Annotated in this window: 41 protein-coding genes and 1 pseudogene (1 of these 42 running past the window's edge); 17 read left to right on the top strand and 25 right to left on the bottom strand. The window is 62.6% G+C overall.

The genetic code is table 11. The annotated features are described in order from the left end of the window. Nucleotides 1–95: 95 nt before the first annotated feature. Nucleotides 96–1,142 (top strand): alpha/beta fold hydrolase, encoded by a 1,047-nt coding sequence (locus tag BSIN_RS07340; protein WP_089339992.1) that lies wholly within the window; start codon nucleotides 96–98, stop codon nucleotides 1,140–1,142. Continuing rightward, on the top strand, nucleotides 1,142–1,678 hold the full coding sequence (locus BSIN_RS07335) for a cytochrome P460 family protein (RefSeq protein ID WP_089340007.1): 537 nt from the start codon (nucleotides 1,142–1,144) through the stop codon (nucleotides 1,676–1,678). Before BSIN_RS07340 ends, BSIN_RS07335 begins: the two co-directional genes overlap by 1 nt. A gap of 142 nt (nucleotides 1,679–1,820) precedes the next feature. Here BSIN_RS07335 and BSIN_RS24925 read toward each other — a convergent pair. The 6 genes and pseudogenes from BSIN_RS24925 to BSIN_RS07305 all read right to left on the bottom strand — a co-directional run. Beyond that, nucleotides 1,821–1,925: pseudogene (locus tag BSIN_RS24925) on the bottom strand (hypothetical protein); the annotation flags it as partial. A 536-nt stretch (nucleotides 1,926–2,461) separates the two neighbouring features. Next, on the bottom strand, nucleotides 2,462–3,199 hold the full coding sequence (locus BSIN_RS07325; protein WP_089339991.1) for an OmpW/AlkL family protein: 738 nt from the start codon (nucleotides 3,197–3,199) through the stop codon (nucleotides 2,462–2,464). 284 nt (nucleotides 3,200–3,483) lie between these two features. Beyond that, nucleotides 3,484–5,493: an acyl-CoA synthetase gene (locus BSIN_RS07320; RefSeq protein WP_089339990.1), complete on the bottom strand. Its 2,010-nt coding sequence runs from the start codon at nucleotides 5,491–5,493 to the stop codon at nucleotides 3,484–3,486. Continuing rightward, nucleotides 5,490–6,446, bottom strand: a complete 957-nt coding sequence (locus tag BSIN_RS07315) for a fumarylacetoacetate hydrolase family protein (protein WP_089339989.1) — start codon at nucleotides 6,444–6,446, stop codon at nucleotides 5,490–5,492. The genes BSIN_RS07320 and BSIN_RS07315 overlap by 4 nt, the downstream gene beginning before the upstream one ends. Before the next feature lie 37 nt (nucleotides 6,447–6,483). Beyond that, nucleotides 6,484–7,554, bottom strand: a complete 1,071-nt coding sequence (locus BSIN_RS07310; protein WP_089339988.1) for a VOC family protein — start codon at nucleotides 7,552–7,554, stop codon at nucleotides 6,484–6,486. Nucleotides 7,555–7,564: 10 nt separating this feature from the next. Then, a complete protein-coding gene (locus BSIN_RS07305; protein WP_089340006.1) occupies nucleotides 7,565–9,244 on the bottom strand; it encodes a bifunctional 3-(3-hydroxy-phenyl)propionate/3-hydroxycinnamic acid hydroxylase in 1,680 nt (559 codons plus the stop codon). 139 nt (nucleotides 9,245–9,383) lie between these two features. Between BSIN_RS07305 and BSIN_RS07300 the strand changes: the two genes are divergently transcribed. Then, entirely contained in the window at nucleotides 9,384–10,130 is a 747-nt protein-coding gene (locus BSIN_RS07300; RefSeq protein WP_069235558.1) for a TetR/AcrR family transcriptional regulator, read from the top strand. Between the two features lie 339 nt (nucleotides 10,131–10,469). On the opposite strand, the gene BSIN_RS25195 is transcribed toward BSIN_RS07300, so the two are convergent. Next, complete coding sequence (locus BSIN_RS25195; RefSeq protein ID WP_143757374.1) at nucleotides 10,470–10,808, bottom strand: MFS transporter; 339 nt, start codon at nucleotides 10,806–10,808, stop codon at nucleotides 10,470–10,472. A gap of 677 nt (nucleotides 10,809–11,485) precedes the next feature. Further along, a complete protein-coding gene (gene rpoD, locus BSIN_RS07285) occupies nucleotides 11,486–13,699 on the bottom strand; it encodes an RNA polymerase sigma factor RpoD (RefSeq protein ID WP_245637152.1) in 2,214 nt (737 codons plus the stop codon). On the opposite strand from rpoD, the gene BSIN_RS07280 reads away from it, so the two are divergent. Continuing rightward, nucleotides 13,590–13,931: a hypothetical protein gene (locus tag BSIN_RS07280; protein ID WP_089340005.1), complete on the top strand. Its 342-nt coding sequence runs from the start codon at nucleotides 13,590–13,592 to the stop codon at nucleotides 13,929–13,931. The genes rpoD and BSIN_RS07280 overlap by 110 nt on opposite strands. 45 nt (nucleotides 13,932–13,976) lie before the next feature. Here BSIN_RS07280 and dnaG read toward each other — a convergent pair whose 3' ends face one another. The 4 genes from dnaG to BSIN_RS07260 all read right to left on the bottom strand — a co-directional run bounded on the left by dnaG (nucleotide 13,977) and on the right by BSIN_RS07260 (nucleotide 18,076). Next, complete coding sequence (gene dnaG, locus BSIN_RS07275) at nucleotides 13,977–15,851, bottom strand: DNA primase (RefSeq protein ID WP_089339985.1); 1,875 nt, start codon at nucleotides 15,849–15,851, stop codon at nucleotides 13,977–13,979. 94 nt (nucleotides 15,852–15,945) lie between these two features. Beyond that, nucleotides 15,946–16,392, bottom strand: a complete 447-nt coding sequence (locus tag BSIN_RS07270; protein ID WP_089339984.1) for a GatB/YqeY domain-containing protein — start codon at nucleotides 16,390–16,392, stop codon at nucleotides 15,946–15,948. 178 nt (nucleotides 16,393–16,570) lie between these two features. Further along, on the bottom strand, nucleotides 16,571–16,783 hold the full coding sequence (gene rpsU, locus BSIN_RS07265) for a 30S ribosomal protein S21 (protein WP_004190342.1): 213 nt from the start codon (nucleotides 16,781–16,783) through the stop codon (nucleotides 16,571–16,573). A 69-nt stretch (nucleotides 16,784–16,852) separates the two neighbouring features. Continuing rightward, nucleotides 16,853–18,076, bottom strand: a complete 1,224-nt coding sequence (locus BSIN_RS07260) for a BaiN/RdsA family NAD(P)/FAD-dependent oxidoreductase (protein WP_089339983.1) — start codon at nucleotides 18,074–18,076, stop codon at nucleotides 16,853–16,855. A gap of 125 nt (nucleotides 18,077–18,201) precedes the next feature. Between BSIN_RS07260 and tsaD the strand changes: the two genes are divergently transcribed. Next, entirely contained in the window at nucleotides 18,202–19,242 is a 1,041-nt protein-coding gene (gene tsaD, locus BSIN_RS07255) for a tRNA (adenosine(37)-N6)-threonylcarbamoyltransferase complex transferase subunit TsaD (protein ID WP_089340004.1), read from the top strand. A 338-nt stretch (nucleotides 19,243–19,580) separates the two neighbouring features. On the opposite strand, the gene folE2 is transcribed toward tsaD, so the two are convergent. The 4 genes from folE2 to BSIN_RS07235 form a co-directional block, all read right to left on the bottom strand. Next, complete coding sequence (folE2, locus tag BSIN_RS07250; protein WP_089339982.1) at nucleotides 19,581–20,390, bottom strand: GTP cyclohydrolase FolE2; 810 nt, start codon at nucleotides 20,388–20,390, stop codon at nucleotides 19,581–19,583. A gap of 110 nt (nucleotides 20,391–20,500) precedes the next feature. Beyond that, nucleotides 20,501–22,408, bottom strand: coding sequence for a 1-deoxy-D-xylulose-5-phosphate synthase (dxs, locus tag BSIN_RS07245; RefSeq protein WP_089340003.1), 1,908 nt, complete (start codon nucleotides 22,406–22,408; stop codon nucleotides 20,501–20,503). A gap of 86 nt (nucleotides 22,409–22,494) precedes the next feature. Then, on the bottom strand, nucleotides 22,495–23,379 hold the full coding sequence (locus tag BSIN_RS07240; protein WP_089339981.1) for a polyprenyl synthetase family protein: 885 nt from the start codon (nucleotides 23,377–23,379) through the stop codon (nucleotides 22,495–22,497). Then, entirely contained in the window at nucleotides 23,376–23,669 is a 294-nt protein-coding gene (locus tag BSIN_RS07235) for an exodeoxyribonuclease VII small subunit (RefSeq protein ID WP_059515122.1), read from the bottom strand. The genes BSIN_RS07240 and BSIN_RS07235 overlap by 4 nt, the downstream gene beginning before the upstream one ends. Nucleotides 23,670–23,938: 269 nt before the next feature. Here BSIN_RS07235 and BSIN_RS07230 point away from each other — a divergent pair, with 269 nt between their 5' ends. Next, entirely contained in the window at nucleotides 23,939–25,045 is a 1,107-nt protein-coding gene (locus BSIN_RS07230) for an aromatic ring-hydroxylating oxygenase subunit alpha (RefSeq protein WP_089339980.1), read from the top strand. 123 nt (nucleotides 25,046–25,168) lie between these two features. Further along, nucleotides 25,169–26,038: a sulfurtransferase gene (locus BSIN_RS07225; protein ID WP_059515126.1), complete on the top strand. Its 870-nt coding sequence runs from the start codon at nucleotides 25,169–25,171 to the stop codon at nucleotides 26,036–26,038. Between the two features lie 189 nt (nucleotides 26,039–26,227). Here the strand turns inward: BSIN_RS07225 and BSIN_RS07220 are convergent, their stop codons facing one another. From BSIN_RS07220 to polA, 3 genes are all read right to left on the bottom strand, one after another. Further along, complete coding sequence (locus tag BSIN_RS07220; RefSeq protein WP_089339979.1) at nucleotides 26,228–27,103, bottom strand: dienelactone hydrolase family protein; 876 nt, start codon at nucleotides 27,101–27,103, stop codon at nucleotides 26,228–26,230. 189 nt (nucleotides 27,104–27,292) lie between these two features. Then, nucleotides 27,293–28,639, bottom strand: a complete 1,347-nt coding sequence (locus tag BSIN_RS07215) for an NAD(P)/FAD-dependent oxidoreductase (RefSeq protein WP_089339978.1) — start codon at nucleotides 28,637–28,639, stop codon at nucleotides 27,293–27,295. A gap of 183 nt (nucleotides 28,640–28,822) precedes the next feature. Then, complete coding sequence (polA, locus tag BSIN_RS07210; protein WP_089339977.1) at nucleotides 28,823–31,597, bottom strand: DNA polymerase I; 2,775 nt, start codon at nucleotides 31,595–31,597, stop codon at nucleotides 28,823–28,825. Nucleotide 31,598: 1 nt separating this feature from the next. On the opposite strand from polA, the gene BSIN_RS07205 reads away from it, so the two are divergent. After that, nucleotides 31,599–32,348, top strand: a complete 750-nt coding sequence (locus BSIN_RS07205) for an LOG family protein (protein WP_059515132.1) — start codon at nucleotides 31,599–31,601, stop codon at nucleotides 32,346–32,348. Between the two features lie 292 nt (nucleotides 32,349–32,640). On the opposite strand, the gene BSIN_RS25190 is transcribed toward BSIN_RS07205, so the two are convergent. Together BSIN_RS25190 and BSIN_RS07200 are read right to left on the bottom strand one after the other, a co-directional pair. After that, nucleotides 32,641–33,897 (bottom strand): hypothetical protein, encoded by a 1,257-nt coding sequence (locus BSIN_RS25190; RefSeq protein WP_143757372.1) that lies wholly within the window; start codon nucleotides 33,895–33,897, stop codon nucleotides 32,641–32,643. Between the two features lie 576 nt (nucleotides 33,898–34,473). Next, entirely contained in the window at nucleotides 34,474–36,000 is a 1,527-nt protein-coding gene (locus tag BSIN_RS07200; RefSeq protein ID WP_089339976.1) for an AMP nucleosidase, read from the bottom strand. A 181-nt stretch (nucleotides 36,001–36,181) separates the two neighbouring features. On the opposite strand from BSIN_RS07200, the gene BSIN_RS07190 reads away from it, so the two are divergent. The 5 genes from BSIN_RS07190 (at nucleotide 36,182) to BSIN_RS07170 (ending at nucleotide 39,579) form a co-directional block, all read left to right on the top strand. Further along, on the top strand, nucleotides 36,182–36,571 hold the full coding sequence (locus BSIN_RS07190) for a hypothetical protein (RefSeq protein ID WP_089339975.1): 390 nt from the start codon (nucleotides 36,182–36,184) through the stop codon (nucleotides 36,569–36,571). A 96-nt stretch (nucleotides 36,572–36,667) separates the two neighbouring features. After that, entirely contained in the window at nucleotides 36,668–37,666 is a 999-nt protein-coding gene (locus BSIN_RS07185) for a homoserine kinase (protein WP_089339974.1), read from the top strand. Next, on the top strand, nucleotides 37,657–38,463 hold the full coding sequence (locus BSIN_RS07180) for a BPSS1780 family membrane protein (protein ID WP_059515139.1): 807 nt from the start codon (nucleotides 37,657–37,659) through the stop codon (nucleotides 38,461–38,463). Before BSIN_RS07185 ends, BSIN_RS07180 begins: the two co-directional genes overlap by 10 nt. A 114-nt stretch (nucleotides 38,464–38,577) precedes the next feature. Next, nucleotides 38,578–39,030 (top strand): MarR family winged helix-turn-helix transcriptional regulator, encoded by a 453-nt coding sequence (locus BSIN_RS07175; protein ID WP_089340002.1) that lies wholly within the window; start codon nucleotides 38,578–38,580, stop codon nucleotides 39,028–39,030. A gap of 129 nt (nucleotides 39,031–39,159) precedes the next feature. Next, the gene (locus BSIN_RS07170) at nucleotides 39,160–39,579 is read left to right on the top strand and encodes an organic hydroperoxide resistance protein (protein WP_089339973.1); all 420 of its coding nucleotides are present in this window, start codon (nucleotides 39,160–39,162) and stop codon (nucleotides 39,577–39,579) included. Nucleotides 39,580–39,687: 108 nt separating this feature from the next. Here BSIN_RS07170 and BSIN_RS07165 read toward each other — a convergent pair whose 3' ends face one another. After that, nucleotides 39,688–39,843 carry a DUF3563 family protein gene (locus BSIN_RS07165; protein ID WP_069236366.1) on the bottom strand — a complete coding sequence of 52 codons (156 nt, stop codon included), beginning with the start codon at nucleotides 39,841–39,843 and terminating at the stop codon, nucleotides 39,688–39,690. A 95-nt stretch (nucleotides 39,844–39,938) separates the two neighbouring features. Then, nucleotides 39,939–40,991 (bottom strand): extracellular catalytic domain type 1 short-chain-length polyhydroxyalkanoate depolymerase, encoded by a 1,053-nt coding sequence (locus BSIN_RS07160; RefSeq protein WP_369828152.1) that lies wholly within the window; start codon nucleotides 40,989–40,991, stop codon nucleotides 39,939–39,941. A 298-nt stretch (nucleotides 40,992–41,289) separates the two neighbouring features. Between BSIN_RS07160 and BSIN_RS07155 the strand changes: the two genes are divergently transcribed. The 4 genes from BSIN_RS07155 to BSIN_RS07140 all read left to right on the top strand — a co-directional run bounded on the left by BSIN_RS07155 (nucleotide 41,290) and on the right by BSIN_RS07140 (nucleotide 44,582). Further along, nucleotides 41,290–41,994: a phosphatase PAP2 family protein gene (locus BSIN_RS07155; RefSeq protein ID WP_089339971.1), complete on the top strand. Its 705-nt coding sequence runs from the start codon at nucleotides 41,290–41,292 to the stop codon at nucleotides 41,992–41,994. 168 nt (nucleotides 41,995–42,162) lie between these two features. After that, nucleotides 42,163–42,978, top strand: coding sequence for a molybdate ABC transporter substrate-binding protein (modA, locus tag BSIN_RS07150; protein ID WP_089339970.1), 816 nt, complete (start codon nucleotides 42,163–42,165; stop codon nucleotides 42,976–42,978). A 49-nt stretch (nucleotides 42,979–43,027) separates the two neighbouring features. Then, on the top strand, nucleotides 43,028–43,702 hold the full coding sequence (gene modB, locus BSIN_RS07145; protein WP_089339969.1) for a molybdate ABC transporter permease subunit: 675 nt from the start codon (nucleotides 43,028–43,030) through the stop codon (nucleotides 43,700–43,702). Between the two features lie 178 nt (nucleotides 43,703–43,880). Beyond that, the gene (locus tag BSIN_RS07140) at nucleotides 43,881–44,582 is read left to right on the top strand and encodes a sulfate/molybdate ABC transporter ATP-binding protein (protein ID WP_089339968.1); all 702 of its coding nucleotides are present in this window, start codon (nucleotides 43,881–43,883) and stop codon (nucleotides 44,580–44,582) included. 85 nt (nucleotides 44,583–44,667) lie between these two features. On the opposite strand, the gene BSIN_RS07135 is transcribed toward BSIN_RS07140, so the two are convergent. Continuing rightward, nucleotides 44,668–45,540 carry a TOBE domain-containing protein gene (locus BSIN_RS07135; RefSeq protein ID WP_173678643.1) on the bottom strand — a complete coding sequence of 291 codons (873 nt, stop codon included), beginning with the start codon at nucleotides 45,538–45,540 and terminating at the stop codon, nucleotides 44,668–44,670. Between the two features lie 43 nt (nucleotides 45,541–45,583). After that, on the bottom strand, nucleotides 45,584–46,053 hold the 3' portion of the coding sequence (locus BSIN_RS07130; protein WP_256583646.1) for a CHAD domain-containing protein. The gene runs 1,603 nt beyond the window's last position; the window shows 470 of its 2,073 coding nt (coding positions 1,604–2,073); its start codon lies beyond the right edge, outside the window — the gene reads right to left on this strand; its stop codon occupies nucleotides 45,584–45,586.

Below are 46,053 nucleotides of genomic sequence, written 5' to 3'. Positions count from 1 at the left end.
TCCGATCACATCGCCGGCTGATCACCGTCCGAACAGGGTGGGGGAATTTTACTTCGACACTTCTGGGGAAATTACGTCCGACGTTGACACGAATCATGCCCGATGCCGTGAATACCCGACGCCGCCTGATCCTAGGCACGACGCTGGCCGGCCTGAACCTTGCTGAACTGGGATTCGGCAGTCCGGCCCGTGCGCAATCGACGGCCGACGAGCCGCGGACGAATCGCGCGAGCGGCGGCAGCGCGTCGTTCGACACGATCCATCAGATCAGCGCAGGCGTGCTGAACGTGGGATATGCACAATCCGGTCCGAAGGACGGCCCGGCCGTGTTTCTGCTGCATGGCTGGCCCTACGACATCCATAGCTACGCCGATGTCGCACCGCTGCTCGCGGCCGCCGGCTATCGCGTGATCGTCCCGTATCTGCGCGGCTACGGCTCGACGACGTTCGCTTCGCCGGATACGCCGCGCAACGGTCAGCAGGCGGCGACGGCCGCCGACATCGTCGCGCTGATGGACGCGTTGAAAATCGATCGCGCCGTATTCGGCGGCTACGATTGGGGCGCGCGCACTGCCGATATCATCGCGGCGCTATGGCCGCAGCGTGTCAAGGCGCTGGTATCGGTGAGCGGCTATCTGATCGGCAGCCAGGAGGCGAATCGCAAGCCGCTGCCGCCGAAGGCGGAATGGCAATGGTGGTACCAGTTCTACTTCTCGACCGAGCGCGGCGCGCTCGGCTATGCAGAAAACCGCGATGCGTTCAACAGGCTCATCTGGCAGCTCGCGTCGCCGAAATGGCAGTTCGACGACGCAACCTATGCGCGCACTGCGGCGGCGTTCCGTAATCCCGATCACGTAGCCGTCGTGATTCACAACTATCGCTGGCGCCTCGGGCTCGCGAACGGCGAAGCGCAATACGACGAAATCGAACGGCGTCTTGCCGCCGGACCGACGATCACGGTGCCAACGATCACGATGGAGGGCGACGCGAATGGCGCGCCTCATCCGGAGCCCGCCGCGTATGCGAAGAAATTCACAGGCCGCTACCAGCATCGCACGATTAGCGGCGGCATCGGCCACAACCTGCCGCAGGAAGCGCCGCAGGCGTTCGCCGATGCGATCCTGCAGGTGGAGCATCTATGATGCGCCCGGCAATCAATATCGGGCTTCGCAGTTCGGCTCGCGCGCTCGCGGCGGTCGCGCTGCTGGCCGGCACGCTTGCGGCGAGCGGTCCGGCCGCGCGCGCCGGCTCGTCGAAACCGGCCACGTCGCCGATCTACGGCGTAACGATTCCGTCCGGCTATCGGAAATGGGAAATGGTCGCGCCTGCCGAAGAAGCCGCACCGCTCGACGAATTGCGCGTGGTGCTCGGCAATCCGGTCGCGATCCGCGCGCTCGAGCAGGCAACGTTGCCGTTCCCGGACGGCACGATCCTCGTCAAGCTCGCCTACAAACGCAAGCAGTCCGACGAATTGCCGACGGCGACAGTGCCCGGCCAGGCGACGACCGTGCAGGTAATGGTGAAGGATTCGCGTCGCTATCCATCAACGGGCGGATGGGGGTTCGGGCGCTTCGTCAACGGCACGCCCGCCGATATCGGTCAGCATCAGACCTGCTTCGCGTGCCATCAGACGCGCGTGAAGAATCACGATTACGTCTTCACGCGGCTCGCGCCATGACTTGAATGCCGCTTCGTTGCCGCGCCGTCTCGGGCGTTTCGCGGGGCGCGGCAACCTATGCACGCAGAGCTTCACGCTTCATCAGCCGGAGCACACGGCGGCGGTGCGTTTCATCGGGCTTACCGAACTTCGCTTGTCAGGCATACGGGCTATATGTCGCGATGGCCAGACGCTTCGCCACGTCGGCCACCGAGTGGTCCCGCTCGGTTACCTGTTTAACAGCCTCAACGTTGAACTCATCCGTGTACGCTTGCCGCTCATGCCGACCTCTCGGTTGCCGTGGATTACGGCTCGAAGAGGCTGACGAAAGGCCGGCCGGTCCAAACAGCTATGCGCCGGTAAACTCATCCTCCATCGCTTCTGCAGGTCTCCGAGCGCGATCTCGCGGTGCTTGCCTGTAACGGGTATTCCCAGAATGTACATTCTGGCTTTGCCGTACACCGGGTAGATCAGCGCCGCGCCGAGCGACGCATGCCCGAGCGGCACCGCATAACCTCGACGCCTCATGTTCATGTTGGGTAATTGCCGTCAATCCGTTTTGTGCCTTTCAAAGGTCGACATTCGGAATTCGATACGTTGCAGGAGCTCTTGTGCGGCAAGATCGCAAACCATCGTTTCTCACGCGCCGCGAGATTGTCCAATTCGTGCTAAGCACGAGTGGTGGATTGACTGGCGAGATATCAACGTTACTGAATAGTGCGGCCAAGCAGACCGCCAGCCAGCGATCCAATCCCATGAAAATCAAGAAAGACTCTAAGGTCAACCAATGAGAATCCGCGAACGCTAAAACGTATAAGCGATGTCGAGGTGTGTAACGAGCGGATTCACCTTGACACGCATCTTTGTCACGATATCGACGCCTGTTGCGGTCGTGGCATTCGTCGTCAACGTGGTCGACAATGGGATGTAGGACAGCGAAGCGTTGATCGACCAATGCTTGCTGAACGCATAGTTCGCACCGAACTCGAACGTCGGGTTCCACGATGGACTCAACGACGCGCGGCTCGAACAGGCGGGGCCGCACGTCGCGTCGAGGAACGATCTACTGACGATGTGCGTGTCCGAGTACCATGTGTAGTTGACGCCTAGTCCGACGAATGGCCTGAGCTTTGCATCGGCCGCAAGGAAGTGATATCTCACTTCGAGGACAGGCGCCTGCGGCTTCGTTTTGCCGATTACCCCGAACGAGGCCAACGATCTGCTGCCGATCAGGTCGGTCGTGAACGGCGTGCCAGCCAGGAACGCGACACCAATATTGTCTGTAACGAAGTATTCCGCCATCAAGCTTGCGGCGTCCGATACGCCGGCGTGAGCGCTAGTCCCGCTCTGCTGCTGATTCGCCGGCGCACCCGCGATACTTTCGACGACAATCGGATCCGCGTCTCCCTTCGGCATGACATGCAGCCAGCCGACTCCCAGTTGCAGCTTGCCACTCGACTGCGCGTTCGCGTGACTGGCAATCGACGCGGTACATACAAGTGCCGCCGTGCTAACCGTTCTGACAGTTTTCCTGAATCCCATCTTGTCTCCTTCCATTGATGAAGCGACCTGTTTCGCAGTGCGCCCTTATCGAATCTCCGCTGTCGGCCGTCTTTGACCTTGTCGCAATTTAAGACGCGTCATCTGATACGATGCCGCCTTTCACTCCTCCGTAATTAAATTGGAAGTACTAAATTAATGCCTGAAAAAATGACGGCGTCGAACCAATGAGCCGCCTATATAAACCTCAAGGGAGGCATCGGCTTTGCTTGCGCGCGGCGGCGTCGCCGCTCAATTAGCAGTTGCGAGTGCGCTCGATGTCGGCATTATCGGTTCCGAGCATGATCGGTCCGTCCGTTGTCAGGTTGTGCATCTAATGGAGACTGCACTGTCGTATCGATCGTGAATGCGAACGGAAAGCGCCCCAGCACGGCACTTGCCTGTGCCTCTAGCGCCGGGTCCACAAGGGCGACCTGTACCGATACACCGCGCAGCGCATCGCTTTCGACCGTGACACGAGCATTGGTCATGCCGGCTGCGTAGAGTGCGGAGCGAAGCGCGTCGGCAGTTTCCCGTCGCTTCAACTCCGGTTTGAAGATCTTTCCTACGGCCGTCAATGGCATCGCGTCGACGATCCGGATCTGCTTCGGTAGTGCGGCTCGTTCGCCGATTTCTGCGCGCATGAATTCCGCGAGATCATCTTCGGACGCACGTGCGCCCGCCTTGAGCTGCACATACGCCACCGGCAACTCGCCGGCATGCGCGTCGGGTCGACCGACGGCTGCGGCGATCTGAACCGCAGGATGGCGATGTAGAGGCGCCTCAATCGTCGCTGGATCGATGTTGTGACCGCCTCGGATTATCAGATCCTTTTTGCGGCCGGTGAGGCGGAAATAGCCGTCTTCGTCGCAACACCCAAGGTCGCCCGTGTTCAGCCAGCGGCGACCATCGCCGAGCTCCACCCAGAGATCCCGGTTTTGTTCCGGCTGTACGTAACCGGCAAAGACGTTCGGGCCGGCGATCACGAGCAGGCCGACTTCACCCGGGACGCAGTCGCGGAGGTAACGGCCGTCGTCGTCGATAACGACGGCTTTCATCATCTGGCCTGGGATGCGCAACCCAATCGATCCTAGGCGGCGCTCACCGAACGGCGGGTTCACGCTGCTTACACACGCCCCTTCCGTGAGTCCGTAACCTTCGAGAATCCGGATCCCGGTCCGCTCCTGGAATGTGCGGAGCACCTCGATCGGCATCGGGGCCGCGCCACACAGCCCGTATTCGAGAGAACCGATGTGTCTGTCGCCGATCGGCACGTCGAGCAGTGACGCATAGAGCGTGGGCACGCCGCTGAAGAAGTTGATGCGATGGTGCTCGACCAGTTCCCAGAAACGCCGGACGACACCTTCACCGCGATACCCCTGCGGCGTGCCCAGCACGACGTGGGCTCCGCGTGAGAACGGCACGAGCCCGGTCGCCAGAACGGCATTGACGTGGAACAACGGCAGGCCGCAGAAAATCGTCTTGCCGGGGCCGATACCGGCGCCGAAGAACTGGCCGACACTCCACGCATTGGCAACTTCGTTGCCGTGGCGGCGCATTGCGATCTTCGGCAATCCGGTCGTGCCACCAGTACAGAAGAACGACGAAAGATCCTCGGGGTCGAAGTGGCGAGCGCTGTCGAGTGCCACCTCCGACTCACGTGCGATCGACCGGCCGAAGTCGTGGAGGCCGATTTGCGCGGGCACCGCGCTCCGAACACCGCCCGAGCCGTGCAGCCTCGCGCACTCCCGCAGCTGCAACAGGCGCGCCACGAATCGTCTCGGCCCGCGCACGCGATCAGCCAGATTAACGAGCACCAGATGCCGCAGCGTACCGACTCGGTTGAGCACCGGCTGCACTTTCGGCCAGAGATCGGTGCCGGGAAACGGCGCCAGCGTCACGAGTACTTCCACCTTCGCCGCGTTCAGCAATTCGGCAATTGCAGCCGGCTCCAGAAGCGGGTTGATCGCGCAGACGATGCCTGCCGCCTCGCCGCCCCAGATGACGAAATGCGTTTCGGGCAGGTTCGGCAGGATATAGGCAACCACCGTGTCTCGGCGCACGCCGACGCGTGCGAAAAAGTTCGCGGTGCGCGTGATGTCATGAACCAGTTCGCGATAACTCCAGCGCACCGCGTTGCGATGATCGTCGGCACGCAGGAAGAACGACAGCGCGGGCGCGGACGGATCGAGCGCGGCACCGCGGCAGATCATCTCGTATGTGCTGGCCGGCAAATCCGCCGGCGGGCCGCTTGCCTCGATCGCGACAACGTCCGCTTGATTGGCGATCCCGTTCATGCGACTTCGTCCACGATGCAATTGCGTTGCACGCCGAGATCGATCAGCCCGTCCGCGCTGGCGATGCGCGCTTCGACGATGTCTCCGCTCCGTAGATACTGGCTTCTTCCTGCCTGAATTTTCATGAACATGCGCCACTTGGCAGCCTCGGGCAGCAGCGCCGCGATTCGCTGCTTCGCTGGCGACGGAACGCTTAACGCACAACCGGACGGTGTGCCGGTCGCAATCAGGTCGCCGACATGCAGGTCATGCACACCCGACAGTTCGGTTAGCGTTGCGGCGGGTCCATAGACGAGATTGGCCGTTGAATCCTTCTGCCGGACCTGTCCGTTGACCGTCAGCGTCAGGTCGAGCGCACGAAGCTTCGGGATGTCGCGCGCCTCCAGCATGCACAGGTAAGGGCCGACCGGGCCGAACGTCCGGTAACTCTTGCCTTTGTAGAACTGCATCTCCGGGATCTGCACGTCACGGGCCGAATAGTCGTTCACGATGACGACGCCGGCAAGGTACTCGTGCAGATTCGCGTCAGTGATCGTCTGACAGGCGATGATGTCACGCTTCATCACGAGTCCCAATTCGATCTCGTAATCGAGGAAGCGCACTCGTCGAGGCCGCACGACGGGCGAATCCGCCGGCACGATGCAGCTTGGCGCCTTCGTAAAAATCATGTTGAAGGTCTTTACATCGGGGTTCATGCCAGATTCGATCATGTGCTGGCGATAGTTGGCGCCCTGACACACGAATTGCTGATTGCGTGTGATAGGCGACAGCCACTCCACGTCCGATTCCGGAATCGTCGGCCCGGACAGTGCGGCCAATACGTCGATGCGGTTCCCGCGGATGAAGTCGGCCGTTGTCTCGAACTCGCCCGGAATCGGCGTGATCGCGCCTTGCCGGATGACGCCCCACTGGGCATGGCCTTGATGCTTGTAATGCAGAACGTGCAATGACATGAATGTGCCTCGAATGACTGGACGAATCGGCAATGCGTCACGCGAACAGCTTGGCGAGCGTTTTCAGCTTGCCGACCGTCACGTCGGGACTGCGCCGGAGACTGCGCACGAGCGCGGCTACGCTGGCCAGCGTGAACTTGGGTTTGGTGAAGCTGCGCGGCATGGCCTGCCCCCACTGGGACATCGCTTCGCGGCTGACCGCATGCACCCCCATCGGCAACTCGGACGTGAACAAATCGCCGTCGCAGTAATGCTCATGCTTGTCGCCCCACGGGTCCTGCCAATAGTCGAAGATTTGGCTGCCGAGGATGTGCCGCCCGATGCCCCATGCATGTGTCCAGCCCTTGTCGCGCAATACACGCTGGCCCATGCCGACCGCGTCGGCGTCCACGACCTCGTAAGCGCTGTGACTGTAGAGCGGCGCGAAGCCCTGAGCCAGCGCGAGCGTGTGATGGTCCGCCGGCGTCGCGCCAAGATCGAGTCGCATGAACGTCACCGCAGGCGAACCGTCGGGCAACACCTGCACGTCGCTCGGGATGAAACCGAAATGCTGGGTGTACCACGCGCAGGTTTGCTGGAAATCCGCCAGCTCCAGCACCACGTGCCCGAGCTTGATCACCTCCGGCGGCTCTTGTGGCGGGCGTTGCGTGTCGTTGATGCGGGGGGTGCCATCTGTCGTGTTGAGCAGCAGAGGCGGCCGGTGCGGCAACGGGGCAGCCTGCGCTTGCCCGAACACAGCATCGACGCGAAAGCCGGACGGATCGACGAGACGCACGCGATGCCCGCCACCCGGCCAGTCCGACGCCTCGACATCGGATGCACCGGGCACGCGCGCGAGCGCATGCAGATCTTCGATGCGATTCACGGACAGACCAAAGCCGACGAAGCGGGCTTTGGACGCCTTTCGGACAGCGTAGCAAAACGGCGCCGGCCCGGTGCCGCGTAGGAACATGCGCTCACTGTCGCGCGAAACGGTCCGAAGCCCGAAGTCGTTCAGAAATTGCTCGGCTTTGGCAAGGTCGGGACGATCGAAAATCAGGTATGCCAGCGCAGACGCTTTCGTTGTGGGACGCACATGGCGAGCCGGTTGCGGTGTAGTCAGTTGCATGTCCAAGGCCTCAGGCAGAAGATTGGGCAGGTTCGGCGACGGACGACGTCATGCCGATCGGTGTGCCGAGCAGAGCCAAGCTCTCGGAAACCAGACGATTCGCTTCGCTCGCCGGTCCGTCGTGGACGACCACCCGGTCGGGCCGTACCACGGCGGCCCAGCCGAACGGCACGGCGCGCGGCAAGAACACGCCTTCGAGATCCTCCCAACTACCGCTCGCCGCAAGATGCAACCGCTGCCCGCGATGTGCGATCTGGATGATTGATCCACCGGCGGCGGCAAACGCCGCAGCCGTTCCGTCGTCGAGTGCTGCGCCTGCGTCGCGACCAAACCCGATCAACGTAAGACCCGAGCCCTGGACGTCGTCGCTCAGACAGGTCCGGCCATCTGCGCCACGCACCCAACCCTGCGGCAAGACCGCACCACGCACCAATCCGGACTTCGTGCAGCCTGCAACGAAGAGCCCGCGCCGGCACGCGTTCCCGGGTTTGATCTGGAGTTCTTCAAAATAGGCACGCCACTTCGGCACGAGCCGAGTTGCGCGCATCAGGCCGTGCGTGAACAGCGCGACGCCGGCGTTACGCGGCATCACCAATCGCCCCATGAACTTCGCGAATCGAATCATCGCCTTCACATGAGGCCGCCGTTCCTGGTCGTAAGTGGCGAGAATTCGCGGCGCCGCGTGCCCCCTTATGACCAATGCGAGCTTCCAGCACAGATTGGCGGTGTCGCGCAGCCCTGCGACGAGCCCCTGTCCGACAAAGGGCGGTGTGATGTGTGCCGCGTCGCCCGCCAGGAACACGCGCCCCTGGCTGAACGCATTCACCGTTCTCGCATGAAAACGGTAGACCGCCTTGCGCTCGATCACCATGTCGTCGACATTACCCCAAGGCGCGAGCAACTCGCGAATACGCGCGTCGGACTCCATCTCCTCGCGCGTCTCGCCGGGGCGCAGCATGAATTCCCAGCGCTCGCGCGCTCCGGGCGCCGCCATGTGCGGCGTCGGCCGCCGGTGATCGCAAATGAATTCGACGTGGTCGATCGGGCGGGGGACGTTGCGGGCGTCCACGATGAGCCAGTCCTCCGTGAAAGTCTTGCCCTTGAATGCCTGCCCGATCAATTGACGAACGAGTGAACTTGCACCGTCGGCGCCGACCAGGTAACGAGCCCGGACTTTATGGGTATATCCCTGTCCCAGGTCCAGCGTCGCCGCTATCGCCTCTTGCCCCGAGTCGATGCTGCGCAGTGAGACGCCGAGCGCCGCCCGCGCGCAGCCGTATTGCTGCAGGCGGCGGCGCAGGCATCGTTCGAGATCCGGTTGATAGAACGTTACGAGCTTCGGATGCCCGTCGATGCTGCCCAGCGTGTTGGCCTTGCCAAACTCTCCCAAGAGCGGTGAACGCATCCGCACGCAAGGAATCGCCACGGTTTCCAGCTCGTGCTCCGTCACGCCGATGAGTTGCAGAATGCGCAACGCCTCGTTATCGAGGGCGATGGCCCGGGGTGCCATGTAGATGCCGGTCGCCTTGTCGATCACGAGCACATTCACGCCGTAGCGCGCGAGCAGATTGGCTGCCGCGGCTCCGACCGGCCCGAAGCCGACGATCAGTACATCGACGTCCGAAGGCAGATTTTCGACGACCTTCCGGTCAAGGCCGAACTGCGCCTCGGAGCCGGCATCCAGCTGCACATTTGTCTCCACAAGCACTCCATTGAGCGATCCGTCCGGCTCGGTTCGGCCGGTAAATGATATTCAACTCATAACTGATAATTTTGTCAACAATGATGTTTGAATCTATACTTGAGATTCGATGCACGACTGTGATGCCATGCCAAATTCATTCGAGTCCCGCGTGGGCAAGCGCGCGCCAGAGGGCACGCCTGATACCGTCGCCCCGGAGCGCGAGCCGCGCGGTGCCCGCCGTAAGCGCGAAACACGAGCACGGCTGCTTGAAGCGGCGCTCAGGCTGATGTCGGAAAAAGGGGCGGAAGGTGTGGCGATCAACGAGATCACCGAGGCGGCCGATGTCGGGTTCGGCTCGTTCTACAACCACTTCGAATCGAAGGAAGCGATCTATGCAGCGCTCGTGGAGTGGGTGTTCGAGGAATTTGCCGATACGCTCGACCGTGCCACAGCAGATTTGTTGGATCCCGCCGAGGTCATTTCAGTATCAGTTCGACACACGTTGCTGCGCGCGCGACGTGAACCCGTCTGGGGGCAATTCCTGATTCGGGAGGGTTTATCTGCGCGTGCGTTGAGCCAAGGGCTCGGACAGCGGCTGCTGCGGGACGTGCAGAAAGGTGCCGCCGATGGACGGTTCGATGTCGCGGATCCGCTGATGTCCGTTCTTTCTGTTGGCGGCACGGTCCTCGCCGCGATTGCCGCAGACTTGCAGTTCGCCATACCTTCCAGCCCTATGGCGCATGGATTTGGGACACTTGGATTCGGCAACGAAGACTTCCCGGAGCGGACTGCGAGTGTCCTGCTGCAAACACTCGGGCTCTCCCGCGTCGAGGCTCAAGAGATCGCTCACCGACCGTTGCCGGCCGTCTCGATAAGCGCGCATGCTCTGTAAGGGGTAACAGGCCGAACAATACTGTTGTGGCGAAGGGTGCGTCTGCGGATCTGGGAAAACAATATATAAAGTGCATTGGATGGGCTTATCGCTTGCGCCGCGCATGATCTCCAAGACGACCGGTCTGCGACACTGACGTCCGAATGCAATGGTCGCTCGCGTGGCACAACGGACTTTCGGCTCGATTTCAAGGCCCCAATGCGTTGCGCAATGCGACAACGAGTCAATCCGGCTAGTTTCGTCCATCTCTGCTAATCGTGGTTCATGACGTGGTTAATGCAAGCACGGACGAACCGCACGCGCCCGCCCACGGATGAAGGGGCTGCTCATCGATGGCTTTCACACGATTGGTTGACGTTCGATAAACGCGGCCGGATAGAGTTTGCCGTAGGCGCCAGCGAGCTCCTCATCCGAGCGCTTTAGAAGTGACTTCGCGTCCGCATTCCGGAGCAAAAGGGCCGTCGATATCAGAATCAGTGCACCGGAAATCGCGACGCCGGTCGTCGCGCCGCTGTGCGCGACGACGAAGCCCATCGTTTGCGTCGCAAATGGATTAAGGCACGACGATAAAAAAACCACTCCGGCGGTCATGCGCGATCGAAACGCCGGTGGCCTTGCCGCAGCGCGCAGCGTGCTGACGTTGATATTAAAGACAGCGAAGCCGATTCCCCCGATCACGAAACATGCACATAAGATGGGGATCCGCGCCCCCGTCGACGCGATTGGGTCAGGGTCAACTTCCCCCTTAAACGCAAAAAACCCGCGAAGCCTTTCAGCTACGCGGGTTTTCAGATGTCTCCGAACATCCCGAGACAGATATTTGGTGGGCCCCCCGGGAGTCGAACCCGGCACCAACGGATTATGCTTACCAACTATGGCTTTCGCCACCCCTTTCGAGTTTGTGGTCTGGACTGTCTCTTGTCTTTACGACCTGCCCGTCCAGTCTCTACACGTTCTCTCTATCGAGAGCTTCGCTCGGGATTGCCACGCCGCGCACCTACCACCTAGCAGCAGAGGTTTCCCCGAATTTGAGCAGTTCTACCGCAAAGCAGAGTGAACTTACTCTGCGGCAACCCGTGTTGTGCCGCCCGTACCCGCAAGGGCCGTAGGGCAACACTGATCAAGTCCGCTGCTCTAACCAAGCATGAGCTAGAGGCCCAGAGCGCAAGATTGTACCCTACCGACGCTCGCGCAATACAGGGATCTTTCGTATCGAAGCATAGTAGCCGCAATTGCCGAAAAAGCCCCGATCAAAAAAAGCCCCGGCCATACAAGCCGGGGCTCGTTGTAACCGTTCACGAATAAACCGCCGCCATTTTTTACGCCACGGCGGCGGCAATCGCGATTAGACGCGCTTAGTTTCCTTCGAGGAAGGACTTCAGCTTGTCCGAACGGCTCGGATGACGCAGCTTGCGCAGCGCCTTCGCCTCGATCTGACGAATCCGCTCACGCGTGACGTCGAACTGCTTGCCGACTTCCTCGAGCGTGTGATCGGTGCTCATTTCGATACCGAAACGCATGCGCAATACTTTCGCCTCGCGCGGCGTCAGCGAATCGAGCACGTCCTTCACGACGTCGCGCATGCTCGCATGCAGCGCGGCATCCGCCGGTGCGACCGTGTTGGTGTCCTCGATGAAGTCGCCGAGATGGGAATCGTCGTCGTCGCCGATCGGCGTTTCCATCGAGATCGGCTCCTTCGCGATCTTCATGATCTTGCGGATCTTGTCTTCCGGCATCTCCATCTTCTCGGCGAGCGTGGCCGGATCCGGCTCGAGACCGGTTTCCTGCAGGATCTGCCGCGAGATGCGGTTCATCTTGTTGATCGTCTCGATCATGTGAACCGGAATACGGATCGTGCGCGCCTGGTCCGCGATCGAGCGCGTGATGGCCTGGCGGATCCACCACGTTGCATAGGTCGAGAACTTGTAGCCGCGACGGTACTCGAACTTGTCCACGGCCTTCATCAGGCCGATGTTGCCTTCCTGGATCAGGTCGAGGAATTGCAGACCGCGGTTCGTGTACTTCTTCGCGATCGAGATCACGAGACGCAGGTTCGCCTCGGTCATCTCGCGCTTCGCCTGGCGTGCCTTCAACTCGCCCGCCGCCATCTGGCGATTGGTTTCCTTCAAATCCTTCAACGGCAGCACGACGCGCGCCTGCAAATCGAGCAGACGCTGTTGCTGCTCATGGATCGCCGGAATGTTGCGCAGCAGAACGGCACTGTATGCATGCCCTTCGCTTGCGATCTTTTCGGCCCAACTGAGATCGGTCTCATTGCCCGGGAAGCGCGCGATGAATTCCGAGCGCGGCATCCCGCACTTGTCGACGACGATATGCAGGATCTGCCGCTCGACCTGACGCACTTCGTCAACCTGCGCACGCAGCGTGTCGCACAGACGCTCGACGGTACGCGCGGTGAAGCGGATCGACATCAGCTCGTTCTGGATCGTTTCCTGCGCCTTCAGATACGACTTCGACTTGTACCCTTCCTTCTCGAACGCGCGACGCATCTTGTCGAACCATTCGCTGATGAGCGCGAACTTCTCGAGCGACGCGCGCTTGAGCGCCTCGAGCTGGGCCGCATTGGCGGTGGCCTGGGCGGAACCGTCGTCGTCGTCCTCTTCCTCTTCTTCGTCCTCTTCGGCTTCCTCGCCTTCCGCCTCGATTTCCTCGGCATCCTTCTCGGAGAAGCCGTCGGTATCTTCCGCGTTCGGATCGATCAGGCCATCGACGAGTTCATCGACGCGAATTTCCTCGTTCGCGACACGCTCGGCCATCGCGAGAATATCGGCGATCGTGGTCGGGCACGCGGAGATCGCCATCACCATGTGACGCAGGCCGTCCTCGATCCGCTTCGCGATCTCGATTTCGCCTTCGCGCGTAAGCAGCTCGACCGTGCCCATCTCGCGCATGTACATCCGCACCGGATCGGTCGTGCGGCCAAACTCGGAATCGACAGTCGACAGCGCGACTTCCGCCTCTTCCTCGACCTCATCGTCGGACGACGCGGCAGGCGCGTTGTCGTTCAGCAGCAGCGTTTCGGCATCGGGCGCCTGCTCGTACACAGCGACGCCCATGTCGTTGAACGTGCCAATGATTCCTTCGAGCGCTTCAGTCTCGGTGAAATTGTCCGGCAGGTGATCGTTGATCTCGGCATACGTGAGGAAGCCACGCTCCTTGCCAAGCTTGATCAGCGCGCGCAGCTTTGAACGCCGCTCTTCGAGCTCTTCGGCGGTGCCGGGCTGGCTCGTCGCGAACGCTTCCTTCAGCAGCGCTTTTTCCTTCGCGCGGCGATCTCGCGCCTTGGCCTTTTCGCCCTTACCCGCCGCAGCGACAGGCTGCTGCTCGTCGCTTTGGTTTGCGTCGTCATCGACGGATACTTCGTTCAGCTTTTTCGTCATGGAGTTCGCCGTACCGGCTAAATCGACTCGCGGCTGCTTGACTACAGCCGGTTGGACCGTGGATCGAGCAACTGCCGTTTCGTCCTGCCCGGCTGCCGCTCCCCTGAGGCTTTTCGCACTCGCCCGCGCCGAAGCCGGCCTGACGGCCGCCTTCGCCCCGGACTTCACAGTGGCCCGCGATGCGCTGACCACTGGCGCCGGCGCAGCCTTCGCGGTGCCGGCCGCGGTTTGCTTGCCCGCCGAAGGCGTCGCGCCGGCCGAAGACGACTCCACGGAAGAAGCCGCGGTTTTGGCTGCCTGGCCCCTCAGGGCCGCTTCGGCTGCCTTGCCCGCCGCTTTTTCCCCGCCGGTAGTCTTTGCCATCGCGAAATTCACCTCAGATCAGAAAACAAACCGCTGAAAACCTTATATTATAGCACGTTGAGGTAGCCCCTCCCCGGCCGGTTTACAACCCCAGCCTTCGCTTCATGTCTGCCAAGTTGTGATGTAAGTCCTTGATTTCCGCCAATTCCTCGGCAGTGGGCGTCGATCGCTTCGACAAAGTGTTGAGCCTGTCGCGGCACGCGTCGTAGCGCATTTTGAGCACCGCTGCCTGAAGTTCCTCCGCAGCAATCCGTTCCTGCTCGCGCCCGCTCTGCAGCGCGTCATCGCCCTCCGGATTCTGTAGCATCAAGTCGCGGACATTTTCATCATAGACCAGAATTTCCTTGAAAATTTCGTCGTACGTGGCCGAGTTAACCGAATTACGTAATACATCCGACAGCAGCCGGAACTCCGCTGCGTCGCCCAGCGCGCGCGCATGAGCGATCACTTCGTCGAACAATTCGCCATTTCTCGGCAGCATGCGCAGCGTATTGACGCTTTCATCGTCGAGCACCGCCGCGATGCGCGGATGCATCACCAAATTGCGCAGCGCGCGCTTTTCGTTGTCCGTCACCCGCCGCCTATCGCTACGCGCAGGCGCCTGACGGGCCGGCGCGGCAATACGCGCATCCACGTCGATCAGCGTGGCGACCTCGTCGAATGCAATGCCGAGGCGATCCGCGAACATGTGCATGATCTGCGCGCGCAACGCGTTCGCGGGCAGCGCCTGCAATAGCGGCTTCGCATCATAAAGCGCCTTCGCGCGCCCTTCCGGCTGGTCGAGTTCCTTACCCGCGATCGCCTCATTCAGCAAAAACTGCGACAGCGGCATCGCCCGCCTCACCTGCTCCGAAAAAGCATCCGCCCCGAATTCCCGAACGTAACTGTCCGGATCGTGCTCGGCGGGCAGGAACAGGAAGCGGATCGTCCGATTGTCAGCCGCATAGGGCAAGCACGCCTCCAGCGCACGCCGTGCGGCGCGCCGGCCAGCGGCGTCGCCGTCGAAACTGAACACGACGGTATCGGTCTGGCGCAGCAGCTTTTGCACGTGGATCGGCGTGCACGCGGTACCGAGGGTCGCGACCGCATTCGGAAAACCGAGCTGCGCAAGCGCGACCACGTCCATATAGCCTTCGACGACAAGCACGTACTTATGCTCGCGGATCGCGAGCCGGGCCTCGAACAAGCCGTAAAGTTCGCTGCCTTTATTAAATAAAGGCGTCTCGGGAGAATTCAAATACTTCGGCTCGCCGCCATCGAGCACGCGCCCGCCGAAACCGATCACCTGCCCTTTCACATTGCGAATCGGAAACATAATCCGTTCGCGGAAACGGTCGTAGCGGCGCGCAACGCCGCTCGCATCGGTTTTCTCGCTGACGATCACGAGGCCGGCATCGACGAGCGAATCGTGGCGGTAGTCATCAAACGCCACCTCCAGATTCTGCCAACCGTCCGGCGCGTAGCCGAGCCCAAAACGCAAGGCGACCTCACCCGTCAAGCCGCGCCGCTTCAAATACTGGATCGCGTTCGGCGCGCCGCGCAATTGCTTGCGGTAGAAGTCGCACGCCGTCTGCATGACGTCCGACAGCGCGGCCGTAACCGCCTTCGATGCGGCAGGCGGGGGCGCATGACCATCGCCCGCGCCGCCGCCGCGCAACGGCGAAGGCTCGTGCGGCACCGTAAGTCCGACGGACTGCGCAAGTTCCTGCACGGCCTCGGGAAACGTGAGCCCCGCATGCTCCATCAGAAAACCGATTGCCGTGCCATGCGCACCGCAACCGAAGCAATGATAGAACTGCTTGGTCGGGCTGACCGTAAACGACGGACTCTTTTCGTTGTGGAACGGGCAGAGGCCCATGAAATTGGCGCCGCCCTTCTTGAGCTGCACATACCGGCCGACCACGTCGACAATGTCGACGCGGTTCAGCAGATCCTGCAGAAATGAGTGCGGAATCACCTTTGAATCAATCGGAAGAGGCGCCGGCCGACGCACACCGCCGCGGCCCATAAGAGCCGTTTGACAGGCGGGCGCGCGTCGCGCCGGCCGGGGGTTATTTCGACAGCGCCGCCTTGACGAGTGCGGACACGGCGGTCATATCGGCACGCCCGGCCAGCCTGCCCTTCAGCACGCCCATCACCTTGCCCATGTCCTGCGGGCCGGCCGCGCCTGTCTGCTCGACGGCCGCCTGCACTTCAGCCGCCACCTCGGCTTCCGAGAGTTGCGCCGGCATATACGCGGCAAGCACCGTCACCTCGGCCTGCTCTTTAGCGACAAGGTCGGCACGCCCCGCCGCCTCGAACTGACCGATCGAATCCTTGCGCTGCTTGATCATCTTGTCGATGACTGCGGTAATGCCGGCGTCGTCGAGCGTCACGCGCTCGTCGACCTCGCGCTGCTTGATCGCGGCCAACAACAGGCGGATTGTCGCAAGACGCTCGCTTTCCTTCGCGCGCATCGCGGCCTTCATGTCTTCGCTGATCTGCTCTTTCAAACTCATCACACACCCGGTATGAAAAATCTCACGCGCCGCCACCTTGCGGCATCAACACAAAAACCCGCTTGAGACATTTTCCCAAGCGGGTTTGCACGCTTTGCCCTTTTGCAATTCGGGCATCGATGGCCCGCGCGCCAGGCGCCGGCCATCGAGACGCCGCCTGGCAAGCCACGAGGAATACTCAGTAGAGCTTTTTCGGCAGCATCTGGCTGCGGATGCGCTTGTAGTGGCGCTTCACCGCAGCAGCCTTCTTGCGCTTGCGCTCCGCGGTCGGCTTTTCGTAGAACTCCCGTGCGCGCAACTCGGTCAACAGACCGTTCTTTTCGATCGTGCGCTTGAAGCGGCGCATCGCAACTTCGAAAGGCTCGTTTTCCTTAACGCGGATGATCGTCATGATCCGTCACAAAATATTGTATTGCGGGAAAAGGACTTTTGAGTATAGCAGAGGCTGCGCACAAACGCACTAATCCGTCAAGTCTCGAGTGAAGTCCGCAGCGGCCCGCCCTGCCGCAACGCCCGACGCCCACGCCCACTGGAAGTTGTAGCCACCGAGCCAGCCCGTCACGTCGAGCGCCTCCCCGACGAAAAAGAGGCCCGGCACCCGTGCACTCATCATCGTCGCCGACGACAGTTCGCGCGTATCGACCCCGCCTTTCGTCACCTCCGCCTTCCGGTAGCCTTCGGTGCCGTCCGGCGTGAGCGTCCAGCGCGACAACGCGCCGCCGAGCGCGCGCAGTGTCTTGTCGGGCAGGTCGGCCATGCGCGCATCAGCACGCACGCGCGCCGCCACGAGCCACGCGTCGGCAACGCGCGCCGGCACCCATTCGGCAAGCAATGTGCCGAGTTGCCGCCGCGACCCCGTTTTAGCATTGATCAATTCGTCCGCCGCGTCGATTTGCGGAACGAGATTGATGTGAATCGGCTCGCCCGGACGCCAGTAGCTCGAAATCTGCAGGATGCCCGGCCCGGACAACCCCCGGTGAGTCAGCAAGATATCTTCGACGAACTCGCCACCGCCTTTTTTCGGCCCGGTCGACACCCGTGCCTCCAACGATACGCCCGAGAGCGCCGAGAACGGCGCCCACGCATCGGCCGCGAACGTCAGCGGCACGAGGGCCGGCCGAGTGTCGATCAGCTTATGACCGAATTGCTTGGCGATCCGATACGCGAAATCGGTCGCACCGATCTTCGGAATCGACAGCCCGCCCGTCGCGACGACGAGCGCGCGCACCGCGATCGTGCCCGCACTCGTATCCAGCGCGAAACCGCCGGCCTCGGCTCGCCGGACCGCCTCCACCGATACCGGCCGCCGCCACGCGACGCCCCCCGCTTCGCATTCGCTCTTCAGCACATCGATGACCGCATCGCTCGAATGGTCGCAGAATAGCTGCCCCTTATGCTTTTCGTGCCATGTGACCCGGTATTGCTTCAGAAGTCCGAGAAAATCGCGTGGCGTATAGCGCGCGAGCGCCGATCGACAGAAATGCGGATTCGACGACAAATAATTGTCCGGCCCTGCGTACAGGTTCGTGAAATTGCAACGGCCGCCGCCGGAGATACGAATCTTCTCCGCGAGCCGCGGCGAATGATCGAGCAGCACGACGCGCCGGCCATGCCGGCCGGCGACCGCAGCCGTCATCATCCCGGCAGCGCCCGCGCCGATCACTGCGATATCGAAATTTTCCATGGCGCGGATTGTACCCGTGACGCACCGGCGCCCCGCGCACGGGCAGGCTACGCGTGCGCACTGGTATACTTTTCTGTTACGTCGATTTCCCGGCCGCGCCTGGCTCGCGGCCTTTGAACACCACCATGCTCGTTCTAGGCATCGAAAGCTCCTGCGACGAAACCGGCCTTGCGCTCTACGATGCCGAGCGCGGCTTGCTCGCACACGCGCTCCATTCGCAGGTCGCGATGCACCGCGAATACGGCGGTGTCGTCCCCGAACTGGCATCGCGCGACCATATTCGCCGCGCGCTGCCGCTGCTCGAGAACGTGCTTGCCGCGAGCGGCGCACGCCGCGAAGATATCGACGCGATCGCATTCACGCAAGGCCCGGGCCTGGCAGGCGCGCTGCTGGTTGGCGCGAGTATCGCGAACGCACTGGCGTTCGCGTGGGACAAGCCGACGATCGGCATTCATCACCTCGAAGGCCATTTGCTGTCGCCGCTCCTCGTCGCCGAACCGCCGCCGTTTCCCTTTGTCGCGCTGCTCGTTTCGGGCGGCCATACGCAGCTGATGCGCGTTACCGGCGTGGGCGTCTACGAGACGCTCGGCGAAACGCTCGACGATGCAGCCGGCGAGGCGTTCGACAAAACCGCGAAACTCATCGGCCTGGGCTATCCCGGCGGGCCGGAGGTGTCGAAGCTTGCCGAGGCCGGCACGCCGGGCGCAGTCGTACTGCCACGGCCGATGCTGCATTCCGGCGATCTCGACTTCAGCTTCAGCGGACTGAAAACCGCCGTGCTCACGCAGATGAAGAAGCTCGAAGCGGCCCATACGAGCGGCGCGGCACTCGAGCGCGCGAAAGCCGATCTCGCGCGTGGCTTCGTCGACGCGGCTGTCGACGTGCTTGTCGCGAAATCGCTCGCCGCCCTGACGCAAACGCGGCTCAAGCGGCTCGTCGTTGCGGGTGGTGTCGGCGCGAACCGGCAGTTGCGCGCCGCGCTGTCGGCAGCCGCGGCAAAATGCGGCTTCGACGTTCATTACCCGGACCTGGCGCTTTGCACCGACAACGGCGCGATGATCGCGCTCGCGGGCGCGCTGCGGCTCGCGCGCTGGCCATCGCAGGCGAGCCGTGATTACGCATTCACCGTCAAACCGCGCTGGGATCTGGCTTCGCTTGCGCATTGAGCGCAACGCCCTTTGCGGTAGACGAAATCCGGCGGCTCTTTTTTATGCCGGCGCCGCGCGGCCGAGACAGCGGCCGCACTCGGCGTTCACCGCGCCGGCATGACAGCAACGGATACACGCTGCTGACATGTCCGCGTATCGCCGTATGACGCAACGGCCACGCTGCCAACCGGCGCGCATGCGCCGCACGCCGGCGGTCGCCCAGCACGGCATTCGACAATGACAACCGCGCGCCCCCCACAGACGCCCGATCGATAAACCACGCCCGAAACACGAAGGGCCGTTCGCAATGAACGGCCCTTCTCGTGCAGCATAAGACGTAGCGCGGCGCGTACTATTTACGCCAGCAAGCGCTTGTCGCGCTCGATCAACGCGTAGGCGCTGTGATTGTGAATCGACTCGAAATTCTCGGCCTCGAGCACATAAGCGACAATCCGCTCGTCGGCGTCGAGCCGCTTCGCGATGTCCCGCACCAAATCCTCGACGAACTTCGGATTTTCGTAGGCCCGCTCGGTGACGAATTTCTCGTCCGGACGCTTCAGCAGTCCCCACAGCTCGCACGACGCCTCTTCCTCGGCAATCCGAATCAACTCCTCGACGGGCACGTCGGCAGCGAGTTCGGCGTCGATCGTCACGTGCGAGCGCTGATTGTGCGCGCCGTATTGCGAGATCTGCTTCGAGCACGGGCATAGACTCGTCACCGGCACCAGCACCTTCGCGAACAGCCGCGTCACGCCGCCGCGCATGTCGCCGGTCAGCGTCACTTCGTAATCGAGCAGGCTGCGCACGCCCGACACGGGCGCGGTCTTGTTCACGAAATACGGAAACGACACCTCGATGCGCCCCGCCTGTGCCTCGAGCTTCTCCAACATCGTTGCAAGCATCGCGCGGAACGAATCGGCCGTCAGCGGAGCGTCGTTCGCCTCGAGCAGCGCGACGAAACGCGACATGTGCGTGCCCTTCTGATCGGCTGGCAGATGCACGTCGAGGTTCCACATGCCAACGCTCGCCTGCGTATCGCCCGTGGCGGTGCGCACCGTCAGCGGATGGCGCACGGCACGCACGCCGACGCGCTGAATCGGCAACTGCCGGGTATCGACCGTGCTTTGCACGTCGGGCATCGCAAATTCGGGATTCATTTGGTTCATCTTATTTGATCCTCGTGAGGTCACATGCAGCGCAACCGCTAAAAATGCGACATGGGCCCGCAGGCCCATGTGGATTCGGATTTCTTCCGGAAAAAGGCGTCGCGCGGCACCTACGCGACGCGCTTCGCTTGGCTCGCGACGCTCGCCGCATGGGCCGGAAAGCGCGCCCGCACCGATTTCTCGATACCGTCGGCGTCGAGGCCGCATTGCGACAGCAGCTTCGCCGGATCGCCGTGATCGATAAAACGGTCGGGCAAGCCGAGTTGCAGCACCGGACGGACCACGCCGCTTTCCATCATCGCCTCGACGCACGCAGAGCCCGCGCCGCCCATCACGCAACCTTCCTCGACCGTGACGAGATAATCATGCGTTTCAGCCAGCTCGCGCACAAGCTCGGCATCGATCGGCTTCACGAAACGCATGTTCGCGACGGTCGCGCCGAGTGCGTCGGCAGCCGCAAGCGCCGGCGCGACCATCGTGCCGAACGCGAGAATCGCGACGCGCTTGCCTTCCGGCTGCGCTGTACGACGCCGCACCTCGCCCTTGCCGACCGGAATCGCGGTGAATTCCTTGACGGTGGCCACGCCCGTGCCCGCACCGCGCGGGTAGCGCACGGCGGTCGGATTCGGCTGCTGCAGCGCCGTGTGCAACATCTGGCGGCACTCATTCTCATCCGAGGCGACCATCACCGTCATGTTCGGAATACAGCGCAAGAACGCGAGATCGTATGCACCCGCGTGCGTTGCGCCATCCGCACCGACGAGGCCCGCGCGATCGATCGCGAACACGACGGGCAGATTCTGCAGCGCGACGTCATGAATCAATTGATCATAGGCGCGCTGCAGGAACGTCGAATAGATCGCGACGACCGGCTTCAGCCCTTCGGTCGCGAGACCGGCCGCGAACGTCACCGCGTGCTGCTCGGCGATACCGACGTCGTAATAGCGATCCGGGAAGCGCTTTTCGAATTCGACGAGCCCCGAGCCCTCGCGCATCGCCGGCGTGATGCCGACCACGCGCGCATCGAGCTGCGCCGCATCGCACAACCATTCGCCGAACACCTGCGTGTAGGTCTTCTTGGCAGGCGCCGTCGACGGCTTGATCCCTTCAGCCGGATTGAACTTGCCGGGGCCGTGGTAAAGCACCGGATCGGCTTCCGCGAGTTTGTAGCCCTGCCCTTTCTTCGTGACGACGTGCAGAAACTGCGGGCCGCGCAAATCCTTGATGTTCTGCAACGTCGGGATCAACGAATCGAGATCGTGACCGTCGATCGGGCCGATGTAATTGAAGCCGAACTCCTCGAACAGCGTCGCGGGCACGACCATGCCCTTCGCATGTTCCTCGAGTTTGCGCGCAAGCTCGAGCATCGGCGGCGCGACGCTCAGCACCCGCTCGACGCCCGCGCGCGCGGCCGCGTAGAAGCGGCCCGATATCAGCCGCGCGAGGTGGCGGTTCAGCGCGCCGACGGGCGGCGAGATCGACATGTCGTTGTCGTTCAGAATCACGAGGAGCTTCGCGTCCTCGGACACGCCGGCGTTGTTCATCGCCTCGAACGCCATGCCGGCCGTCATCGCGCCGTCACCGATCACCGCGATCGAAAACCGGTCGCGCTCGCCGTTCAGCTTGTTGCCGATCGCCATCCCAAGCGCGGCCGAGATCGACGTGCTCGAATGCGCGGTGCCGAACGTATCGTATTCGGACTCCGAACGGCGCGGAAAGCCGGAGATGCCGCCGAACTGGCGCAGCGTCTTCATGCCGTCGCGGCGGCCGGTCAGGATCTTGTGCGGATAGGTCTGGTGGCCGACATCCCAGACGATCCGGTCACTCGGCGTGTCGAACACGTAATGCAGCGCAATCGTCAGCTCGACCGTGCCGAGATTGGACGACAAGTGGCCGCCCGTCTTCGATACGCTATCGAGAACGAACGCGCGCAGCTCGTCGGCGAGCGGCTGCAGTTGGCGACGATCGAGACGGCGCAGATCCGCCGGGTCGTCGATGGTTTTCAGCAAGTCGTACATCGTCGTTCCATTGTAGGAAAACATCCGCGCCCGCACTCTTTCGCGCACGCTGCGCCAAAACGCGCGAACGCGGCGGCGGGCTTTCGTCAGCTCACCCGGTTGACCACCAGGTCCGCCAGTTCGGCCAGACGGCGCGCCCGCGCGCCGAACGGCTCGAGCGCGGCGTGCGCATCGACGCGCAGTTGCGCGGCAAGCGCGCGCGACGCGTCGAGGCCGATGATCGACACGTAGGTCGGCTTGTCGTTCGCCGCGTCCTTGCCGGCCGTCTTGCCGAGCGTCGCGGAATCGGTGGTGACATCGAGAATGTCGTCGACCACCTGAAACGCGAGCCCCACCGCGGCCGAATAGGCATCCAACGCATGCATCGCATCGGCGGATGGCGCTTCGCCTGCGAGCGCTCCCATGCGCACCGACGCGCGCAGCAACGCGCCCGTCTTCATCCGATGCATTTTTTCGAGCGCCTCGCGCGTGAGCGCCATGCCGACGCTCGCGAGATCGATCGCCTGGCCGCCCGCCATGCCGATCGAACCGCTCGCGAGCGCAAGCTCGCGCACGAGCGCGGGCTGCCGCTCGGGCGGCAGCGCGGCGGCATCCGTCAGCACGATGAAAGCCTGCGATTGCAGCGCATCGCCGACGAGGAGCGCCGTCGCTTCGTCGTACTTGACGTGGACGGTCGGCTTGCCTCGGCGCAGCGGATCATCGTCCATACACGGCATATCGTCATGCACGAGCGAGTACACGTGAATCATTTCGAGCGCCGCCGCCGCCGCGTTCAGCGCGGCTTCGGATGCGCCCGTGAGTTCCCCGGCAGCATGGCACAACAGCGGACGCACCCGTTTGCCTCCGCCGAGCACGGCATAGCGCATCGCCTCGTGCAGTTGCGCGGGCGCCACTGTTTCAGCCGGCAGATAATGGCCGAGAGCGGTCTCGACGCGTTCGAGCACCGAACGCATCCATTGATCGAATGTCATAGATCGTCGTCTCCGCCGTCCACGGCGGCCGTTCCGGCGGCAAGCGGCTTGAGCGCGGCACCGTCGAGCACGCGCACCTGCTGCTCCGCTTTTTCCAATTGTTGTTGGCAAAACGCAACAAGCGCTGCGCCGCGGCGATACGCCGCAAGCGAATCCTCGAGGCTCAGCGTCCCGCTCTCCATACGGGCGACCAGCGCCTCCAGCTCCGCCAGCGCCATCTCATAATTCTCCGGCAGCGGCTCGGAACCAGGGTCGGACGCGGGCGCGCCTGGAGTTGCGGTTTTCGCCATGGACGGGGTGTAAAAATTCAAAACAAGTCGGACATTCTACGGCAAAAGAGAATTTTTCGACCTGACGACTTGGCCATTCAGAGCCCGCGCGTCCCGCGCCGCCCACCCCGCAAGCGGGCCGGGTGCGCCGCCCTCACAAAAATTTTGACACAAATCAGTCACTTATCCCACCCCGTGGATACCGATCCGGGTATAATCGCCGGTTCCCCTAAATCGAATTTTCGATGGTTGGGTTGTTCACTGCTTTCACGCTTTCATCGGGAGTGGGAATGTCCAATCTGAGCGACGCTCTGCAGTTGAAGTCGGCCAACAGCCAGCTTCCGGTCACCGCTTATTTCGATGAGACGCTTCTTGCGCGCGAAATCGAAACACTTTTCAAGAATGGACCTCGCTATGTTGGGCACGAACTTATGGTGCCAGAAGCGGGGGATTATTTCGCGCTGCCTGCCGAAAACGAAGGCCGCGTGCTCGTGCGCAACCAGGCTTCGCAGATCGAGCTGCTGTCGAACGTGTGCCGTCACCGCCAGGCGATCATGCTGAACGGCCGCGGCCAGACGCAGAACATCGTCTGCCCGCTGCATCGCTGGACCTACGATCTGAAAGGCCAGTTGCTCGGCGCGCCGCACTTTGACGACAAGCCGTGCCTGCATCTCAACGCAACGCCATTGCAAAACTGGCAAGGTTTGCTGTTCGAGACGCAAGGCCGCAATGTCGCGCACGATCTCGCGAAGCTCGGCACGAAGCACCATTTCGACTTTTCGGAGTATTTGTTCGATCACGTCGAGATTCACGAGTGCGACTACAACTGGAAAACCTTCATCGAGGTCTATCTCGAGGATTACCACGTCGTGCCGTTCCATCCGGGCCTTGGCAGCTTTGTATCGTGCGACGATCTGAAATGGGAGTTCGGCGACTGGTACAGCGTGCAGACGGTGGGCGTGCACAGTGCGCTCGCGAAACCGGGCAGCCCGACTTATCAGAAGTGGCACGACCAGGTGCTGCGCTATCGCAACGGCGTACCGCCGGAATTTGGCGCGATCTGGATGGTCTACTATCCGGGCTTGATGATCGAGTGGTATCCGCACGTGCTCGTGGTGTCGTGGCTGATTCCGCGCGGCCCGCAGAAAACGACGAATATCGTCGAATTCTATTACCCCGAGGAAATCGCGCTGTTCGAGCGCGAGTTCGTCGAAGCGGAACGTGCCGCCTATATGGAAACCGCTGTCGAGGACGACGAGATCGCACTGCGGATGGATGCCGGACGCCGGGCGCTGATGGCGCGCGGCGAATCGCAAACCGGGCCGTATCAAAGCCCGATGGAAGACGGCATGCAGCACTTTCACGAGTTCCTGCGCCGGGAACTCGGCACGATCTGAGCGGTGCGCCGCGATACCGGGCCAATTCGTTCCGGCGGGCGAAATCGATAAGCAAGACGGGCTTCGGCCCGTCTTTTTTTGTTTAGACTTAGATCATCTGGCCCGTTTCTCCTGGGGGGCGTCATGCCACACACTCACTACACCACACTCATCAGCGCCGACAATCTCGCCGAGCGGCTCGCAGCCGCACCGGGCAGCGTGCTCGTTTTCGATTGCCGGTTCGACCTTACCGATCCCGGCGCGGGCGAGCAGGCGTATGCGGCCGGCCATATCCCCGGCGCGCATTATCTGCATCTCGATCGCGATCTGTCCGGCCCAAAAACCGGCACGAACGGCCGCCATCCGTTGCCCGCGCGCGACGCGCTGGCCGAAACGCTGAAGGCTCGCGGGCTCGAGCAAAATCAGCAGGTGGTCGCATACGACGCGCAAGGCGGCATGTACGCCGCACGCCTATGGTGGCTGCTGCGCTGGCTCGGCCACGATTCGGTCGCCGTGCTCGACGGCGGGCTGCAAGCTTGGCAGGCCGCCGGCCAGCCGTCGACGCAAGATGCGCCGCAGGCCAGCGCGGGCAACTTCCGCGCGCTCGCGCCACTGGCGACGGTCGTCGACGCGCAAACCGTACTCGCCAATCTGACGGCCAAGGACAGGATCGTGATCGACGCGCGCGCCGCCGATCGCTATCGCGGCGAGAATGAAACGCTGGACCGGGTCGGCGGGCACATCCCTGGCGCGCTCAATCGCTTCTTCAAGGACAACCTGACGGCCGACGGCCGCTTCAAGTCCGGTCACGAACTGCGCGAAGCGTTTCAGGCTCTGCTCGGCGCGACGCCGCCGAACCGCGCGATCCTGCAATGCGGCTCCGGCGTGACCGCCTGCCACAATGCACTCGCGATGGAAATCGCCGGACTGCACGATGCCGCGCTCTATGCGGGTTCGTGGAGCGAATGGAGCGCCGATCCGTCGCGGCCGGTCGCGACCGGACCCAACCCGTAACCGGCTCGCACAAAAGAACGATGAGCGCGGACGGCGTGTGCCGATCGATCCAGACAAGCATGAGCGACGCGCCGCAACCGGATCGCAAGCCGGACCGCACAACACCGCAATCGCATCGGCAACACGATGCCGATTGCAACGAGCACACTGCCTGCGGCGGCGCCACGAGCGGCCGCCGCACTGGCCGCGTCACATGACGCCGTAACGCTTGAACCAAGCAATCGCGCGCTTCCAGCCGTCGTCTGCATCGGCCTTCACGTAACTCGGACGATAGTCGGCAAAGAACGCGTGCCCCGCATCCGGATAGACGACGATCTCCGATTCACGCGCGGCCTTCGTATCGGCCGCCTTCAGGCGCTCGCGCATCTCGGCAAGCGAACGCTGCGGGATGCTGTCGTCGGTCGCGCCGTAGAGGCCCAGCACCGGCGCCTTCAACTGCGCCGCGCGATCGACCGGATTGAACGGCGTCATCTCGTTCGTCTCGCCGATCACTTTGCCATACCACGCGACCGCCGCACGCACGCGCGGGTTATGTTCGGCAAACAGCCACGTCTGCCGGCCGCCCCAGCAAAAGCCCGTCACACCGAGCCGTGCGGGATCGCCGCCGTTCTTGCCCGCCCACACGACGGTCGCGTCGAGATCCTCACTGACCTGACGGTCCGGCACCTTACTGACCACCTCGTCCACGAGCGCCTGGATCGACGGATACTTCGACGGCTCCCCTTGTCGGGCATACAGATTCGGCGCAATCGCCAAATAGCCGAGCTTAGCGAAACGTCTGCAAATGTCGGCGATATGCGCATGCACGCCGAAGATTTCATGAATCACGACGATCACGGGCAAGTTGCGCTTGCCGGCAGGCTGAGCACGGTAGGCGGGGATGATTGCGTCGCCCGAGCGGATTTCGACGGTGCCGGCATCGAGGCCGGCGCTGTCGGTGGTGATGGTTTGCGCCGACACCGGCAGCACCGCCGCCGCGAACGTGCTGCCAAGCACGGTCTTGACGAACTTGCGGCGGTCGAACGGAATGTGCGGAACCAGGCTGTCGACTTCGGATTTCAACATCGATGCGCTCCTCTAGTCTGGCTCCCGCCGCCGCGCTGCAAGGCGTCGGCGGGAGGCATTCGAACCGGGCAGCGCGATGCGCTGCATCACTGCGGCACGCATCGCGCTGCGCCCCGCGGAAGCGGGGCTCGCATACCATGCCGAACGGCGCGGGGATGCGTCAACCTTTGATCCGGCAAAAGACGGCCGTCAGTGCAGCTTCACGCGCGGCAGCGTCGAGCGCCGCAACCAGTGCGCGACCGTATCGAGCACCATCCGCGGATAGCCGTGCAGCGCCGCGATATGCAGCCGGTACAGCGACATATACATGAAGCGCGCGAAGAGCCCTTCGATCAGCATGTTGCCGCCGATCAGCCCGCCCATCAGATTGCCAACCGCGCTGAAATGGCCCAGCGACACGAGCGAGCCGAAATCGCGATAGGAAAATGCCGGCAACGGCCGCCCTTCGAGCCTGCATGCGAGCGCCCGCAATAGAAAACTCGCCTGCTGATGCGCGGCCTGCGCGCGCGGCGGCACGTTGCGGTCATGGCCGGTCCATGCGCAACCCGCGCAGTCGCCGAGCGCAAATATATTCGGATCGGTTTCGGTCTGCAGCGTGGGACGCACGATCAACTGGCCCAGCTTGTTCACTTCGAGCCCGTCGAGCTGGGCAAGCACCGCCGGCGCCTTGATGCCCGCCGCCCAGACAGTCAGATCCGCTCGCACGCTCTTGCCGCTCGCCGTGCGCACGACACCCTGCGCCACCTCGGTCACGCGCTCGCCGAGCATCAGCCGCACGCCGAGCTTGTCGAGCAGTTCCGCGGTGGCCGTCGACACACGTTCTTGCAGCGCGGGCAGGATGCGCGGGCCGGACTCGATCAGCACGATGCCGACGTCGTGACGCGGATCGAGCTTGTGCAGCCCGTATGCCGACAATACCTGCGCGGTATTGCGCAGTTCCGCGGACAACTCCACGCCTGTCGCACCGCCCCCGACGATCGCAACCTGGATGCGCGGCTCGGCCCGCCCCGACGCATCGACGCGCGAGCCGGCAGCCTCGGGCTGCTGATGCTCGGCGCGTATGCACGCCGCGATCAGGCGCTTGCGGAATCGTTCCGCCTCGGCGACCGTATCGAGCGCGATCGAATGCTCCTGCGCGCCTTGCACGCCGAAATAGTGCGTGGTGCTGCCGATCGCGATGATCAGCGTGTCGTATTCCAGCTCGCGCCGAGGCAATAGTTCGGCGCCGTCCGTATCCGCCACGGGCGCAAGCGTGATGCGCCGCGCCGCGCGATCGAGCGCGGTCAACTCCCCCTGATGAAACTCGAAACCATGCCAGCGCGCCTGCGCCGCGTATTCGAGTTCCTGAGTGAACGGGTCCATGCTGCCCGCTGCGACCTCGTGCAGCAGCGGCTTCCAGATATGAGTCGGATAGCGATCGACGAGCGTGATGAGCGCACGCGCCGGGCGATCGCCGCGCGCGCCATAACGATCGCCGAGGCGCGTCGCCAGTTCGAGCCCGCCCGCGCCTCCGCCGACGATGATGAAACGATGCATTCAGTGCCCCTTACGATTTGATACCGCTCGCAATCGCCACGATCCGCAGCCACGCCACATCGTAACCGGTTCGCCTGACTGCGTCGCGCAAAACGCGCTGTGCGATGCGCCGAATCGCGATCACACGCGGCATAGTCAGCCAGCATTTTCCAAAAGTTCGCACGACGGCATCAAGGATGGGCGTCAATGTGCTTCTTCCCAGTTTTCGCCGACACCCACCTCCGCGACGAGCGGAACCTTCAGCTTCGCGACGCCGCACATCATCTCGGGGAGCTTTTCGCGCACCACGGCCAGTTCCGCGTCCGGCACCTCGAGCACCAGTTCGTCGTGCACCTGCATGATCATCCGTGCGCCGAAGCCGCCGCGTTCGAGCCAATCGTCGACCGCGATCATCGACAGCTTGATCAGGTCCGCTGCGGTGCCCTGCATCGGCGCGTTGATCGCCGCGCGCTCCGCCGCCTGACGGCGCGGACCGTTGCCGCCGTTGATCTCGGGCAACCACAGCCGGCGGCCGAACACGGTTTCGACGTAACCCTTCTCCTTCGCGCGCGCGCGCGTCTGTTCCATATAGCGGGCGACACCGGGGTAACGGAGGAAATAGCGGTCGATGTAAAGCTTCGCCGCGTCGCGCGTGATGCCGAGATTCGATGCCAGACCGAACGCGCTCATCCCATAGATCAGGCCGAAGTTGATCACCTTGGCGATGCGCCGCTGATCGGCACTGACTTCGAGCGGCGTCACGCCGAAGACCTCGGCCGCGGTTGCGCGGTGGATGTCGTCGCCTTGCGCGAACGCACGCAGCAGCGCTTCGTCTTCCGAAATGTGCGCCATGATCCGCAATTCGATCTGCGAATAATCGGCCGACACGATCTTGCAGCCAGGTGACGCGATGAAGGCCTCGCGAATGCGCCGCCCTTCGGGCGTGCGCACCGGAATGTTCTGCAGATTCGGATCGTTCGACGCGAGCCGCCCCGTCACCGCGACAGCCTGCGCATAGTTGGTATGCACGCGGCCCGTATCCGGATTGACCATCCGCGGCAGCTTGTCGGTGTAGGTCGACTTCAGCTTCGACAGCCCGCGATGCTCGAGCAGCAGCTTCGGCAGCGGATAATCCTCGGCGAGCTTTTGCAGCACCTCTTCGTCGGTCGACGGCGCGCCGCTCGGCGTCTTCTTGACGACGGGCAGTTGCAGCCGCTCGAAGAAGATCTGCCCGATTTGCTTAGGCGAGCCAAGGTTGAATTCGCCGCCCGCCAGCACGTATGCCTGCTGTTCGAGTTCGATCAGCCGCGCCGCGATCTCGGCGCTTTGCCGATTGAGCCGCTCGGCATCGATCAGCACGCCGGTACGTTCCATCTTGCGCAGCACGAACGATACCGGCAACTCGATGTCGCGATAGACGGACAGCAGCCCCGGATCGCGCGCGACCTGCGGATACAGCACGTGATGCAACTGCAGCGTGATGTCCGCATCCTCGGCCGCGTATTCGGCCGCCTTGTCGAGCGGCACTTCGTCGAAGCCGATCTGCTGCGCGCCCTTGCCCGCGACCTCCTCGTACTTGATCGTCTTCACGCCCAGATGGCGCAGCGCGAGGCTGTCCATGTCGTGCGAACGATGCGATTCAAGCACGTATGATTCGAGCAGCGTATCGTGCTCGATGCCGTTCAACGCGATCCCATAGTTCGCGAGCACTTGCGCGTCGTATTTCAGATGCTGGCCGAGTTTCTTCTTATCCGCATCCTCGAGCCACGGCCTGAGCTTCGCGATCACCTCGTCGCGCGGCAACTGCGCCGGCAGGTCCGGCCCGCGATGCGCGAGCGGAATATAGGCGGCGTGGCCGGGCTCGATCGACAGCGACACGCCCACCAATTGCGCGCGCATCGGGTCGAGCGACGTCGTCTCGGTATCGAACGCCGTCAGTTCGGCCGCGTCGATCTTCGCCAACCACGCGTCGAATTGCTCCCACGTCTGCACCGTATCGTAATGGCGCTCGGCGGCGGGCAGCAGCGGCGCAGTGGTCCCGCTCGGCGCGCCCGCCGTATCGCCGACGGTTTCGCCCATGGTGCCGTTCGCGGCAGCCATGCTGTCGAGCTCGCGCAGCCAGGTCTTGAAGCCATAGGTGGAAAAGATCTCGCGCAACGCGTCGACGCTTTCGCTGCCCGTCGCAAGCGATGCATCGATCGATTCGACGTGCGGCTGCAAATCGCACGCAGTTTCGACCGTCACGAGCCGGCGAGCGAGCGGCAGAAAATCGAGCGCGCGGCGCAGATTGTCGCCGACCACGCCCTTGATCTCGTGCGCATGCTCGACGACGCCGTCGAGCGAGCCGTATTGCGTGAGCCACTTGACGGCCGTCTTCGGCCCGCATTTCTCGACACCGGGCACGTTGTCGACGGTATCGCCGACGAGCGTCAAATAATCGACGATCCGTTCCGGCGGCACGCCGAATTTCGCGAGCACGCCGTCGCGATCGAGCGCCTCGTTCGTCATCGTGTTGATCAGCGAAACACGCTCGGTGACGAGTTGCGCGAGATCCTTATCGCCCGTCGACACAACCACGTTCATCCCGCGCGCCTGCGCCAGCGTCGCGAGCGTGCCGATCACGTCGTCGGCCTCCACGCCCTCGATCATCAGCAGCGGCCAGCCGAGCGCGCGCACGGCCGAGTGGATCGGCTCGATCTGCAGCGCGAGATCAGGCGGCATCGATGGCCGATGCGCCTTGTATTCGGCATACAGATCATCTCTGAAAGTTTTGCCCTTTGCATCGAACACGCACGCGCTATACTCTGCGCTAACTTCCTTGCGCATACGGCGCAGCATATTGATGATTCCATAGAGCGCTCCGGTCGGCTCCCCGCCGGGGCCGCGCAGATCAGGCAACGCGTGGTAAGCCCGATACAGATAGCTCGAACCGTCAACCAATAGCAGGGTCTTACCTTCCAGATTTCGTTCTTCAGGCATTATGGACAAGAGAAAAGTGATTCCGAGCCTGCGCTCGCTCGCAGATCAAGAACGCGCGACAGCGAAGAAGGCTCGCGCTTCGTGGCAGATGTTCACGATTATGGCAGAGTTTATCGAGGCGACCGAGTATCTGTCGGAGATCCGCCCCGCTGTCAGCATCTATGGCTCCGCGCGTCTGAAGCCCGATTCGCCGCATTACCAGCTCACCGTGCAGATCGCGCGCAAGCTGTCCGACGCGGGCTTCGCGGTGATTTCCGGCGGCGGTCCCGGCATCATGGAAGCGGCGAACAAGGGAGCGCACGCCGGCAAGGCGCCGTCCGTCGGGCTCAATATCGAGTTGCCGCACGAGCAGCACGGCAACAACTTCCAGGATATCTCACTGCGCTTTCGCCATTTCTTCACGCGCAAGGTCACGTTCGTCAAGAACTCGGACGCGGTGATCGTGATGCCGGGCGGCTTCGGCACGCTCGATGAGCTGTCCGAAGTGCTGACGCTGATCCAGACGAAGAAGTCGCGCCTCGTGCCGATCGTGCTGGTGGGCAGCGAATTCTGGCAGGGCCTGCTGCAATGGTTCCGCGATCAGTTGATCCCGATGGGTCTGATCAATCCGGAAGACATGAATCTGATGCAGGTGATCGACGATCCCGATCAGGTGCTCGAGGCTGTGCTCGCGTTTTATGAGGATCGCGGCGAAGAGGCCGAGGAAGCGCAGCCGCCGCGGCCGGACGAAGACCGGATGTTCTATTTGTGATTGGCGCGGTGGGTGCCGCACCGGCACCCGCCCCAACTGCGATTACGCATTCGGCTTGCCGCCGATCCGGATGTGCCGCACCACCACTCGTTTCATTGCACGCGGGCCGGATGCCCAGCCCGGCCCGCGTCGCATTTCCGGCTTGCGCACAATACGCCAATCGCCCACCTCGACTCATCGAGGACATCACTGCCACTACTCGCCGATACCCATACCCAAAGCGCGCATCGACTCACAAACGCAGTGCAGCGCGCCAACGGCTACGGCATTTGAATGCTGCCCAAGCGGGAAATTACAAGTCTTCTTTGGGTACTATGTCGACACCATTAGCTATATCCAACGCCTGTCGTAGCGCATTACGAAGAGCGCTTGAGTTTTGCCCTACATTATCGTTTTGGAAGTTAATGTTAACAATCGCATGATGACTGCCCGCATCCGACACATCCATGTGATTACCCAAAGAATTATCCAGAAAATTAAACCTAATACGTTTATCAAGCACTGCTGGCTCAATCTCATCAACCAATAACCGTCCATACTGATCATTCATAATTTCCAGAAACGCATTTCTTAGGCGCTCTCTTTGTACAGATTCAGATCCGGAGGCACCCACGTTCAACAGGTTGTCGATCCGTGCGGCTCCTCGAGACGATGAAGGAGCGTCGGAAAATACACCGGGAGAGTCTCTCGACGTGCTACCCGGGATTCGTCTCCCCTCTACAGGACCATGTTGAAAAGTGTTATTTGAATCACTTTCCTCAATTTGATTATTACCGGACCGACAAGGCAAGCACATCAACATCATTGACATGACATTGTTATTACCAGAAGCATTCTGTTTTTCCATAAATTGACGCTCGGCCGCTTCAATTGTTTTTTTCGCCTTGCCACCTTCTTCCGGAAAAAATAATTTCGAATTGAAAATTTTATCGGCATTGGACATGGCACGCATTTCCCCCTTATAACCGATAGTGGGAATCCCCGTCATGTTTGCCACTATTTGAGCGAGAGGATAGCGCCCTTCGGCAGAATGGCATACTTGCAAGTCGATTTTCTTCGTGCGATCACTTATTCTCGGCACAACGACCTGATGCGTGAATTCGCTTGGGCTTAACAGCGGTGTATCCGGTGTTGCATCCGAAGCCGCGCCCCATCCTCCCTGCACACCATGTCCGGTGATTTGAGGAACAATGTCATTGGTGCCGGTCGTAATTTTCGGCGACGATGAAGCAGACACCGTCGTCGCGGACGGATCCCCTTCGGTCTTGCGCCGCATACGTGGTTCATTCCCTGGCCGCTCCGCCAGCGGCCTTTCCATAGAAGAAGCAGGAAAGAGATTATTTGAGAAATTGGAGGTGCCTGCAGCCCGATCAGCTTTCGTTCCGAATGAAGCCGCCAAAGCACGCTGCTTGATTTGCCTCGTCATTTCCTGCTCTATGCTTTTAGGCGCTCGACTTAATAAAATCCCATTTTCACTAGCGCCTTGACTATCTCGATAATCCAACCAATTGACCGCACCAGTATTATTTAAACTCACCACCGCTGACATTCAACATCTCCCAAGACGATTTTTCACTTGCACCATATACAAGCCCAAACCCCAACCTTCATTACCCTGAGAGCACGCTTGAAAGTTACCTTGACGCAGAACCCACATCTTTTCGTTCATACGAATATGTATTTCCAGAACAGCAAATCAATGAAACACCACCACCCCAAATCCGTAAAAGTGTAAACGGCACATTAACCAAATTAAATTCCATCGACCCAATAAAATGGAAAAGGATCGATTTAATTGATCCCTTCACCCGAAAATCATCGCCAGAGAATTATCGAGTTCACAGCTTTTTTTGAAATCTCAATGCATCTTTAATCAACGTTAGTCAATGCATAACAAAGTTTAGGCGCCACTACGAAACGCCCTTTATTCAGACGAAGTCGATAGACAGGAAGGCCGCGGCTGAATCATTGCCAACGAGCTGTATGAAGAATTGAACTAGATGACGGCGATGGCAAGACGCGTGAGCACAGGGGGCGCCGTTGCGTAAAGATTCGCAGACACAAGGGGGTTTCGCAAGGATTCGCGGGCGCGCAGGAAACCCTTGTCGCGCCGCGAACCGATCCGTTACTGGAACGCCACTTCAGCGAAGCTGCGCAGCTTGCGACTATGCAACCGGTCGAGCCCGTTCGTGCGAAGAATTTCCATCGCCTTCACGCCGATCTGCAAATGCTGATCAACTTGCGCGCGGTAGAACTGATCGGCCATCCCAGGCAGCTTCAGCTCGCCGTGCAACGGCTTGTCCGATACGCACAGAAGCGTGCCGTAGGGCACCCGAAAGCGAAAACCGTTCGCGGCGATCGTCGCACTTTCCATGTCGAGCGCAATCGCACGGCTCTGCGACAGGCGCTGCACCGGCTCACGATGATCGCGCAATTCCCAGTTGCGATTGTCGACACTCGCCACCGTACCGGTGCGCATCACGCGCTTCAATTCCACTCCGTCGAGCTGCGTGACCTGCGCCACCGCACGCTCGAGCGCCACCTGCACTTCGGCAAGCGCCGGAATCGGTACCCAGAGCGGCAAGTCGTCGTCGAGCACATGGTCTTCGCGCACATAGCCGTGTGCCAGCACGTAGTCGCCAAGGCGCTGGGTGTTGCGCAACCCGGCGCAGTGGCCGAGCATCACCCACGCATGTGGGCGCAGCACCGCGATGTGATCGGTGATCGTCTTCGCGTTCGACGGCCCGACGCCAATATTGACCATCGTGATCCCGCTACCGTCCGCGCGCTTCAGGTGATAGGCGGGCATCTGCGGCAGACGCGCTGGCGGCATGCCTTCCGTCGACGCATCGCCGAGATTCGCGTTGTACGTGATCACGTCACCCGGCTCGACGAACGCCGTGTACTCGCTGCGATACGCACGCGCCTGCGCATCGTCCGTGGCCGACATCATCGTGCGGCCGAGCTTCACGAATTCGTCGATATAGAACTGATAGTTCGTGTACAGCACGTAGTTCTGAAAATGCGTGGGCGACGTCGCCGTGTAGTGACGCAGCCGGTGCAGCGAAAAATCGACACGCGCGGCCGTAAACAGCGCGAGCGGTTGCGGCTCGCCCGGCGCGGGTTCGTAAGTGCCGTTGACGATCCGGTCGTCGAGGTAGGCGAGGTCGGGCGTGTCGAACACGTCGCGCATCGCGACGAGACGGTCGCGATCGAGATCGCCCTCCAGATGGATTCCCTCGGGAAACGCGAAATGAATCGGAATCGGTTGCGACGAAACGCCCACCTCGATGCGCACGTGGTGGTTCTTCGCGAGCAGACGCAACTGCTCGCGATAGTAGCTCGCGAATAAATCGGGGCGCGTGAGCGTCGTCTCGAACACGCCTGGGCCGGCGACGAAACCGTAGGAACGGCGCGAGTCGATGTGCGTATTGATATCGGTGCGAATCCGCACGAACGGATAGCATGCGCGCACGCGGGTGTCGAACGTGTCGTTGCGACGGTAGCGCGCGAACGCGTCGCGCAAGAACGCCGTGTTCGTCTCGTAGAGCGCGGAAAGCCGCGCGACGGCGGCGACGGGGTCGTCGAGCACCTCGACAGGTGACGCACCCGGCGTGAGCGTGCGAATGCGGTGATCGTGATCGTTCTTCATTTATCAGGGCCTCTTCAGATCGTTTCGACATTACCACGGAACCCGCCCGCGCGGCCGAACCCGATTCCGGCAACGAAGCCGAGAGGGCGAGAAGACAACAAGGCTGCCCGCCGGCCCGCGAACCCCCATCGGCACGGCGCGGGTATTTGCTAGAATCGAATGGTTCAATGGGAGAAACACGATGAAGCCGCACCTTCTCGCCGCAACCTTCGCCGCCGTCGCGCTCGGCGGCCCGGCTTACGCCGCCGACGCAAGCGCCGAAGCGCAAGCTCAGGCGGCTGCCAACGAGGCGGCCGGGCTGCCCGATCTCACGAAGATCAACCGCCCAGCCGCGGAAGTCACGTCGAAGGTCGATCTCAACGACGTGCGGCGCACGCCGAGCTTTTACGAAAAAAGCAAGAACGGCACCGAAGTCACCGAATACCGGGATCGCGGCAAGCCGGTCGAAATCAACGTGAAGTCGAATTTTGGCACCCGCTATCAGATGAGCGCATCGCCCGACACGTCGCCGCGGCCGCACGATGCAAGCGTGCCGATCACCCGCCTGCCGTCGGTCAATCTGCACTATTGACTCTGCCCGGCGCCGGCACGGCGCCGCGCCTCCCACGCCCTTTCGCGACACCGGCCGCGCCGCCGGCACGCCAACCCGAACCGACGTTTTTCTTGCATGGCCGTTTTCACTGCTGTTTCCGATGCTGACCTCGCACACTGGATGCGCCACTACGATCTCGGCGACGTCGTCGCATTCCGCGGCATTGCGTCGGGTATCGAGAACAGCAACTTCTTCCTGACGACGACGCGCGGCGAGTATGTGCTCACCATCTTCGAGAATCTGACGGCCGAGCAACTGCCGTTCTATATCGATTTGATGAGCCATCTTGCGCGGCACGGAATACCAGTGCCGGCGCCGGTCGTGCGCGCGGACGGCACGCTGTTCGGCGAGTTGCACGGCAAGCCGTGCGCGATCGTCACGAAACTGGAAGGCACGGCCGAGCTTGCGCCGCGTGTCGAACATTGCGTCGAGGTGGGCCAGATGCTCGCACGAATGCACCTCGCGGGCCGCGACTATCCACGCCGCCAGCCGAATCTGCGCAGTCTGTCGTGGTGGCGCGAAACCGTGCCGGTGCTCACGCCGATCGTCGATACGGCGCAACGCGCGCTGCTTGAAAGCGAATTCGCGCACCAGACCGATTTCTTCGCGTCCTCCAGCTACGCTGCCCTGCCGGAAGGCCCGTGCCATTGCGACCTGTTCCGCGACAATGCGCTGTTCGCGCATGCGGCCCCAGATAGCGGGCATACCGTGCGGCTCGGCGGTTTCTTCGATTTCTATTTCGCCGGCTGCGACAAATGGCTGTTCGACGTCGCGGTGACCGTCAACGACTGGTGCGTCGATCTCGACACGGGCGCGCTCGACGGCGCGCGCGCCGACGCGCTGCTGCGCGCCTATCAGACCGTGCGTCCCTTCACGGCGGACGAACGCCGCCATTGGAACGACATGCTGCGCGCGGGCGCGTATCGCTTCTGGGTGTCGCGCCTGTATGATTTCCACCTGCCCCGCGCCGCGCACGTGCTCAAGCCGCACGACCCGGGCCATTTCGAACGTATCCTGCGCGAGCGCATCGCCCGCGCGAGTGCGCTCCCCAAGACCCACATCTCATGCAACTGATCGAAGTTCCCGCCAAGACCGGCTATGTGTGGTTCCGCCAGGGCATCTGGCTGTTCCGGCGCAATCCGCTCGCGTTCGTCACGCTGTTCTTCACATACCTGCTCGCGATGATGCTGATATCGCTCGTGCCGTTGATCGGCCCGGCGCTGCCGCTGCTGTTCATCCCGGGCATCGCGGTGGGCTTCATGGCGGCGTGCCGCGATACGATCGCCGGCAAGCAGGTGCTGCCGACGATCCTGATCGACGGATTCCGTTCGTATGGACCGGTCGTCACGCAAAGGCTTTTCGCGCTCGGCGGGATTTACATCGCGTCGATTGCGCTTGTGTTCGCCTGCTCGTCGCTCGGCGACGGCGGCACGCTGCTGAAGATCATGTTCGGTCTCGGCATCGACGCATCGGAGCCCGAAGCGCTCGCCACGCCGGGCGTGCTCGTCGCGATGATGATCGCCGCCACGCTGTACCTGCCGGTCGCGATGATGTTCTGGTTCGCGCCGACACTGACCGCTTGGCATGACATCCCGCCCGTCAAGGCACTCTTTTTCAGCATCGTGAGCTGCTGGCGCAACAAGGGGGCATTCACGGTCTACGGGCTGCTGTGGTTCGCAGTCGCGTTAGGCGTGTCGTTCGGCCTCGCCGCGCTGATGCAGGCACTCGGTGCCGGCGCCTATGCGTTGACGGTGATGATGCCCGCGTCGGTCGTGATCACGGCCATGCTCTATTGCTCGTTCTACGCAACTTATCGCGGCTGCTACGGAATCCAGGAGCCGGGGGCGCCGACTTTGCCCCAATCACGATAACGCATCAAAACCGATGGGCCGCGCCGTCCGGCGTCGGCCATGCTCGCCAATCGATAGAATTGCGCGCACAATCGTTTGTACACAAATATTTTGTACCGCGATGAGTCCACCATGATGAATGACTCGCCCGTATTTCCGCTTACGCTCGACGACCAACTCTGCTTCGCGCTCTATTCGACGTCGCTCGCGATGACGAAAGCGTACAAGCCGCTGCTCGACAAACTCGCGCTAACCTACCCGCAGTACCTCGCAATGCTCGTGCTGTGGGAAACCGACGATATGCAAGTCAAGGACATCGCCGCGCGTCTCAGCCTCGATCCGGCCACAGTGACACCGCTTCTCAAGCGTCTCGAGGCACTGGGCTACATCGAGCGGGCGCGCGATGCAGCCGACGAGCGGATCGTGCGTGCGCGGCTGACTGCAAGCGGCGCCGCACTCAAGCAGAACGCCCAGGCGGTGCCAGGCGAACTATTCTGCGCGATGCGGCAAACGCCCGATTTCCTGATCCGGCTACGGGAGGATCTGACCCGCCTGCGGCAAGCGCTCACCGAAGCCAATCAAGGTTAACGAACCGTGTATGTCTGCGTGAGTGTACCGCTCCAAGCAAATTAATTTGTATACTAATAATTAGCGTGATATATTTATTCCGTGGCCCGCGATTCGCCGAGCCCATTTTCTAATCGATAGGAGTTCACCATGCACATCCTGTACCAAACATCCGCAACCAGCACCGGCGGCCGCGACGGCCACGCGACGACTCCCGACCAGAAACTCGACGTGAAGCTCGCCGCGCCGCGCGAGTTGGGCGGCACGGGCGCCGAAGGTACGAACCCCGAGCAACTGTTCGCCGCCGGTTATTCAGCATGTTTTCTGAGCGCGATGAAATACGTCGCCGGACAAAACAAGCAGGCTGTGCCCGCCGACACCACCGTTACGGCGCAAGTGGGCATCGGTCCGAACGAACAAGGCGGATTCGCGCTCGACGTGGAATTGCGCGTGTCGCTGCCCGGGTTTGATACCTCGGCCGCGCAAGCGCTCGTCGACCGCGCGCATCAGGTGTGCCCGTACTCGAACGCAACGCGCAACAATATCGCGGTGCGGCTCGTCATCGTATAAGTCGCGGCCTGCGCCGCGCGTAGATAAACCAAAGGGCACGCGGCTATATAGCCAGCGTGCCCTTTATCTTTAGGCGTATAAATTCTGTAAGTACTTAATACTCAAGCTTCAACGATCAAATACCGCTTCGCGGTCGAGTTTGCGCATCCGGAACTCGAGGTCGTACAAATCGGATGCGCCGGCGAGATAGGCATCGGCACGTTCTTTCGCACGTTGCTCGGGCGATTTCGTCAGAAACAGGAACAAACGGCTCAGCAGGTACATGATCGGCAACTCCAATCCAAGGGTTTTATCTTAAGCGTTAACCCTAATTATAGGGAAAACCCTGATCTCATGCCAGCCACCCTAACCGAGCGTCGTTACGACGCGACGCCAGCCCGCACGTGAGATGCAAAAAACGACCAGATCAGTTCGCTCGCATCAGGCCCAATCGACGAATGAAACGGCACGCTGTCGTCGCCGCCGGCCCACGCGTGCGCAAGATTCTCGATCCGGCAAAGACGCACGACGAATTCGCCATCCCGCCGATAATCGAGCATATGCATGCCGGCTGAACTCGTCTCGAAATGCTCGACGCCCACCGGCTGCCCTTGCGCATTCGCCAAGCCGTTGAGCCGCAAAAATTCGACTGCCAGTTGCTCCGCGTTCTTCGGTGCGACGACGCGATCGTCGTCGCCATGCACGATGATCGCCGGCATTCCGGGGTACGCGCTGGGCTCAACCAATGCATCAACAATAGCGGCAGGATTGCGGTGCAGACCTCGGCGCATCACGTCCATCGCAGTGACGCCGGAATTCGCATCGCCGAACGCCGGCCCCGAATGGAACGCGACTGCCGCGAAGCGCTGTGGAAAATGCAGCGCGAGCAACGACACGAGCCCTGCGCCCGCCGACATCCCGGCCGCATAGACACGCGACGCGTCGAATCCGCGCTCGGCTACCAGCGTATCGACCAGATCGACGATCGCCTGCGCCTCGCCGCCGCCGGCACGCGCCGTATCCTCATACCAATGCCAGCAGCCGTGCGCGTGCGCCCGGTGCGATTGCTCCGGATACAGCACCGCAAAACCATACCGGTCGGCCAGCAGATTCATCCGGGTGCCTTGCGCGAACTGCTCGATGTTCTGCTTGCATCCATGCAGCATCACGACGAGCGGCAGGTTGCCTGTGTACTTGACGGGCGGCACATAAAGACCGTATTCGAGATGCTTGACAAAGCGCCCGAACGACGGCGGCAGCGGATGATCGGCGCGGCTCCATTCGCCATTCACCCACGCGGCCGCCCGCGGACGCACACGCGACTCTTGCGGCGTAGCCGCCCCTGCTTTGGCGGCCGACGCGGCGGCCCGGCTCGCGCGGCGGATGGAGCGGGAAGCGGACTCCCGGATCGGCTGGGTTTGGGCATGCAACATGCGTTTCATACTGCCCAGCCATAGTTTCGTCAGACTTTTTGTCATGGGTCGGGGCTCGCAGTCAAATTTAGGGACGCCTTGCAGGCGGCTTCATTCAGCTTTGTGCAACGCACAATAGCATTATTTTCCTGATCCTATCCACCGCCCGGCCCAATGCCCGGCCGCCGACCGATCCGCAACCGGCGTGCGCTGTCGGTATACTGGGGAGGTTCGCCGCTTGTCTTCGTTGTAGTCGCTATTACCGACTCGTGCGTTAAACAAGTATTCCATCTCTCCGCCTACCTGCTCGCAGCGCCCGATGTTCGATTTGCCGCCCCGATTGTGGATGTCGGTCACCGCTCTAGGCGGTGCCGGACTGACCCTCCCCCTTGCCGTCACGATCGCCGTGTGGCTGGCGCTCGGCTATTCGGTACGCCGCGCCGCTACGTGGCTGGCGGTGCTCGGCGCAGCAATCGGCGCTGTCGCGCTTACCAAGATTGCGTTTCTCGGCTGGGGAATCGGCGTGCGCGCCTGGGATTTCACGGGCTTCAGCGGGCATGCGATGCTGTCGACGTCGGTCTACCCGGTCGCGCTGTTTCTCGCGCTCGCGCGCACGCGGCCGGCCATTCGCATCGCCGGCGTCATGGCCGGCTTCGCGGCCGGTATCGCGGTCGGGCTGTCGCGCGTGGCGCTCGACGCCCATTCGCCATCCGAAGCCGTCACGGGCTGCATCATCGGTGCGATTGCCGCGCTATCGTTCATCGTCGGTTCGTGGCACGCGGTGCCGCACCGCTGGTCAGCACCGGCGGTCGCGGCAAGTCTGGCGGCCGTCACGATCGCGCTGCATGGCGTCACTGTGCCATCGCACCGCTGGGTGACCGCGGTGGCGTTGCAGTTGTCCGGCCACGAGCGCCCGTATGTGCGTGCACGCTGGAAGGCGAATCCGAACTATCGGCCGGCGTCGCGGCCGCTTTCCCAGCCTCAGCAAACGCTCGATATACAGCCGATGCTGCGGCACGCGTAGCGGCGCAGGTCGGCAGGTCGGGCATATGCACCAGAGCGTCTTTTGTCCTGCCCCGACAATACTTATGCCGCCCCTTGCCGCGTAGCGCGCCGATCCACCGATACGTCACGCGTTATAACCTCGCATATATTACGATTACAGCTTTCGTCCACGCGATCGCTACCCGCCATGTCCGCTTCGCTTCGCTCTTCCGCCCGGCGCCTGTTCCTGCATGCGGCAACACTGGCCGCGCTCGCTGCCGGCTTCGGCGCCACATCCGTCGCGCATGCCGCCGACGAACTGGTCGTCTCCGCGGCCGCGAGCCTGACCAACGCGTTCCAAGCGATCGGCGATGCGTATCAGAAGCGGCATCCGGGCACGAAGATCCTGTTCAACTTCGGCGCATCGGACGTGCTGATGCAGCAAATCGCCAAGGGCGCGCCGGTCGACGTGTTCGCATCGGCGGACCAGAAAGCCATGGACCGTGCGGTGGCCGAGCGCGTGATCGCGGACGGAACGCGGCGCGATTTCGCCGCGAACTCGCTCGTGCTGATCGTGCCCGCCGACAGCCGCGCAACGTTCGGCTCGCTGCGTGAGCTGGCGGCGCCCGCGGTCAAGCGCGTGGCGTTTGGAGATCCTGCGTCGGTGCCCGTGGGCCGCTACACCGAAGGCGCGCTGAAAGCCGCGGGCGTGTGGAGCGAGATCAGCGCGAAAGGCGTGCTTGCGGCGAACGTGCGCCAGAGCCTCGACTATGTCGCGCGCGGTGAGGTCGACGCGGGTTTCGTGTTCGGCACGGACGCCGCCGTGATGCCGGACCGCGTGAAGGTCGTGCTGAACGTGCCGACGCAAACGCCTATCACCTACCCGGTTGCCGTCGTCCAGGGCAGCCGGCATCCGGCTGCCACGCAAGAATTCATCGCATTCGTGCTTTCGCCCGACGGCCAGGCGGTGCTCGCACGATACGGGTTCAAGCCCGCCGCCACTGCTGCGCCGGCGGCCCGCTGAGCAACGCCGGGCCAGACTCAATCGCCCGATACCGAATCAGAGATTGCCGATGCACGACGCCTGGATTCCGCTGCTGCTATCGCTGAAAGTTGCCGGTTGGGCAACGGCGCTCGACGTCGTACTCGGTGTCGCGGCCGGTTACGCGCTGGCGCGCTGGCGCTCAGGCGCGCGCGACGTGATCGACTCGCTGCTCACGCTGCCGCTCGTGCTGCCGCCGACCGTCCTCGGCTATTACCTGCTCGTGCTGCTCGGCAGACGTGGCGTATTCGGCGCGTGGCTCGACACGCTCGGCGTCCAGCTCGTGTTCACGTGGCAGGGAGCCGTGATCGCGTCGATGGTCGTGGCGTTCCCGCTCGTGCTGAAATCGGCGCGCGCGGCATTCGAGGCGGTCGATCCGCAACTCGAGCGCGCGGCGCGCACGCTCGGCGTGAGTGAAACCGGCATTTTTTTTCGCGTGACGCTGCCGCTCGCCGCGCGCGGCATTCTCGCCGGTGCACTGCTCGCTTTCGCACGCGCGCTCGGCGAATTCGGCGCGACGCTGATGATCGCGGGCAACCTGCCGGGACGCACGCAGACCTTGTCGGTCGCCGTCTATGCGGCTGTGCAGGCGGGCGACGACGCGACTGCGAATTTCCTCGTGCTGGTTACGTCGGCTGTCTGTGTGCTGATCCTGCTGGTTGCGGGAAGGCTCGTTCCGCCGCGCGCGCTCGCCGGAGCACGTTGACGATGCGCGCGACGATGCCTGTTACCGCCGTTTCGCCTATCTCATGCGTTTCACTCGCGCGCGCCGGCGCCGCGCACGGTCGACCTCCGCTTGGCGAAAGCGAGCCGCTGCGAGCCAGCTCCGCCGTTCATGACGGCCTTGCCATCGGTCATGCCGCCCCCGCCGGAGCACGCAAGCGATGAGCCTCGTCGTCGATATCCACAAGACGTATGCGACGCCCGAGCGCCATTTCACGCTCGACATATCGTTCTCGTCGAATGCGCAACGGATCGTGCTGTTCGGGCCGTCCGGCGCGGGCAAGAGCCTGACGCTGCAAGCCATCGCGGGGTTGCTCACGCCCGATCGCGGCGCGATCTCGCTCGCCGGCGACACGCTGTTCGACGCGGCACGCGGCATCGATCTGCCGACGCAAGCGCGCCGCGTCGCCTACCTGTTTCAGGACTACGCGCTGTTTCCGCACCTGAACGTGCGGCAGAACCTCGCGTTCGGGCTGAAGCGCGGCTGGCGCAATCCGCGCGCAGACGAGTTGCCGGACGACGCGGCATATTGGCTGCGGGCTTTCGAACTCGATGAGCTAGCCGGGCATTATCCGGCGCAGTTGTCGGGTGGCCAGAAGCAGCGCGTCGCGCTCGCGCGGGCGCTGATCGCGCGCCCGCGAATCCTGCTGCTCGACGAGCCGTTCTCCGCGCTCGACATCGCGATGCGCGAACGGATGCGGCGCGAACTGACGGATCTCCAGGCACGGCTCGACATTCCAATGGTGCTGATCACGCACGATCCGGACGATGTCGCCGCGTTCGGCGATCAGGTAGTGCGGCTTCAGGACGGACGCGTGCTGCATGAGGCGCCGCACGCGCAATGGATGTCGCGCGTGCGGTGACGGCACGGTGGCGACCGCGCTCGGTCCGGCGCTCCCGTGCCGCCACACCGTCAGCCATCAGCCATCAGCCATCAGCCATCAGCCATCAGCCGCTGACCGCCAGAATCACGCTCGATGCCTTGAACGCCGCGATCGCGCGCGCGCCTTTCGCGAGCCCAAGCGCATCAACGCTGTCATTCGTCACGATTGCCGCAAGCGTCGTGCCGCCGTCGAGCGCGAGCAGCACTTCGCTGTTCACCGCGCCGCGCGTGACCGTCCCGACGATGCCGTGCAACTGGTTACGCGCCGACAGCTTGAGCGGCGCGCCATCGTCGACCGCAAGCACGACCCACGACGCCTTCACGAGCGCGCAGGCATCGACGCCGGGCGCGAGCCCGAGCGCATCAGTGCTCTCATGCGTCAACACCGCGACGATTGTCTGCCCGCCGGGCAGCACGAGCGATACTTCGTCGTTGACCGCTCCGCGCCGGACCGACGCGACCTTGCCGAACAATTGATTGCGCGCGCTCGTCTTCATGCCGATTCTCCCGATGAGTTCCCAATTGAGCGCGAAACCCTCGACGGCCGCGCTCGCCGCATCGATGAAGCGACGGTGCTCGCGTTCGATCGCCCGATAGGCGGCGATCAACGCGATCGCGCGCGGCGTCAGCGTCGTGCCACCGCCGCCCTTGCCGCCCGTCGAGCGCAGCACGAGCGGCTCGCCGGCGAGGTTGTTCATCGTATCGACCGCGTCCCACGCGCCCTTGTAGCTCAGGCCCACCGCCTTCGCGGCGCGCGTGATCGAGCCCGTTTCCCCGATCGCCGCGAGCAGCGCGATCCGCGCCGCGCCGCCAAGCGTCTCGGCACCCGCGCGCACCCAAAGCTCGCCGTGCAACGCAAGCGGCTCGCGCCTATCGCACGGCGGCGCATTGGTGCGGGAGGCGGATGAAGGGGAATCGGCCGGATCGACAGCGCTCATCGGCGTAGTTTGGCGCAGGAGGCACTCATTATAGTCACGCCGATTACGCGCGCTTGCCTCTGATTTTCGGCGCCCGCATCCGGCACAACAACGTTTCGGCCGTCTCTGCCGCATGACGTTGCGCCGCCGCGCCGTAGCCGCGCGCAAAGCCGAGTTGATACGGCGGCGCCGACAACCGTTCAAGCGAGCCGAGCGCGACAGCTGCGTCGTTCGCGTCGCCGAGCACGGTCTGGATGCTCGCGAGATGCTTGAGCGTCTCGTCCCGCGTGCGGCGCGACGTAAGCGACAAAAAGAATTCGAGCGCATAGCGAAGCCGTTTCGCATCGATGCGTACCCGATGCCTCGCGGCCGCATCAAGCACCGTCAACCGCGCGCGGCCGTGTAGGCGGCCGAACAGCCGTCTCACGCACCTCGCCGCGTGACGCTTGAGCGATGGCGCGTCGTCATCGTGCGACGGATCGTCATGAGCCAGCATGCACAGCCATTCGAGCCACGCGAGCGCGAGCCGCGCAT

This window comes from Burkholderia singularis, from assembly GCF_900176645.1.
GTDB lineage: Bacteria > Pseudomonadota > Gammaproteobacteria > Burkholderiales > Burkholderiaceae > Burkholderia > Burkholderia singularis.
This window is presented reverse-complemented; position numbering and strand designations above follow the sequence as displayed.

Excerpts from the sequence above, each read along its gene's own strand:
- BSIN_RS07135 (WP_173678643.1), bottom strand. The coding sequence starts at position 45,540 with ATGAGCGCTGTCGATCCGGCCGATTCCCCTTCATCCGCCTCCCGCACC.
- BSIN_RS07225 (WP_059515126.1), top strand. The coding sequence starts at position 25,169 with ATGCCACACACTCACTACACCACACTCATCAGCGCCGACAATCTCGCC.
- tsaD (WP_089340004.1), top strand. The coding sequence starts at position 18,202 with ATGCTCGTTCTAGGCATCGAAAGCTCCTGCGACGAAACCGGCCTTGCG.
- modB (WP_089339969.1), top strand. The coding sequence starts at position 43,028 with ATGCACGACGCCTGGATTCCGCTGCTGCTATCGCTGAAAGTTGCCGGT.
- modA (WP_089339970.1), top strand. The coding sequence starts at position 42,163 with ATGTCCGCTTCGCTTCGCTCTTCCGCCCGGCGCCTGTTCCTGCATGCG.
- BSIN_RS07315 (WP_089339989.1), bottom strand. The coding sequence starts at position 6,446 with ATGTCATTGCACGTTCTGCATTACAAGCATCAAGGCCATGCCCAGTGG.
- BSIN_RS07180 (WP_059515139.1), top strand. The coding sequence starts at position 37,657 with ATGCAACTGATCGAAGTTCCCGCCAAGACCGGCTATGTGTGGTTCCGC.
- BSIN_RS07185 (WP_089339974.1), top strand. The coding sequence starts at position 36,668 with ATGGCCGTTTTCACTGCTGTTTCCGATGCTGACCTCGCACACTGGATG.
- BSIN_RS07170 (WP_089339973.1), top strand. The coding sequence starts at position 39,160 with ATGCACATCCTGTACCAAACATCCGCAACCAGCACCGGCGGCCGCGAC.
- BSIN_RS07270 (WP_089339984.1), bottom strand. The coding sequence starts at position 16,392 with ATGAGTTTGAAAGAGCAGATCAGCGAAGACATGAAGGCCGCGATGCGC.
- dxs (WP_089340003.1), bottom strand. The coding sequence starts at position 22,408 with ATGTACGACTTGCTGAAAACCATCGACGACCCGGCGGATCTGCGCCGT.
- rpsU (WP_004190342.1), bottom strand. The coding sequence starts at position 16,783 with ATGACGATCATCCGCGTTAAGGAAAACGAGCCTTTCGAAGTTGCGATG.
- BSIN_RS07300 (WP_069235558.1), top strand. The coding sequence starts at position 9,384 with ATGCCAAATTCATTCGAGTCCCGCGTGGGCAAGCGCGCGCCAGAGGGC.
- BSIN_RS07335 (WP_089340007.1), top strand. The coding sequence starts at position 1,142 with ATGCGCCCGGCAATCAATATCGGGCTTCGCAGTTCGGCTCGCGCGCTC.
- BSIN_RS07230 (WP_089339980.1), top strand. The coding sequence starts at position 23,939 with ATGTCCAATCTGAGCGACGCTCTGCAGTTGAAGTCGGCCAACAGCCAG.
- BSIN_RS07175 (WP_089340002.1), top strand. The coding sequence starts at position 38,578 with ATGAATGACTCGCCCGTATTTCCGCTTACGCTCGACGACCAACTCTGC.
- BSIN_RS07320 (WP_089339990.1), bottom strand. The coding sequence starts at position 5,493 with ATGAACGGGATCGCCAATCAAGCGGACGTTGTCGCGATCGAGGCAAGC.
- BSIN_RS07200 (WP_089339976.1), bottom strand. The coding sequence starts at position 36,000 with ATGAAGAACGATCACGATCACCGCATTCGCACGCTCACGCCGGGTGCG.
- BSIN_RS07235 (WP_059515122.1), bottom strand. The coding sequence starts at position 23,669 with ATGGCGAAAACCGCAACTCCAGGCGCGCCCGCGTCCGACCCTGGTTCC.
- folE2 (WP_089339982.1), bottom strand. The coding sequence starts at position 20,390 with ATGAACCAAATGAATCCCGAATTTGCGATGCCCGACGTGCAAAGCACG.
- polA (WP_089339977.1), bottom strand. The coding sequence starts at position 31,597 with ATGCCTGAAGAACGAAATCTGGAAGGTAAGACCCTGCTATTGGTTGAC.
- BSIN_RS07220 (WP_089339979.1), bottom strand. The coding sequence starts at position 27,103 with ATGTTGAAATCCGAAGTCGACAGCCTGGTTCCGCACATTCCGTTCGAC.
- BSIN_RS07155 (WP_089339971.1), top strand. The coding sequence starts at position 41,290 with ATGTTCGATTTGCCGCCCCGATTGTGGATGTCGGTCACCGCTCTAGGC.
- BSIN_RS25190 (WP_143757372.1), bottom strand. The coding sequence starts at position 33,897 with ATGTCAGCGGTGGTGAGTTTAAATAATACTGGTGCGGTCAATTGGTTG.
- BSIN_RS07165 (WP_069236366.1), bottom strand. The coding sequence starts at position 39,843 with ATGTACCTGCTGAGCCGTTTGTTCCTGTTTCTGACGAAATCGCCCGAG.
- BSIN_RS07310 (WP_089339988.1), bottom strand. The coding sequence starts at position 7,554 with ATGCAACTGACTACACCGCAACCGGCTCGCCATGTGCGTCCCACAACG.
- BSIN_RS07340 (WP_089339992.1), top strand. The coding sequence starts at position 96 with ATGCCCGATGCCGTGAATACCCGACGCCGCCTGATCCTAGGCACGACG.
- BSIN_RS07260 (WP_089339983.1), bottom strand. The coding sequence starts at position 18,076 with ATGGAAAATTTCGATATCGCAGTGATCGGCGCGGGCGCTGCCGGGATG.
- BSIN_RS07215 (WP_089339978.1), bottom strand. The coding sequence starts at position 28,639 with ATGCATCGTTTCATCATCGTCGGCGGAGGCGCGGGCGGGCTCGAACTG.
- BSIN_RS07325 (WP_089339991.1), bottom strand. The coding sequence starts at position 3,199 with ATGGGATTCAGGAAAACTGTCAGAACGGTTAGCACGGCGGCACTTGTA.
- BSIN_RS07140 (WP_089339968.1), top strand. The coding sequence starts at position 43,881 with ATGAGCCTCGTCGTCGATATCCACAAGACGTATGCGACGCCCGAGCGC.
- BSIN_RS07190 (WP_089339975.1), top strand. The coding sequence starts at position 36,182 with ATGAAGCCGCACCTTCTCGCCGCAACCTTCGCCGCCGTCGCGCTCGGC.
- BSIN_RS07205 (WP_059515132.1), top strand. The coding sequence starts at position 31,599 with ATGGACAAGAGAAAAGTGATTCCGAGCCTGCGCTCGCTCGCAGATCAA.
- BSIN_RS07240 (WP_089339981.1), bottom strand. The coding sequence starts at position 23,379 with ATGACATTCGATCAATGGATGCGTTCGGTGCTCGAACGCGTCGAGACC.
- BSIN_RS07160 (WP_369828152.1), bottom strand. The coding sequence starts at position 40,991 with ATGTTGCATGCCCAAACCCAGCCGATCCGGGAGTCCGCTTCCCGCTCC.